The 57,671-nt window shown below is 48.6% G+C and carries 38 protein-coding genes and 1 riboswitch (1 of these 39 running past the window's edge); of the genes, 12 read left to right on the plus strand and 26 right to left on the minus strand.

What is annotated here, in order from left to right:
• Window positions 1–120 precede the first annotated feature (120 nt).
• On the minus strand, window positions 121–1,842 hold the full coding sequence (locus tag GC178_17650; protein MBI1289395.1) for a T9SS type A sorting domain-containing protein: 1,722 nt from the start codon (window positions 1,840–1,842) through the stop codon (window positions 121–123).
• Window positions 1,839–3,941 carry a hypothetical protein gene (locus GC178_17655; protein MBI1289396.1) on the minus strand — a complete coding sequence of 701 codons (2,103 nt, stop codon included), beginning with the start codon at window positions 3,939–3,941 and terminating at the stop codon, window positions 1,839–1,841. Before GC178_17655 ends, GC178_17650 begins: the two co-directional genes overlap by 4 nt.
• A gap of 273 nt (window positions 3,942–4,214) precedes the next feature.
• Between GC178_17655 and GC178_17660 the strand changes: the two genes are divergently transcribed.
• Together GC178_17660 and GC178_17665 are read left to right on the plus strand one after the other, a co-directional pair.
• A complete protein-coding gene (locus GC178_17660; GenBank protein MBI1289397.1) occupies window positions 4,215–4,712 on the plus strand; it encodes a hypothetical protein in 498 nt (165 codons plus the stop codon).
• Between the two features lie 273 nt (window positions 4,713–4,985).
• Window positions 4,986–5,231, plus strand: a complete 246-nt coding sequence (locus GC178_17665; GenBank protein ID MBI1289398.1) for a hypothetical protein — start codon at window positions 4,986–4,988, stop codon at window positions 5,229–5,231.
• Window positions 5,232–5,242: 11 nt separating this feature from the next.
• On the opposite strand, the gene GC178_17670 is transcribed toward GC178_17665, so the two are convergent.
• The 3 genes from GC178_17670 to GC178_17680 all read right to left on the minus strand — a co-directional run bounded on the left by GC178_17670 (window position 5,243) and on the right by GC178_17680 (window position 10,508).
• Window positions 5,243–6,430: an amidohydrolase gene (locus GC178_17670; GenBank protein MBI1289399.1), complete on the minus strand. Its 1,188-nt coding sequence runs from the start codon at window positions 6,428–6,430 to the stop codon at window positions 5,243–5,245.
• Window positions 6,427–6,795 (minus strand): TSUP family transporter, encoded by a 369-nt coding sequence (locus GC178_17675; GenBank protein ID MBI1289400.1) that lies wholly within the window; start codon window positions 6,793–6,795, stop codon window positions 6,427–6,429. Before GC178_17675 ends, GC178_17670 begins: the two co-directional genes overlap by 4 nt.
• A 209-nt stretch (window positions 6,796–7,004) precedes the next feature.
• Window positions 7,005–10,508, minus strand: a complete 3,504-nt coding sequence (locus tag GC178_17680; GenBank protein ID MBI1289401.1) for a hypothetical protein — start codon at window positions 10,506–10,508, stop codon at window positions 7,005–7,007.
• On the opposite strand from GC178_17680, the gene GC178_17685 reads away from it, so the two are divergent.
• The 9 genes from GC178_17685 (at window position 10,507) to GC178_17725 (ending at window position 21,851) form a co-directional block, all read left to right on the plus strand.
• Entirely contained in the window at window positions 10,507–11,142 is a 636-nt protein-coding gene (locus tag GC178_17685) for an MBL fold metallo-hydrolase (GenBank protein MBI1289402.1), read from the plus strand. The two genes, GC178_17680 and GC178_17685, sit on opposite strands and share 2 nt — an antisense overlap.
• The gene (locus tag GC178_17690) at window positions 11,139–12,062 is read left to right on the plus strand and encodes a hypothetical protein (GenBank protein ID MBI1289403.1); all 924 of its coding nucleotides are present in this window, start codon (window positions 11,139–11,141) and stop codon (window positions 12,060–12,062) included. Before GC178_17685 ends, GC178_17690 begins: the two co-directional genes overlap by 4 nt.
• Window positions 12,063–12,084: 22 nt before the next feature.
• On the plus strand, window positions 12,085–12,930 hold the full coding sequence (locus GC178_17695; protein ID MBI1289404.1) for a DUF1571 domain-containing protein: 846 nt from the start codon (window positions 12,085–12,087) through the stop codon (window positions 12,928–12,930).
• A gap of 123 nt (window positions 12,931–13,053) precedes the next feature.
• Complete coding sequence (locus tag GC178_17700; protein ID MBI1289405.1) at window positions 13,054–15,954, plus strand: insulinase family protein; 2,901 nt, start codon at window positions 13,054–13,056, stop codon at window positions 15,952–15,954.
• Window positions 15,955–15,979: 25 nt separating this feature from the next.
• Window positions 15,980–16,468, plus strand: a complete 489-nt coding sequence (locus GC178_17705) for a hypothetical protein (protein MBI1289406.1) — start codon at window positions 15,980–15,982, stop codon at window positions 16,466–16,468.
• Between the two features lie 73 nt (window positions 16,469–16,541).
• Window positions 16,542–16,895 carry a hypothetical protein gene (locus GC178_17710; GenBank protein ID MBI1289407.1) on the plus strand — a complete coding sequence of 118 codons (354 nt, stop codon included), beginning with the start codon at window positions 16,542–16,544 and terminating at the stop codon, window positions 16,893–16,895.
• Between the two features lie 84 nt (window positions 16,896–16,979).
• A riboswitch (SAM riboswitch) is annotated at window positions 16,980–17,091 on the plus strand.
• Window positions 17,092–17,254: 163 nt separating this feature from the next.
• Window positions 17,255–18,280, plus strand: coding sequence for a 5-methyltetrahydrofolate--homocysteine methyltransferase (locus tag GC178_17715; protein MBI1289408.1), 1,026 nt, complete (start codon window positions 17,255–17,257; stop codon window positions 18,278–18,280).
• A 45-nt stretch (window positions 18,281–18,325) separates the two neighbouring features.
• On the plus strand, window positions 18,326–18,688 hold the full coding sequence (locus tag GC178_17720; protein ID MBI1289409.1) for a four helix bundle protein: 363 nt from the start codon (window positions 18,326–18,328) through the stop codon (window positions 18,686–18,688).
• A 31-nt stretch (window positions 18,689–18,719) separates the two neighbouring features.
• Window positions 18,720–21,851 (plus strand): DUF559 domain-containing protein, encoded by a 3,132-nt coding sequence (locus GC178_17725; GenBank protein MBI1289410.1) that lies wholly within the window; start codon window positions 18,720–18,722, stop codon window positions 21,849–21,851.
• A gap of 71 nt (window positions 21,852–21,922) precedes the next feature.
• On the opposite strand, the gene GC178_17730 is transcribed toward GC178_17725, so the two are convergent.
• The 9 genes from GC178_17730 to GC178_17770 form a co-directional block, all read right to left on the minus strand.
• Complete coding sequence (locus tag GC178_17730; GenBank protein ID MBI1289411.1) at window positions 21,923–22,636, minus strand: hypothetical protein; 714 nt, start codon at window positions 22,634–22,636, stop codon at window positions 21,923–21,925.
• 56 nt (window positions 22,637–22,692) lie between these two features.
• The gene (locus GC178_17735) at window positions 22,693–24,480 is read right to left on the minus strand and encodes a cytochrome c oxidase subunit I (protein ID MBI1289412.1); all 1,788 of its coding nucleotides are present in this window, start codon (window positions 24,478–24,480) and stop codon (window positions 22,693–22,695) included.
• A gap of 22 nt (window positions 24,481–24,502) precedes the next feature.
• Window positions 24,503–25,594, minus strand: a complete 1,092-nt coding sequence (locus tag GC178_17740) for a cytochrome c oxidase subunit II (protein MBI1289413.1) — start codon at window positions 25,592–25,594, stop codon at window positions 24,503–24,505.
• A gap of 36 nt (window positions 25,595–25,630) precedes the next feature.
• Window positions 25,631–26,755 (minus strand): quinol:cytochrome C oxidoreductase, encoded by a 1,125-nt coding sequence (locus tag GC178_17745; protein ID MBI1289414.1) that lies wholly within the window; start codon window positions 26,753–26,755, stop codon window positions 25,631–25,633.
• A 91-nt stretch (window positions 26,756–26,846) separates the two neighbouring features.
• On the minus strand, window positions 26,847–27,449 hold the full coding sequence (locus GC178_17750; GenBank protein MBI1289415.1) for a c-type cytochrome: 603 nt from the start codon (window positions 27,447–27,449) through the stop codon (window positions 26,847–26,849).
• Window positions 27,446–27,970 (minus strand): DUF3341 domain-containing protein, encoded by a 525-nt coding sequence (locus GC178_17755; GenBank protein MBI1289416.1) that lies wholly within the window; start codon window positions 27,968–27,970, stop codon window positions 27,446–27,448. Before GC178_17755 ends, GC178_17750 begins: the two co-directional genes overlap by 4 nt.
• A gap of 12 nt (window positions 27,971–27,982) precedes the next feature.
• Window positions 27,983–29,359: a hydrogenase gene (locus GC178_17760; protein MBI1289417.1), complete on the minus strand. Its 1,377-nt coding sequence runs from the start codon at window positions 29,357–29,359 to the stop codon at window positions 27,983–27,985.
• Between the two features lie 20 nt (window positions 29,360–29,379).
• Entirely contained in the window at window positions 29,380–32,586 is a 3,207-nt protein-coding gene (locus GC178_17765; GenBank protein ID MBI1289418.1) for a 4Fe-4S dicluster domain-containing protein, read from the minus strand.
• Between the two features lie 36 nt (window positions 32,587–32,622).
• Entirely contained in the window at window positions 32,623–33,846 is a 1,224-nt protein-coding gene (locus tag GC178_17770; protein MBI1289419.1) for a c-type cytochrome, read from the minus strand.
• Window positions 33,847–34,070: 224 nt separating this feature from the next.
• Between GC178_17770 and GC178_17775 the strand changes: the two genes are divergently transcribed.
• Window positions 34,071–34,571, plus strand: coding sequence for a hypothetical protein (locus tag GC178_17775; protein MBI1289420.1), 501 nt, complete (start codon window positions 34,071–34,073; stop codon window positions 34,569–34,571).
• A 47-nt stretch (window positions 34,572–34,618) separates the two neighbouring features.
• On the opposite strand, the gene GC178_17780 is transcribed toward GC178_17775, so the two are convergent.
• The 12 genes from GC178_17780 to GC178_17835 all read right to left on the minus strand — a co-directional run.
• Complete coding sequence (locus GC178_17780; GenBank protein MBI1289421.1) at window positions 34,619–35,434, minus strand: hypothetical protein; 816 nt, start codon at window positions 35,432–35,434, stop codon at window positions 34,619–34,621.
• Window positions 35,435–35,443: 9 nt separating this feature from the next.
• Window positions 35,444–39,529 carry a hypothetical protein gene (locus tag GC178_17785; GenBank protein ID MBI1289422.1) on the minus strand — a complete coding sequence of 1,362 codons (4,086 nt, stop codon included), beginning with the start codon at window positions 39,527–39,529 and terminating at the stop codon, window positions 35,444–35,446.
• Window positions 39,530–39,840: 311 nt separating this feature from the next.
• Window positions 39,841–41,439, minus strand: coding sequence for a hypothetical protein (locus GC178_17790; protein MBI1289423.1), 1,599 nt, complete (start codon window positions 41,437–41,439; stop codon window positions 39,841–39,843).
• The gene (locus GC178_17795; protein MBI1289424.1) at window positions 41,429–43,078 is read right to left on the minus strand and encodes a hypothetical protein; all 1,650 of its coding nucleotides are present in this window, start codon (window positions 43,076–43,078) and stop codon (window positions 41,429–41,431) included. Before GC178_17795 ends, GC178_17790 begins: the two co-directional genes overlap by 11 nt.
• A gap of 52 nt (window positions 43,079–43,130) precedes the next feature.
• Window positions 43,131–43,817 carry a TonB family protein gene (locus GC178_17800; GenBank protein ID MBI1289425.1) on the minus strand — a complete coding sequence of 229 codons (687 nt, stop codon included), beginning with the start codon at window positions 43,815–43,817 and terminating at the stop codon, window positions 43,131–43,133.
• A 138-nt stretch (window positions 43,818–43,955) separates the two neighbouring features.
• Complete coding sequence (locus tag GC178_17805) at window positions 43,956–44,639, minus strand: TonB family protein (GenBank protein MBI1289426.1); 684 nt, start codon at window positions 44,637–44,639, stop codon at window positions 43,956–43,958.
• A gap of 417 nt (window positions 44,640–45,056) precedes the next feature.
• Complete coding sequence (locus tag GC178_17810) at window positions 45,057–45,731, minus strand: TonB family protein (protein MBI1289427.1); 675 nt, start codon at window positions 45,729–45,731, stop codon at window positions 45,057–45,059.
• 87 nt (window positions 45,732–45,818) lie between these two features.
• Window positions 45,819–46,193: a hypothetical protein gene (locus tag GC178_17815; GenBank protein MBI1289428.1), complete on the minus strand. Its 375-nt coding sequence runs from the start codon at window positions 46,191–46,193 to the stop codon at window positions 45,819–45,821.
• Between the two features lie 15 nt (window positions 46,194–46,208).
• Window positions 46,209–46,589, minus strand: a complete 381-nt coding sequence (gene gcvH, locus GC178_17820; GenBank protein ID MBI1289429.1) for a glycine cleavage system protein GcvH — start codon at window positions 46,587–46,589, stop codon at window positions 46,209–46,211.
• A 55-nt stretch (window positions 46,590–46,644) separates the two neighbouring features.
• Window positions 46,645–54,216 carry a cell surface protein SprA gene (sprA, locus tag GC178_17825; GenBank protein MBI1289430.1) on the minus strand — a complete coding sequence of 2,524 codons (7,572 nt, stop codon included), beginning with the start codon at window positions 54,214–54,216 and terminating at the stop codon, window positions 46,645–46,647.
• Window positions 54,217–54,232: 16 nt separating this feature from the next.
• On the minus strand, window positions 54,233–54,817 hold the full coding sequence (gene ruvA / locus GC178_17830; protein ID MBI1289431.1) for a Holliday junction branch migration protein RuvA: 585 nt from the start codon (window positions 54,815–54,817) through the stop codon (window positions 54,233–54,235).
• Window positions 54,818–54,985: 168 nt separating this feature from the next.
• A protein-coding gene (locus GC178_17835; GenBank protein MBI1289432.1) for a PKD domain-containing protein crosses the window boundary here: on the minus strand, window positions 54,986–57,671 show its 3' portion. It continues 3,839 nt past the right edge of the window; the window shows 2,686 of its 6,525 coding nt (coding positions 3,840–6,525); the start codon falls outside the window, past its right edge; the stop codon is at window positions 54,986–54,988.

The raw sequence follows: 57,671 nt of genomic DNA on the forward strand, positions 1-57,671 counted from the left end.
ACAAAACAAAACGAAATATTTGTTTCGTATGCAGAGTCGCCAGCATCTGCAATAGGGAAAGAAAAAGCGTGGGAAATAATCAAAAAGCCTATTAAGCTATGAAATATCGGAATCAATCCTTTATAGGGAGACGTACGTTACAGAAAGCTTTTGCGTAGCCAATACCTCCACCCCATTAAGCAACGTACAGAAATACACACCCGCACCCAGCCCGCGTGCATCTAAGGTATAAGTACCCTCATTACTTGGCAGTTGCACGGTTTTTACCAAGCGGCCAAGCATATCTCTCAGTTGCATGGTGGGGCGGCTGCCCTGCGGAGCGCGGTAGGTAAGTTTGGTCTGTGTGGTAAGGGGGTTGGGGTAAATGCTCAGGTGTGCCTGCTCCTTTTCTACCTCACCCACACCTGTTAATGTATCGCACGGCAGGCAGGTTTTTATGACCAAAAGGTCATAATTGCCCTGTGCATCATAGGTTTGACCGCCAAATTCAATTGTACTATCTAAGTATGCAAGTAGTCCCACATGACCATCTCCAAAACTCTCAACCTGAAGTATCCCGTTTTGTCCAACCCCTTCCAATTGTAAACCACATTTCGGTTTGCCATCTGAATCAAATGATAAAAGAAACCCATCATTTTCCCCATCTGGTGTATTGGTAAAAGAGCTTCCTTCATAATCAAAAACATCTGAATAAAACTCTCCCGCGAACCACACAGAATTACCGGAAGAGGTCATGCATTTAGTTGCATCAAAAGAATTACCGCTCCCCTTTTTCAGCCAAGTGATATTGCCATCAGACCTCTCAAGGTGTCCAACAAAAACGTCATTTTCCGTTGGAACTGGAAGTTGTTCGCCAGCAATACTGAATGCTGAATTCCAATAGAACCCTGAAAAATAAACATCATCATTACCTGACAAACTCAGACCATATGCTCTTGGGTCAATTGCAGGAGAGCTTTGAGAATGATTCAACCAGTCCAATCCGTAATCTGAATTAATTGACATCTGATAGAGTTCGAAATGGTTCTCCGCAGGGGTAGATACGGTGGTTCCATCAAAGGTCAGCTCACGGTCAAACCTCCCTTGTAGGATGCATCCTATAGAATCACAGTCGAAAGAATTGACCTCCACATTGCCCTCTCCTCCGATGTTCACCGCATTGAGAAGGTTTCCGTCCTCATCAAGTCTCCCAAATACCATGTCCTGTTGCCATGCTATATCATCTGAATAGAATACTTCACCTCCTACCGAAACACTGTCAGAGTAGGGAATCACAAATGCGAGATCAGAACCTGTCCATGCCAATCGATAACATCTGGAACTCTTCCAATCTCCCTTTTGACTCCATTGCAACACACCTTGAGAATTGAACTTCAGAATAAAATAGCCAGGTTGCGGAAGGCTTTCAGGAGGTCGTTCAATCAATATTCCGTCCACCGTAATTGAATTCTGCATAATACCACCAACATAAATGTTACCATTTGCATCCACAGCTAAATCAAGAGATCCACATTCTCTTTCTCCAAGTATCGTTTTCAACCATAAAAGGTCGCCTTCTGAATTGTACTTGGCAATGAAAAAATCAGAGTTCGGATTGAACGAATTGGTTTCTGGAAACACTTGCCCATCCGTTATTATGGTATCTGCCCCAACTACTACATTGCTGACTATTACATTCCCTTGAAAGTCAATCACCAAACTAGGGCTACTGTTTGAGAGGTTACCAATAGGCAAACCAGAAATCTGCTTGACCCATTGAGAAATACATTGTGCTGAAGTTGTCAATGGTGAACTAAGCCCTACAATTAGGCAAACTACCAATAATCTCACTACAGAAATCATTTGGAAGAAACCATTTTTCTGCTGGCAATCACATTGCCTTCGCTAAGAAGGTAGTAAGTGAAAATGCCCTTGCCGATGTCTGAAGAATATACACGTACTGTTTCTGAAGTGCCACTTATGGGGGTGTTCAGCATGACCACACCTTTCATATCTACTATAAGAAGAGATACGTTCTTTGCTGATTCCGGTACAGACACCCGAATATCCGTGTAATCTGAAAATGGATTTGGGTCATTCTGCAATAGGACAAACTCACTTCCCTCCGATTTTTGTGCATTCTGAGTCTCTGTTGGGGGTTCTGCCATGCGGTAGGCGGGCTGAGCACAGCAGGTCTCCAGCATCAACTGCAACTCATCCAGCCTGTTGGTAAGTGCTGTAATTGCAGAATCCTGTTGCTTGGCAAGCATAAACAAGTAAACAGGAAGGCGGCCGTACTTTACACTATACGGCTCAAGTAGTGTTGAATCCACAATTGCTCTTCCCAACGAATCTCTAACAATCGTTCCGTCCGGTAATATCTCATGTTTAGGTTTGATTGTCGCTAAGGGCGGAAAATCATCTGCAACCTCCTCCGCTATAAAGCCAACGTCTATGCTACCTCCATATACTTCCTTCCAATTGTATTTGACAGGTCTCATGGATAGAAACATCTGCTTGTCAAATTCCAAATCTTCAATGTTCTCTTTAAAATACATTGAAGAGGCATCCCAATCCGTCAGTTGATTACCAGTTCCAATTCCTACCCGATTTCCCGAACCATTTGGAGGCAACGTATTAATAAAGGTAGTTCCGGCCACCTCCAACTTCCCGCTTGGGCTTGTGGTACCGATGCCGAGGTTGCCGTTGGCATCCATACGCATAACACGCTCACTGTCATTCTGCCATTCGAACAGGGGGCGGTCTTCAACTGGAACAATATCCAACCCATCATCCCAACGAACCGTAAAGGTCATCATTGGTTCCGTTCCAGTATCATCATCAGATTCGGCCGTTAAACGAAGTGCCTGTTTGCTATGGTTGGCAGCGTTCCCAAACACCTCGGGAATAAACTCCATGCCTGTACTGGCATTACGTATCTGTAGCCAGTCTCCTGCTGCATCTCCAACAGTGTATTGCGTAAGCACCTCTGCGCCCGATACTTCATCTTTGATATGAAATTTGGCATTGGGGTTAGCAATACCTCCAATACTTACCCTTGACGTGGAACCATCTACCCGCATCACCTCCGTATCGGTACCCCCATCGTTGATGTTGAAGATGATGTCCCGGTCGGAGACCGCATTGCGGACCTTGATATCCTCATTGGCATCGAAGAGCAACGATGCATTGACCGTGCCTTCCGTTTGTGCCCCATTGTGCCACACTATACCTCCCTCATCTGCATCTGCCTTCTCAATGACCATGTAGGTATCATCCCCGCTCTCATCCTTCAAATGCAGCAGCCCATCGGGGTCGGTGGTGCCGATGCCTACGCGGCCCCAAGTGCCTCCCACGTTTTCCGTTCCGTAAGAATCTTCAATAAACATTGTCGGAACGTCCGAATTGATTCCAAACATCATTGAATTATCGATATCGTTTGTAAATACAGGAGATCGAAGACTGGTTCCGAAAATAAAGTTATTGGTATTGGAAGACCCAGTTGCCACCCCAAAACCAACGCCAATGGTATAGTCACCTTCAACATAAGATGATTCTCCAACTGCCACCGAGGATACGCCCTCAGCAACTCCTCCCGATAGAGCACAAGCACTTTCTCCATCGGCCCTTGAGCTACCACAGGCTGCAAATGAATGGTCACCCCCGGCATCACCCCCTGCCATAGCAGCAGCTGCTGCTCCAGATGCATCAGATCCTGCGGCTGCAAATGAACCTGTACCACTTGCCGAAGACCCTCCAAAAGCTGCTGCATTGTCAGCATCAACATCGGAACCGTCCCCCTGCGAAAAGGAACAGTTTCCGGAGGTGATAGTTGGTGAAGTAGTGCAACCGCTTGTCTCAACAGTACTGCTCTGCCCCACCACATCCAAATTCATCAATGTCATTCCAGCGGCCATCATCATGGTCAATAAAGTTCGGTAATAAAAAAGTAGTGTTTTCATGGGTAATAGGTTTTGGTTTAACAGATAGATGCCGAAACCGATGCAAGGGTTACAACACCTCACCGAATTTACCCCCCCCGTTACCATTTATGCAAGTGCTATTTATTAACAATTTGTCAATTACATGTATTGAAAACATGTTCATTTCATTTTATCCATGTTGCATCATGGTGATATTCTCACTAAAGTTTTCAACTTGCATTTAAAGTATCGTACAAACGATCTATTTCGCATTGTAACTCTATTCATTTTCACATTTAAAACCTATTTATCATGCCAATGGAAAGCACACCTCCGGCATTGGACGATGCAGCTGCAACCGCCCTTGCCACCGACATGCAGACCGTGATCGATGCGCTGGCGGCCTACAACGTCAACCTGACAAAGGACGAACGCCAATCGGCCACTTCGGTAGGCCCTCAGCGACTGGCCTTTATTCTGGACTATTTTAACAACAAGGACAACTACCCCACCCTGAAGCCGCCCTTTATGAACGAGGCCGAGGCCAATGGCCATTGGGACGTGGCCGGAAACCTGCACAACCTGCTGGTAAGGGCCCGCCAGATAGTGGAACTGGTGGACGATCTGAAGCTCAATTCTGAGCATTTCGCCTATCAGTATGCATTGGAAGGCTATGCCACCGTTAAACGTGGCAAGGAGAAGAACGTTCCGGGAGCCGATACCTTCTTCGACCTGCTGAGTCCCAACTTTGAAGGACAGGGCAGCACCGCGACCGATGGTGGCGACACGGCTGCACCCGCAGATTCCTGAAAGCATCCGACCATGAGAAAAAGCGGCCCTCTGTGGCCGCTTTTTTAGTTCAAAACCATAAGAATAGTTTCGCTTTGGACACAACAACTTCTACCAAATGCACAACCATTGCCACCAACATTACAACCATTGGTAACAGAAGAGAAACTCTCTTTGAACCAATTTGAACAATTGGGAAATAATGGAAAACCATTGCTACCTAATGGACAACCATTTTGAACATAGGTACAACCATTGCGATGTAAAGCACAGCTTACCTTGAACTACTTTGAAATGAGAAAGCTAACACCCGAAGAATACAGCGGCATGAACCTGCGGGGCAGGGGAAGACAATCGGCCTTTGCGCGTGCAGTAATGCAGTTGGAGGTGGATGAGGTACTGTTCCTTCCCAAAGAGGAATGGAAAAAGCGGTACCATCCGAGCAAAACGCTCTATACCATCCGTAAACGCTACAATCGAACGTTTGAACTGCTTACAGAGGTGAACGGTAAAGGATGGACGGTGAAACGGCTGAAGTGAGAGGGAAAGGTTTATGAACGGAGCTGACTTACAGCAATATAGGCCATCAGCCCCGTGCCTATCTCCAAGCTTTTCTCATCTACATTGAAGGTAGGTGTGTGCAGGCCGGAGGTGAGCCCTTTTTCGGTATTGCCCACACCCAAACGGTAAAAGCAACCGGGCATGTGGTGGGTGTAGAAACTGAAGTCTTCGCCCGTCATGCGCATATCAAGTTCCACCACATTCTCCTCGCCCATGTATTCCTTGGCGGAATTACGCGCCAGTTCGGTCAGTGCCTCATCGTTATACACATACGGGTAGCCCACATCCACACGGAAGTCGCAACTGCCACCCATGGATGCGGCCATCTCCTCGGCCAGTTTCTTCATAATTCCGTGAGCTTCCATACGCCATTCCTCATCCATGGTGCGGAACGTACCCTGCACCTCCACCTCGTTGGGAATGACATTGGTGGCCCCGTTGGCATGCACGCTTCCGAACGAGAGCACGCACGGAACACCGGGCTTTGTCCTTCGGCTTACCACTTGCTGCAATGCCACGATGATGTGCGAGGTGATGAGCACCGGGTCGATAAGCGTATGCGGCAACGCGGCATGACCTCCTTTTCCTTTTACGGTGAAGTAGACCTCATCGGCCGAGGCCATGTACATCCCGGCACGGAAACCGACCTTGCCCACTTCCAAACTGGGCAACACATGCTGCCCCACTATGGCACTCGGTTTCGGATTTTCGAGCGCGCCTTCCTTTATCATAAGCGAGGCGCCACCGGGCAGGCGTTCCTCTCCGGGTTGGAAGATGATCTTGACGGTTCCTTCAAACTCGCTTCGCAAGGTGTGAAGCGCCTTGGCCGCACCCAGCACGCAGGCGGTGTGCACATCATGCCCGCAGGCGTGCATCACGCCTTCGTTCTGCGAACGGTAGGGAACATCGTTTGCTTCCAGTATCGGCAGCGCATCCATATCTCCCCGCAGGGCAATGACCTTGGAGGAAGGGTTCTTCCCTTCGATGAGTGCAACGATGCCTGTTTCCACAAAACCGCTTTTGTATGGGATGCCCCACTCATCGAGTTTTTCGCAGACGAATTTGCTTGTCTCGAACTCCTTGAAAGAAAGCTCAGGATGTGCATGCAGATGCCTGCGGATGTCGAGCACCTGCTGGGCATTCTCCGTCACCAACTGTTTTATGCGGTCTTTCATCATTTGCTGAAAAGAAGTTTTGCGGCTGCCAGCATCATCACGCCTCCGAACACCTTTTTGACGATGCTCTGATCGAGCGAGAGCGAGACCTTACTACCGAAATATGCACCTATTACAAATGCGGCCGCAATGAGAAGGGCTGCCGAAATGTTGGCATTGCCGCTCTTATAATAGTTGTAGAATCCGAGCAGACCGATGGGTGGAAGCATGAGCGCCAAGCTGGTGCCCTGCGCCATGTGTTGCGAGTAGCCGAGAAAGAACACCAACGCAGGAACGATGATGATGCCACCACCAACGCCCACGAATCCACTTGCAAAACCTGCTGCCACGCCTATCAGCAACAGCACCAATACCATTGTAAAACTCATTTTCGGTCTGTTCAGTTCACTCATTGTTTAATTACCGTCCCGTTCTGATAAACATAATAAATCCCCCGGCCTTCGGCCACCCCCTTTTCAAGGGGGAATGAGCGTGGTTCCTCCTTGAAAAGGGGGTGCCGAGGAACGAGGCGGGGGATTTCAAAACCATCGAACTCTGAATTATGCGTTATCCACCAGATCAGACACATCACCTCCTTTTAGAAGTCCATGCTGAGAGAGACATACCAGAATCCTTTGTTGATCTTGCGGTTCTCCACGCCCCACGCGTAATCTACCCGGATAAAGTAACCGAGGAATTTTGTCCGTGCTCCCAACCCGAAACCACCCACCACAGGTTCTCTTCTGTTCTGTACCGTAATGATGACCGATCCTTGATTGACCACTTCCTTGTTCAAGGAGTTGTCGTCCGAGAAAGGCTGTAGGCCTGTCCATGCCGTACCGACATCTCCAAATCCCACCACTTGGAAGTTGTAGATGAAATTGGACTTGATGGGACGGTTGATGAGGTAGCGGAAAATAGGCCAGCGCAGTTCGCTGTTGATCACCGCAAAGCTGTTTCCGTTTCGGATGTTCTGCGGGAAACCGCGCATGTTGGTAGCCAATGCCTGAAATGCGTAGTTCTGGCTGTAATCCACAGGGATGTTGTGGTTGTAGGTAGGTGATATCCACCGATCGACCCCACCGAGGAAATAGGCTATTTTCTGCTGCCCGAACGAGGTGCTTGCCGCAAATCGGTTGGCCCAGATCAGTTCGCGATGGATCTTAATGTAGTTGCGGGCATCCACGCCAAGCACGAACATGTTCTTGGCCTGCTTATTAATATCCTGGAAGTACTGCGCAAAGATCTTCAACCGTGTGCCACGATAAAGGTTGAGACCCATGGGAAGTGTATTGTCGAACACGTACGACACTTGAAGTCCCGCCCGCCAGGTCATATCGTCCGGTTTCACAAGGTTGCGATCGTTGGTGCTCTTGTACACGGTGCGGTCATTCCTGCCAAGCACATTCCCGCGGAACGCGGAGAATTCGGTGATGGGCCAGCTCATCTTCCACGTGAGCGTGTAGGTGTAAACCTGTGCCACAGTAGAGTTGCTGATGAAATTCTCGATGGACTGCCGATGGAACACGAGCTGTTTGTCCAGCCTGCGCTTGAAATTCTGCACCGAGGCGAACATCTCGTTCGTATTGAGGTTGCCCGTCAGACGGAAACCACCCACCACCTTGTAGTCGTCCATGATGTCGGTGATGCCCGTTTTGAAGAAACCGTTGAGGCCAGGATTGTTGAATGAATTTCCGCCCGAGAACTTCTGGTAATTGCTGTTCACAAAAGCGTTATCGAGCTGCGTGACCACATACTCGCTCTTGAAGGCCACATCGTAATTACGTTGCGGTGGCAGTTGCATCTCAATGGGCACATCCTGCACCGCTTCCAACGCCCGATGCAAACTATCGATACGCGCCAGCACCTGCTCGCGCTTGCGGTCTCGCCTTGATTTTGGCTCGTCTGAAAGCAGCGTTGGCTGACCGTTCTGTGGTTGTTGCTGATCCTGTGTCTGTTGCTGCTGTTGCCCGTCCACATGGATGTCGAACTGATAATCATGGATGTCGATCTCGCCCGGTTTGCGTGGTTTTTCGGCAGGTTTCGGTGTGGTCTGCACGGTGGGTTGCTTCGGCTGAACGTCCAAAATGGAGGTGCGTTTACGCTTCTTCTTCGGTGCCTCCGATGCCTTGTTCTTAAAACCGGAATACCCGACCTCGGTGATGACCGCGTTCTTCTCCGGCTCGCGGTCTTTCAGCGTCAGGCGGTAATTGCCTTTGGCGAAGATCACTTCTGCGATCTTCCCGTTCACCGTATCCACATCATACTCCAAAATGTTGCGCGGATACTGCGTCACGGGGCTCACCCGTGTGAAATACGAATAGTGAATACTGGTGTCGATGTACGCGATATTGCTATCGAGAATGGCGCGGTAGCGGTTGTAGATTCCCTTCTCATCGCTCAGATACGAAAAGCTGTTGCCATCATACTCCATCGGAGCGCGCTCGTTGGCGAACTGCGTGTCGGTAACCCTTCGCAGAACGGGTTCATCCGAATCCCTGTCGTAAATGAAAATATCATTGTAAAGATTCTTGGGCAGCACCTTGATGTCGAATGGCATCAGGGTATCGTTGTTCCTATCGGAACTGAAAATAACCTTGCGTGAATGGTCCATGAACCGCGCGTCCACATCCGTGAAAATGTCATCAGTAACCTTCTGGTATGTGTTGGAAATGATGTTGTAGATGTACACATCCGAGCGGCCCATCTGCACGGCTGTGAACACGAACTCGCGGCCATCATCCGAATAATCCACCGACAGGATCTTCTCAAAGTAGAAGAGTTCGCGCCATGTGCGCTTTTTGGTGGTGAGGTCGTACTGGAAGAGTTTGATCTTTCCCTTGTGTTCCGTTATCATGGAAACCAATTTCCCGCTCGGATGCCAAGCCACAATGGGATAACTGTGGTCCTGCGTGTTGTAAGAACGGTAGCCTTGCCGCAGAATGGTCTTTTTCTTCTTGGTCTTCAGGTCTTGCAGCTTCACTTTTATCTTGCCCATGTCGTTCCACACGTAGGCAAGTCTGCGGCCATCAGGGCTCAATTTCGGATGCTCGATGGCACAATATGGCTGCGCACGTTTCCGAACGCGGTTCAGCGGTTTCTCCTCCGGAAGACTGAGTTTGTCCTCCTGCTTGTAATACATGTTATCGTAATAATGAAGCCATTCGGCCGCCAAATTCTTGAGCGAAACTCCCAGCACGAACAGGAAGCCATTGTCGGCATTGCGGCTCACGCGGGTCATGTAGAGAATGTTGCTGATAACCGACTCGCCATAATTCTCCACCACATATTTCCAGATGGAGTGGCCACCGTAGCGCGCGTCTTTTCCCGTCAGTTGACTGAATTTCTCCCAACGACCGCTCATCACCGCATCCTTCACCTCGTTGTTCACTTCCGAGTCCCAATCGCTGGAGAGGTATGAGATCAGCCCTTCCACGTACCATTCGGGCAGATTGAGCAGCGTGTTGTTGCGGATCACATCCTTGAAACTGCCGCCATACATCATCTGATCGAGCATGACACGCGCCAACCCTGCACGCAACTGCTTCTCGTAGTTTTTGTAATCGCCATCGAAGTACAGAATGAGCTTGGTACCCACGATGGTCGTTACACCGCCCGTGTTGGTCTGCTGGTCGGTGACCAGCCCGATGTTGCTCTGCTTCTGCTCCGAAAGTTTGTTGTAAATGATGATCTGGAAACGCTTGTCCATCGTAAAATCGAAGGTCTTTTCCAGATCGTGCAGCACGCGGTCGCTGGCACGCATGGTGTATTCGGCCAGCTCATTTCCACCCAGATAGAAGTACACATCGAAGCGGTCGAAGCGGTAGAGGAACCAATCGATCTTCTCATACTGCACGCGGTTCTTTCCGAAGTCGGTCTGAAGCCCGTTATAGAACTGCGCCTTCAGCGAAGCAGGCACCAAAAACAAGAAGATCGCCCAAACGGTCAACGACCTGGCGAAATTCGGGTTGAAGGATGGCGTAAAACGTTGCTTCATTTTCGAAGGGACGTAAAGATACAGTTTAAACTCCCCGCTGAACTTGATGTTAAAAACCGCAGCATAGCTGAAATAGTATTTTTGAGCTCCGTAAAACAACCACATGAATCTTAAGAAGTTCGTTTTCAACCCGTTTCAAGAAAACACCTATCTCGTTTGGGATGATGAGAAGAACTGCGCCATCATCGACCCCGGTTGTGCTGATGAATATGAACGGAACGAGCTGGTCGATTTCATCGAAAAAGAAGGGTTGAAACCTGTGAAACTGCTGAACACTCATTGCCATGTGGATCACGTGCTGGGCAACAAATTCTTGGCAGAGAAATACGGATTGGAGCTGGAAATGCACCAAGGCGATGTTCCTGTGCTGAATGCTGTTCCGAGCTATGGCGCATCCTATGGTTTCAACACGGGCGAAATGGTGAAACCTTCTGTGTTTTTGGAGCATGGCGATGTGGTGAAGATCGGTTCGTTGGAACTTCATGTGATCCACACACCAGGTCATTCTCCAGGCGGAATCTGTTTCTACAACATTCCATCCAAGCAGATCATTGTGGGCGATGCGCTCTTCTACGGAAGCATTGGCAGAACGGATCTTCCTGGTGGAAATCACGCTCAATTGATAACCGCCATTAAACGCGAATTGCTAACACTTCCCGAAGAAACCACAGTTCATTCTGGCCACGGACCTTCTACAAGCATCGGATTTGAGAAGGCGAACAACCCATTCCTGAGATGAGAATCTGTTTTATTCTTTTGCTGTGTACGATCTCCATCTCAATGAAGGCGCAAACAACAGCAGAAACAAGCTCCCCTTCCCTTCGAGGAGGGGTTGGGGGTGGGGCTTCCATTCGTGTTCTCACGTGGAACATTTTCATGCGGCCGCATGCCATCCTGTACGATGGACAATTCAGACGTGCGAAAGCTATCGGTGAACTGATGAAGGATGAGAATTACGACATCATCCTGTTTCAGGAAGCGTTCGGAAAAACGAGCAGAAAGAAACTGCGCAAAGCATTGCAAGGTGCTTATCCGTACGAGATCGAACCCAAGAACAATGGAAAACTGGTGAACAGCGGGCTTTGGGTTTTGAGCAAGCACGAGATCAAGGAACAAGACTTCATCTTTTACAATAATTGCAAAGTGAGCGACTGCCAATCGTCCAAAGGTGCGGTGCTGATTGAAGTGGAGATCAACGGACAGCGTTACCAGATTCTCAGCACGCATGTGCAAGCCGAGGATGGCAAGGAGTTTGCTCAAGTGCGGCAACTCCAGTTCAAAATGATAGACCAGTTTTTAAAGGATCACCAAAAACCCGAAGTGCCACAGTTCATCTTGGGCGACCTCAACACGCCTTTCGATTCTATTGCAGAATACAAAAGCATGCTTGAAATCCTGAATGCAAGCGATGGAAAAGTTTCCTTGGTAGGAGCGGATGAACTGAGCATTGACCGACCGATAACCTGGGGGTGCGCCAACAACGACATGATCAAAAAGAAATGGCGCGGAAACGTGCAGCTTTTGGATTACGCATTGCAGCGCGAAACAGGCTATCCCTTCAAACTGAGACGTGAGTTGAAGACCTACACGAAACAATGGTCGAAAAAACGGAAACATCTGTCCGATCATTACGCCATTTCGCTGACCATACTTCCTTAATTTCGACACCCAATTTCTGACAATGAAAAGAACCGCATTTCTACTGATCGCATCGCTGCTTGCAGGCCAAACGCTTTTTGCGCAGGACATCGACAAACATGAGATCTTCCGCAAGATGATGGAATCGATCCAAGGCATCAAAACGCTGAGCTTCCATCTCGATAAGACCGAGCGCATCAAGGGAAAAATGATGCCTGGTTCGCAGGATGTGAAACTGAATGTGAAGCCTTTCAAGGTTTACCTGAAAGTGCAAGTGCCCAACAAGGGCGCAGAAGTGCTGTACATTGAAGGCGAGAACAAGGGTAACGCCAAGGTAAATCCAAACGCGTTCCCTTACATGACCCTGAATCTCGACCCGAATGGTGATATCCTACGTAAAGATCAGCACCACAGCGTGAAAGAACTTGGCTTCGGCTACACGGGCGACCTGCTGAATTACGTTTACAACAAGTACAAGGACAAGATCAATGATTACGTGACCATCAATGGCGAAGTGACCTACGATGGTCGCAAGTGCTGGAATGTAACCCTTATTAATAAGGAGTATAAGATCGAGAACTACACGGTTCAGCCAGGAGAGGACATCCTGAAAATTGCCCGTAAGCTGCGCTTGGATGAATACTCGCTTTTGGAGTTGAACAACATCAAGGATTTCGATGATGTGAAAGCGGGGCAGACCATCAAAGTACAGAACTCACTTTGCAAGCAGATCGAGATGTACATCGACATGCAAAACTACCTTCCGCTCTACCAGAAATTGTATGATGAGAAAGGGCTGATGGCGGTGTACGAATACTCGAACCTGAAGATCAATCCGACCTTCAAACCAGAGGAATTCTCTGCCGAATACAGCGGCTACGATTTCTAAGCCCCGACCCGAAAGACATATACCAATGTTACCTGTTTGCTGACAAACGGGTGATTCCGTGTGGCCGAATGTGCGGCATGTTGAATTATTGATAGCTTTAACACCCCAACTAAAAACCCGAAGATGAAAAAGCTATCCATCCAACTGTTTGTAATCCTTGCTGTTTCCTTGGCTGCCTGCAATACTGGCAAAGACAAGAAGAGCGATTTCGTAGACCCGATCAATGCGCAGCATTATGTGCTTGACAATGGTCTGACCGTCTATCTGTCGGTGAACAAGGATCAGCCGCGCGTTCAAACCTTCATTGCTGTGAACACAGGCAGCACCAACGACCCAGCTGAATTCACGGGGCTGGCGCATTACCTCGAACACATGGTTTTTAAAGGAACTTCCAAGTTCGCCACGTTGGATTGGGACAAGGAAAAGCCTTTGCTGGATGAGATCTCTGAACTCTACGAAAAGCACCGTTTGGAAAGCGATCCCGAAAAGAAAAAGGCCATTTACGCCATGATCGATTCTGTTTCTGGGCAGGCCGCCAAATTCGCCATCCCGAACGAATACGATAAGATGATCAACAGCTTGGGTGCGCAGGGAACGAATGCCTTCACTTCGGACGAGCGCACGGCTTACATCAACGATATTCCATCCACAGAGTTGGAAAAATGGATGATGGTGGAGTCGGAGCGATTCTCGGAATTGGTGCTGCGTCTGTTTCATACCGAGTTGGAAGCCGTTTATGAGGAATTTAACCGTGGCCAGGACAACGATTACGGGAAAACCTATGAAGCGCTCAACGCCATGCTTTTCAAAAAGCACCAATATGGTACGCAGACCACCATCGGCAAAGGCGAGCATTTGAAAAATCCATCGATGGTGAAGATCCACGAGTACTTCGATAAGTATTACGTGCCGAACAACATGGCGGTGGTCATTGCTGGAGACATCGACCCTGACCAGACCTTGGAACTGGTGAAAAAATACTTTGGCAAGTGGGAACGCAAAGATCTTGTACTGCCCACGCATCCGACAGAAGATCCGATCACTGCCGTTCGAGACACCACCGTTTACGGCCCGATGGAAGAATGGACGATTCTGGGTTACCGATTGGGCGGCTATCACACCGATGATGCCTTGATGGCCGACCTCATGTCTACCATGCTGTCCAACGATGTGGCCGGACTCATTGACCTTAATCTCCTACAGGAGCAAAAAGTGCTGGACGCCTACTGCTATTCGAATGTGATGCGCGACTATTCGACCTTTATTCTTGGTGGAAACCCAAAAGGTGGCCAGAGCTTGGAGGAAGTGAAAGACCTTTTGGTTGGCGAAGTTGAGAAGATCAAAAAAGGTGAGTTCTCGGATGACCTGATGCCAGCGGTTATCCGAAACATGAAAGTGGACCAACTGCGTCAGTTTGAAGGCAACTGGCTGCGCGGATACCTGCTGAGCGATGCGTTCATTATGGGAACCACGTGGGAAGAATACATTTCGCGCGTTGACCGCATGTCGAAGATCACCAAGCAGCAACTGATGGATTGGGCCAACAAGAATTTCAACAATAACTACTGCGTGGTGTACAAGGAAACGGGAGAAGACTCGCTGGTGGTAAAGGTTGACAAGCCAGAGATCACTCCTGTTGACATCAACCGAGAGGTTCAATCTCCTTTCTATGACAGTTTGCAGGCCATGGAATCCATCCGCCTGAAGCCTGAATTTGTGGATTTCAAAACTGCGCTTGACGAAAAGAACGTGATGGAGAATGTGCCGTTCTATTACGTGCAGAACGCAAGCAACGACCTCTTCACCTTCTTTATTGAGATGGATGATGACCTGAAACTGGACCCGAAGGTGAAACTGGCCATCAAATACCTTCAATATCTGGGAACCGACAAATACACCAACGAAGAACTCCGCCAGCAGCTTTACAACCTCGGAGTGAACTTCGACACACAGGCCAGCTCATGGAAGGTTTACCTCTATCTCAGCGGCCTGGAAGAATCTTTTGACCAAGGTCAGGAACTGGTGGAACACATCATCAAGCATGCGCAGCCAGATGAGGAAGCCCTCGAAAATCTGATCGCGGACGAGTTGAAGCAGCGCGAAGACAACAAGAAGAACAAGTGGGAGATCATGTCGGGGTTGACCAACTATGCGAAGTATGGCGTTGACAACAAGTTCAATAACCAACTGAGCGAGGAAGAATTGGAAGAAGTGACGGCTGACGAATTGGTGAGCATCATCCACGGCCTTACCACCTATCCGCACAACATCTTCTACTATGGCAAATCGTCTTTGGAGGATGTATTCGCTAAAGTGAAGGCCCACCATCAACTGCCAGAGCAACTTGCGCAAGTGCAAGATCCGAAGGAGTTTGAGGAACTTCCTACCGATAAAAGCATGGTCTACTTCGTGGATTACGACATGGTTCAGACCGAGCTGGACATGCTTTCGAAAGGCGAGAAATACAACCCAGAACATGCGGCTTACCAAAGCATGTTCAACGAATTTTTCGGCAGCGGACTTTCTTCGGTGGTATTCCAAGAAATACGGGAATCGAAAGCCTTGGCCTATTCGGCCTACGCGTATGTGGGCACACCGAGCAAGGCAGATGAGTCGCATTACGTGGTGGCATACATCGGCACGCAGAACAACAAACTCGGACAGGCCATGAACGCCATGACCGAACTGATGAGCGCCATTCCAGAAGGAACGGAAACCATGTTCGAGGAGTCGAGAACATCGGCCATGAAGAAGATCGAATCGGAACGGATCATCAAGTCAGGCATCTACTGGAACTTCCGCAGCCTGCAGGACCGCGGCATCGATTACGACATCCGCAAGGATATCTACGCCAAACTCGGCACCATGACCATGGAAGAGATGAGAGACTACTTCAACTCCAACATTGCCAACAGAAATTACGTGTACTGCGTCATTGGCAAGAAATCCGAGATGGACAGGTCAATCCTTAAAAAGCTTGGGCCCGTAAAAGAGCTTTCGCTGGAAGAGGTTTTTGGGTATTGATGGCGGCTTTTGATACTAATTGAAAATGAACCAACAAAAGCAAATATTCGACCTCATCGAAGACTTCCAAGCTGAAGTGAAGTTTGTTGCTGAACAATTTTATTACACGTATGGGAGGAAAGATCTGTTGAAAGCTTGGCATGACAAGACAATCCCTCAAACTGGACAATTAAATCAAGTCATTACTCAATACGCTTTTCATGGTGCTGGTCTATTTGCTAAACTCAAGGACAAAGAAGTTGACTTCGACTTTGGTCCAAACTGCAGAATAGATGGTTTTGACGCTTGGAGACTGCGAGCTTTTGCAGATTCTCAAACTGAAAAATATCAAGGCTTTTGGACGTTGGAAAAGCTTGAAAATGAACTGGAACAGTTAGAGCGACAAGGATTGATTATTAAGCTTGGCGACTTTCCAGGTTCAAGCAATTATTATAGAAAAGAAAATCTGACGCCAATAAAGACTAAAAGTCAGGCGGGCATCATCGATAAATTTAAAACTTGGTTCGCGCAGTAAACTACTTCTCGTCCGATAGGACTGCATCCTTTCTCCCGCCCGAACACTTAGAACCGTTGTATTTAATTACAAAATGGAATTCAAAGAGTCGATTAACCAACTCGCGACAGCGTACCGAAAAGCTGGTGGAATTGCCCAAGCGAGGTTAAGATGTTTTGACCAAATGAATGACTTTTATGACAAGTATGGGTTTCCTGAAGAATTGACCAAATGGCAATTGTCTTTGGTTCCGTTCTTGTTTCAAGAAGCCAATTATGACGACATCAATTGGACGAATCAAAGCGAAGACCTTCGACATTTGAAAATCACTTTCAATTTAGACTGTATGTTTCAAAATCAGGGCAAAAGCCGACAAGAACTGAGCAGGCAGCAATTTGACCGTTACATCCAGTTTTCTCTTTCAGCAATTGACAAGTACAAAAAATAAACCGCTAACTATGACACTATACTTAGCCTGACCCGTTGCCGAATAAATAGTTCGCACTATCTTCGCGGCACGTTCTTAATTTATTGCTTATCAAGAAAGACGGAGGGATAAGGCCCTACGAAGTCTTGGCAACCTCCCCGCCTGAGGCGGAGAAAGGTGCCAAATCCTATCTCGTAATTGCGGGAAACGATAAGTTGAAAGTGAGAACCTTTGACAAAGACAAACAGGGCCTTCAATGAGCAATCATTGGAGGCCTTTTTATTTACGATTGACGATTGGCAATAGACGATTTACGATTTGAACCAACTTGGTGTTCTCTGTGATCTCTCAGTGAACTCTGTGGTAAATCTCAAACAAGAATGAAAAGAACTAAACAATTAGAACAAGCAGTAAAAGAACGGATACTCGTTCTGGATGGCGCGATGGGCACCATGATCCAGCGCTACAAACTGGAAGAAGAGGATTATCGTGGTGAGCGTTTCAAGGATTCACCAAAACCGTTGAAAGGAAACAACGACCTGCTTTCCATCACACGGCCAGAGATCATCAAGGAGATCCATGCCAAGTATTTCGAAGCAGGCGCAGACATTGCCGAGACGAACACATTCAGCGGAACAACCATCGCCCAAGCGGATTATGGCTTGGAGGACGCGGTGTACGACATCAATTACTACTCGGCCAAGATCGCACGCGAAGTAGCGGATGAATTCACGGCCAAAGAGCCGAACAAACCGCGATTTGTGGCAGGTTCCATGGGTCCGACAAACCGAACGGCTTCGCTTTCACCTGATGTGAACGATCCTGGTTTCCGTGCTGTGAGCTTCGATGATCTACGAATTGCCTACAAGGAACAGGCAAAGGCGTTGGTTGATGGCGGTGTAGATATTCTTCTGGTTGAAACCGTGTTCGACACACTCAATGCCAAAGCAGCACTTTTCGCCATCGAAGAACTGTTTGAAGAGATCGGCTACAGATTACCGATCATGGTCTCAGGAACCATCACAGATGCCAGCGGCAGAACGCTCTCGGGACAGACAACCGAAGCCTTTCTCATATCCATCTCGCACATTCCATTGTTCAGCGTTGGATTGAACTGCGCGCTTGGTGCGGCTCAGCTTCGTCCGTACTTGCAAGTGCTGGCGAGTAAAGCTCCGTTCGGTGTCAGCGCACACCCGAATGCAGGTCTTCCGAACGAATTCGGAGAATATGATGAAACGCCCGAAATGATGGCCGCTCAGATCGAGGAATTCCTGAAAGAGAATTTGGTGAATGTGATCGGTGGTTGCTGTGGCACTACGCCAGCGCATATTAAAGCCATTGCTGAGGTGGCTGCGAGGTATAGTCCACGGTCAATAGACCATAGTCCACAGAAGTCCGAACTATGAACCCTTCCGTGGTCTATCGATCATGATCTGAACGCTTTAAAAACAATGGCATTTAAATTCGAAAATCTGAATGTTTGGCAGAAATCGTTGGATTATACTGCCTCTATTCATGAACTGACATTGAAATTTCCAAAGGATGAATTGTACATTCTTACTTCACAGATCAAACGAGCAGCAGACAGTATAAATCTCAACATTGCAGAAGGGTCAACTGGTCAGTCAGATGCAGAATTCGGTAAGTTTCTCGGCTATGCCATCCGATCGGCAATTGAGGTTGTGTCTTGTTTGTATGTTGGACAAAAACGGGGATTAATCAGTGAAGATGACTTTCAGCGTCTTTACAGCGAGGCAGAAGAAATTATAAGAATGACCCAAGCCCTCCGCAACTCAATCAAATCAAAAAAATAACTGCCCGACTGTGGACAATCGACTATCGACCATGGACTCTAAGACAAAAATCCCACCACTACAGTTATCAGGTCTTGAACCACTCCTCATCTACGAAGGTTCCAACTTCATCAATGTGGGCGAACGGACCAACGTCACAGGGTCGCGCATGTTTCTGCGCCTCATTAAGGAAGAAAAGTATGATGAGGCATTGGCCGTTGCGCGGGACCAAGTAGAAGGTGGAGCACAAGTGCTGGATGTGAACATGGATGAAGGAATGATCGATGGCAAAGAGGCCATGGTCAAATTCCTTCACCTCTTGGCTGCCGAACCCGACATTGCTCGCATTCCGATCATGATCGATAGCTCCAAATGGCAGATCATCGAAGCTGGTCTGCAATGCGTGCAGGGAAAATCCGTGGTCAATTCCATCAGCCTAAAAGAAGGCGAGGAACAGTTCGTTGATCACGCGAAAAAGGTTAAGCGCTATGGCGCAGCCGTCATTGTGATGGCATTTGATGAACAAGGACAGGCCGATAGCTACGAACGCAGGATCGAGATCTGCAAACGTTCGTACGACATCCTCGTGAACAAGGTCGGTTTCGCTCGTCAAGACATCATCTTCGACCCGAATATCTTCCCTGTGGCAACAGGAATGGAAGAGCACAACAATAACGCGCTCGACTTCTTCAACGCCACCAAATGGATAAAAGAGAACTTGCCAGGAGCCAAGGTGAGCGGTGGGGTGAGCAACGTCTCGTTCTCATTCCGAGGGAACAACCCTGTGCGTGAAGCGATGCATTCCGCGTTCCTCTATCATGGTATCAAAAACGGCATGGACATGGGAATCGTCAACCCTACCATGCTGGAGGTGTATGATGAGATTCCGAAAGATCTTTTGGAGCATGTGGAAGATGTACTCCTGAACCGCAGGCCAGATGCAACCGAACGCCTGCTTTCATTTGCCGAAACAGTTGTAGGAAAAGCCAAGGAGAAAAAGGAAGACCTCACTTGGCGACAAGCGCCCGTGGAAGAACGCCTTTCACACGCCTTGGTCAAAGGTATTGCCGACTTTGTGGAGGAAGATGTGGAGGAAGCCCGTCTGAAAGCAGAACGGCCGCTACACGTCATTGAAGGTCCGCTGATGGACGGCATGAACGTGGTCGGAGATCTTTTCGGAGCAGGAAAGATGTTCCTGCCGCAGGTGGTAAAATCCGCGAGGGTGATGAAGAAAGCTGTCGCCTACCTACTTCCTTACATGGATGCCCCCCCGACCCCCCAAAGGGGGGACAGCCCCCTCAATCCCCCGATGGGGGAAGAAAGTGGCTCGGAGAAACCGGGTTATATGACCGCAGATCCTGTTTACTATGAGAAAATCAAGGATTACGTTAAGAAGCATCGCAGCCAGCCAACGCAAGCTGAAGATGCTTTATGGCAAGCACTTCGAAACAAGCAACTAGACGGCTACAAATTCAGGCGGCAACATATCATCGGAAAGTATATCGCTGATTTCGTCTGTCTCCAACAACATTTGATCATTGAAGTCGATGGACTTATTCACCAACTTCCTGATATTAAAGAAGCCGATGAAAGCCGTGAAGCATGGCTAAAAGAAATGGGATTTCGCATCATTCGTTTTTCCAACTCTCAGGTACTTGTCGAAAGAGATGCCGTAATTGAGGAAATCCGAAAACATTTGATCGAAGCACCAGCTCCCCCTTTGGGGGGAAGGGGGGCTGGTAAGATCTTATTGGCAACGGTAAAAGGTGATGTGCACGACATCGGTAAGAATATCGTTGGCGTAGTACTCGCTTGCAACAATTATGAGGTCATCGATCTTGGCGTGATGGTTCCTGCGGAGAAGATCCTTGCGGAAGCGAAAAAGCAGCAAGTGGATGTCATCGGATTGAGTGGACTTATCACACCTTCATTGGATGAGATGGTGCATCTCGCCAAAGAAATGGAGCATGATGGGTTCGATATTCCGTTGCTGATCGGAGGTGCCACCACTTCGCGCGTTCACACGGCCGTGAAGATTGACCCGCAGTACAAGAAAGGGCAGACGGTACACGTATTGGACGCTTCACGTTCGGTAACGGTTGTGGAAAGCCTACTTGGTCAGAAGAAACAGGGTTTTGTGGAGAACATTCAAGCAGAGTATGACCAACTGCGTGAGATGCACGCTAAGAAACGAGGACAGAAGGAGTTCATTTCGTTGGAAGAAGCACGTGCCAATAAGTTCGAAATCGACTGGAAGCCCGAAGACCTTGCCAGACCGAAGAAACTCGGCATCACCGAATTCAAGGAATTCCCGCTGAACGAATTGGTGGATTACATCGACTGGACACCCTTCTTCCAAACGTGGGAACTGGCTGGCCGTTATCCGAAGATATTGGAGGATGAAGTGGTCGGAACCGAAGCAACAAAACTTTTTGCTGATGCTCAATCGATGCTTCAGAAAATCGTTTCGGAGAAGTGGATCACAGCAAGTGGTGTGGTCGGTCTTTGGCCTGCAAATGCGGTTGGAGATGATTTGGAGTTGTACACGGATGAAAGTCGATCTGAAGTACTTTCAACCGTTCATTCATTGCGTCAGCAGTCCAAAAAAGCAGCAGGTGTTGCAAATCTCGCTTTAGCTGATTTTATAGCGCCAAAAGAAACTGGCCTTCAAGATTACATGGGAGGATTTACAGTTACCGCTGGTCTGGGAATTGAGAAGAAGTTGGAGGAATTCGCTGCCGACCATGATGACTATAGCAGCATCATGCTAAAAGCCTTGGCCGACCGATTGGCCGAAGCATTTGCTGAAAAACTACACGAAATTGTACGGAAAGACGTTTGGGGTTACGAGCCTGAAGAATCGCTTTCAAATGAAGAATTGATCCGCGAGAAGTACCGAGGAATTCGCCCAGCGCCAGGCTACCCGGCCTGTCCCGACCATACCGAAAAACCTGAACTGTTCCGTTTACTCAATGCCACAGAGATCACAGGCGTAAGCCTCACCGAGAGTTTGGCCATGATGCCAGCAGCATCTGTCAGCGGTTGGTATTTCGGGCATCCTGAAAGCAAGTATTTCGGACTTGGTAAGATTGAGAAAGATCAGGTGGAGGATTATGCTTCGCGTAAAGGAATGGAGGTCAAAGAAGCTGAACGTTGGTTGAGTTCCAGCTTGAATTATGATTAGAAAGAGTCGATTTTCCACAGACAACAGTCCATAGACCACATACCGTGGACGGCCGACCATCGACCGTTGACCTACTTCTTTTTCTTCAACCCTCTAAAAATCTCGGAGAAGAGAATGTTGAAACGTATCTGGTAGTACGGTGAATTGAAATTCTCCTTGACCTTGGGGTTTCCTTTCAGCATGACGCGGTAGCCCAAACCTACCCCAAAACCTGCCCATCGCGAGAACAGGTAATCCACCGCCACACCTGCTTCCATGGGTACAATGAGGCCATTGGCAAAATGATGGTTGTTCTCGCTACGGTAATATGTTTCGCCAATGCCTATCTGGACGGGAACCGAAAGCGTCCAATCGTCTTCTTCGTAAAAACTGTAATCGATGTAACCGATAGCGTACTGCATTCTCGGTTGCGCCTTCAGGTCGGTCTGTCCGTAATCGGAAGGTTTGTATAGCTGCGAATCGAACTTGGTGAACATCCAGTAATAACCGATACCACATCGGATAGGAAACTTGAACTCGAAACCTGCTCTCACCCCAATAAAAGAGGCGTAATGCGTTTGAACGAATGAGTTGCGGGTCTCCACCTTGGCCATGAATTTGACCTTGATGTTTTCGCGTGGCTGCGCCAGTGAATGCCCTATAGAAAGAAGCGTTACCACAAACGTTATCACCAAGGCGCGAACCGTTGTCATGTCGAGCGAAGCGAAGCGGAGCCGAGACATCTTAGATTTCTCCACAACGGTCGAAATGACAATACCTGCTTGTTTCTGCAATCGATTCTTCACGGCAAAAAAAATGTCCTTAAGTAATTAAGGACATTTCCTGTACAAATATTGTAAGATCAATGGATTTCCTCCTCTCCTGCCTGTATCGGTGTGGTCTGAGGAATGTAATCTTCAGCAGCACCTGGCTTACTGTAATCGTAGGCCCAACGATGCACGGTAGGAATCGGACCTTCCCAGTTTCCGTGACCAGGATTGATCTCTGTTGTCCACTCCAATGCATTTGAATGCCATGGATTCTTCTTGGCCTTCGTTCCACGGAAAATGCTGTAGAAGAAGTTAACGAAGAAGATGCATTGTGCCAAACCTCCCAAGAAGGCGAACAGGCTGATGCTCACGTTAATATCCTGCAACGCATCGAACAATGGGAACGCCTCGTTGGTGTAGTATCTTCTTGGTACACCAGAAAGACCGATGAAGTGCATTGGGAAGAATACTCCGTAAACCGAAGTTACGGTGAGCCAGAAGTGCGCATAACCCATCTTCTTGTTCATCATCTTACCATACATCTTAGGGAACCAATGGTAAACACCAGCGAACATTCCGAAGATGGCCGAAGCACCCATTACAATGTGGAAGTGAGCAACAACGAAGTAAGTATCGTGAACGTTGATGTCCAATGCAGAGTCACCAAGGATAATACCTGTAAGACCTCCTGTGATGAACGTTGAAACCATACCGATGGCGAACATCATTGCTGGTGAGTAAACGATATTCCCTTTCCAAAGCGTAGTGAGGTAGTTGAACACCTTCACCGCAGATGGAATTGCCACCAAAAGCGTTGTGAACGTGAACACAGAACCAAGGAATGGATTCATACCTGTTACGAACATGTGGTGACCCCAAACGATGAACGAAAGGAATGCAATTGCCAACATCGATAGTACCATCGCCTTGTAACCGAAGATCGGCTTGCGGCTCATGGTAGAGATGATCTCTGAGGTAATACCCAAAGCAGGCAACAGGATGATGTAAACCTCTGGGTGACCAAGGAACCAGAAAAGGTGCTCATACAGAATAGGGCTACCACCTGTGTGCTCCAACGCCTGTCCACCAATGAAAATGTCTGACAGGTAGAAACTTGTTCCGAAGCTTCTATCGAAGATCAACAGTAATGCAGCAGAAAGAAGTACTGGGAATGAAAGCAGACCAAGGATCGCGGTGATCAGGATGGCCCACATGGTCAATGGCATGCGGTCCATCGACATTCCTTTTGTACGCAGGTTAACAATGGTAACGATGTAATTGATACCACCCAGCAGCGATGAAACGATGAACAGGGCGATACTCACCAACCACATGCTCATACCCAATCCAGAACCAGGAATGGCCTGCGGAAGTGCACTCAATGGTGGGTAAACCGTCCAACCTGCGGCTGCTGGCCCTGTCTCGATGAACAGAGAAGCTACCATTACGGCAGATGATGCAAAGAAGAACCAGTACGACAACATATTCAAGAAACCCGAAGCCATATCTCGGGCTCCCACCTGCAATGGAATAAGCAGGTTGGCGAACGTACCTGTAAGACCACCTGTCAGTACCATGAATACAATGATGGTTCCATGGATGGTGACCATTGCCAAATACATGTTCGGATCGAGAATACCATCTTTGGCCCATTTGCCAAGAACGGTTTCCAAAATGCCGAAGCTCTCTCCTGGCCATCCCAACTGAAGACGGAACAGCATGGAAAGGCCCATACCGACAAACCCCATGATGATCGCAGTGATCAAAAACTGCTTCGAGATCATCTTATGATCCTGACTGAACACATAGTGTGTCCAAAAATCAGGCTTACCATGATGATGGTGATGTGCGTGCTCTGCGTGTTCTGCGTGATCTGACATCTCTAATCTTTAAAATCTATGATCAGCTATGAGCTGGTTCTTCTGTTTCTTCCATCGCACCTTCTTCCGCCTCTTCGGTCGGTTCTTCGGCACTTTCGTGTTCTACCGCTTCTGTTACCTCCACAGCAGGAGCTTCAGACTTCCCTAAGCTTTCGGCAACGGTCTTCTTCTCGGCCAACCAAGCATCGTAATCCTCCTGAGACTCTACAATGATGTTCATCTGCATGTTGTAGTGCGCCCCTCCACAGATCTTATTGCAAAGCAACAGATACTCAAAATCAGGATTGTTCGTCTGCTTCTTCATTTCGGCCGTGGTCGTCTTTGGAACCATGTGAAACTGTGTGGTCATACCAGGCACGCAGTTCATCTGAACACGGAAGTGTGGCATGTAAGCACTATGAATCACATCACGGGAATGGAATTTGAACGAAACGGGCTTTCCAACTGGAAGGTGAATCTCACCGCGAACGATCTTGTCATCATTCGAAGCTGCATCCTCCAAACTTACACCCAATGGATTCTCGCTGGTGATCAGGCGATAACCCGATTTACCAAGAACACCATCCGCACCCGCATAGCGAGCTGTCCAATCGAACTGCTTTGCGTAGAGTTCAATTTCTACAGAATCATCTGGGGCTGGTCCGGTCACCTCATTCCAAACGCTGAGTCCGTAGATGATTAACGTGGTAAGCACCATGGTTGGAACTACCGTCCATATCATCTCCAACTTGTTGCTGTGCGCAAAGAAGGTGGCTGTTCTTGATTTTCTGTAATAGTACTTGAAAGCGAAGAAAATAAGCACCAAATGTGTGATGAAGAACATGGGTGTGATGACCCAAAGGCTGATTCCCATCAGGTGGTCAATATCAGCGCCATGCTCAGATGCAGAAGGCGGAAGCAGGTGCTTTCCCCATGCTAAGAACGCATAGACCACAAATCCAAGATAGAACAGCCCCATCAGCATGAACATGATGGATTGCGTCCTATTATCATCGGCCGTAATCTCCGCAGGATTCTCTCCCTTGAGTTCGGTACTCAGCTCAAACACACGGGCAACCTTTGCCAGAACCAGAACGGCAAGGATTATAACTATTGCAATAAGCAGATTGATCATTTCTCAGTTCTCTTTTACCGAATTCTTAGTGCCAGATCAGACATGATGGTGTTTTGCCTCTTCGAGGTATGGGTGGTTTTTCGCAACCAATGGCGCTTTGGCCAAGGATCTGTGAACCACGAACAGGAACAGTCCCAAGAAACCGAGGAACATGCCGATCTCCAAAATACCGATACCCCAATCGGCCTTCACCGAACCTGGCATGACCATTTGGAACACATCCAACCAATGGCCTACTACGATGATCACGCCTGTGATGGTCATCATGTTGTAGCTTCTCTTAGCATCCTTGTCCATCAACAGAAGCATTGGCAATGCAAGGTTCAGGATAGGAAGTGCGCCCCAAATAACTTTATAGTTCTTCCAACGGTCTTGGAAATAGGTTACCTCCTCAGGAATATCTGCATACCAGATGAGCATGAACTGTGAGAACCACAGATAACCCCAGAAAACGCTGGCTCCGAACATGAACTTGCCAAGATCCTGAAGGTGTTCTTGGTTGATGTCTGGCAGGTAACCGTTACGCTTCAAAGAGATCACGATCAGCGCAAACATGGTAATACCAGTCACAAACATGGTTGCGAAGTTGTACCATCCGAAGAGTGTACTGAACCAATGCGTATCGATCGACATCATCCAATCCCAAGATGCAGTAGATGAAGTTACTCCATAGAATACAAGGAATGCAGCCGCATACCCGTAGCTTTTCTTAAGAATTGTCACACCTCCTTCCAGGTCTTCTTTGAGCGACTGCTTGCGGAAGAACCACGTGAATGAACACCAGATCAGTAGGTAAAGGATGGAACGGATGTAGAAGAACCCTTCGTTGAGGTAAGCAGATTTTCCAGCAATGATCTCATCGTAATGAGCACTTTCAGGATTGGTGATCTCTGGATCCATCCAATGGTAAATATGATGCAGACCAATGTGGTGGCTACCTGCGATCAATGTCAACAGAAGAATCGGGCCTCCCACAAAAAGAAACTGCGAAACCGCCTCTGGAACACGCTTGAACCCAGAAGACCAACCAGCTTCCGATGCATATTGGATGGCCATCCACAGCGTTCCCATAAGGCCCAATCCAACAAAGAAGTAGGAATTGACCAACAAATTGGCCCAGATACGCTGCCCAGGAACGTGCGTAAGAACCGCGTACACTATTGCAAGAACACCGAGACCTACGAGGCCAAGTGTCAATCGTTTAGTGCTTGATTTGAATGTATAATCCATTCTGGCTACTGTTTCTCTAATTCTATTTCTTCTGAAGCTCTTGGACGTATTGAATCACTTTCCAACGATCTTCTTTCGTCAACTGAGATGCATGCGATCCCATAAGCCCTTTTCCGTAGGTGATGGTATGGAACATCTTTCCTTCAGGAAGATTCTTCAACGCTCCACCATTGTATGCAGGAGGTGGTGGGAATTTTCCCGTAGCGATCAACGTTCCGTCTCCTTGTCCTTCCTTACCATGGCAATGGATGCACATCTTTTCAAAGATCACTTTTCCCTGAGCCGCTGTTTCAGCCGAAGGCGGAAATGGACTTTTAAGTTCTGCGCCAGCTGCATCATAACCTTCCAATGTGTTCGGATAAGGATAAGGAAGTGCATTGATAAGGCTTGCCGTGTAAGGCCACTCGCCTCTCGTGATTGTTCCAGCAACTGGCTTCTGAGCCGTCATGCTGTCTGGAAGCACGGGGTTGTCACTGTACGTTTCGTAAGACGGAGAACGGTACATGTCTGGCATATACTCTACTCCAGGACTATTTGGGTCTTTGGTGCAAGAGGTCATTACCATGGAGAGGCAGATCAATGCACCGCCAACCAGCGAGATATTGTATTTCAATGCCTTGTTCATTTTTTTGTTATTTCCTCTGCTCCAGTTTCTTTCAAAATGCTCTCAATCTCATCCAAACTGATGCTGTTCTCGTCAAGATCGATCTGAATCAGGAATTTGTCATCCGTGGTTCTCAGATCCGGGTTCCAGTTCTTCTTACCAGGATAGATCGTGTTTCTGATCATGTAGGTTACAGCCATACCGTGAGCTGCGCAGAATACGGTCATTTCAAAGATCAATGGAACGAACGATGGAAGGTTGACCAGCAACGAAAAGTTCGGTTTACCACCAATATCCATTGGCCAATCCATAATGATGGTGAACCAGACCATGAACATCGCAAGCGACATACCGCAAAGTCCGTAGATGAAACCTGCGATGTGCAAACGTGTTGGTGGAACACCGATAATTGGGTCGATGCCATGAATCGGGAATGGAGAGAACACATCCTTTACGTGGACACCTTTGGCCACCAAGGCTTTGGCTGATTTTTTCAGCACTTCCTCATCCCCAAACAGACCGTGTATTTCTTTCGTACTCATTTATCAGTCCGATTATTTCTTGTATTGAGCTCCTGATGATTTCAAGATGGATTTCACCTCTGCGATCGGTAGCGCTGGGAATGTACGAGCGTACAGAAGGAAGAGTGTGAAGAAGATTCCAAGCGTTCCAATGAAGATGCCGATGTCAACCCAACTTGGGTAGAACATGCTCCAGCTCGATGGAAGGTAATCTCTGTGCAATGAGGTCACGATGATCACAAATCGCTCGAACCACATACCAATGTTCACGAAGATGGAGAGGATGAATGAGAACCAGATATTTCTTCTCAATCCTTTGAACCAGAACACCTGAGGGCTGATCACGTTACAGCTCATCATAGAAGCGTACGCCCACCAGTAAGGTCCTGTTGCACGATTGATGAAAGCATACTGCTCATATTCAACTCCTGAATACCAAGACATGAACAACTCTGTAATGTAGGCCACACCCACAATAGAACCCGTAAGCATGATGATCTTATTCATCAATTCCACGTGATTCACTGTGATGTACTCTTCCAAGTTCACCACTTTTCTCATAACGAGAAGTAGTGTTTGCACCATCGCGAAACCTGAGAAGATCGCACCCGCAACGAAGTATGGCGGGAAGATGGTCGTGTGCCATCCTGGGATCACCGAAGTGGCGAAGTCCATCGATACAATGGTATGTACAGAAAGTACAAGTGGCGTTGCCAGACCTGCAAGTACAAGCGAAATCTCTTCGAAACGGTGCCAAGCACGTGCGTTACCGCTCCATCCGAAAGACATGATGGCGTAGATTGTATGGTAAATTGGACGTGATGCACGAGCCATACGGTCACGGATGGTCGCAAAATCAGGGATAAGACCGATGTACCAGAACACCAGCGATACGCTGAAGTAAGTCGAGATCGCAAATACGTCCCAAAGAAGTGGTGAGTTGAAGTTGATCCACAGCGAACCGAACTGGTTTGGCAACGGAAGTACCCAGTAGGCCATCCAAATACGCCCCATGTGAATTCCAGGGAACAGGGCCGCACAGATAACCGCAAAGATCGTCATCGCCTCTGCCGAACGGTTGATGGCCATTCTCCACTTCTGGCGGAACAGAAGAAGTACCGCAGAGATCAACGTTCCTGCGTGACCGATACCTACCCACCATACAAAGTTGGTGATGTCCCACGCCCAACCTACTGTTTTGTTCAATCCCCAGGTTCCGATACCAACTCCGATGGTGTACATGATACAACCAACTCCCCAGAGCATCGTGATCAGAGCAATCGTGAAAACAATCCACCATTGTTTATTGGCTCTGCCTTCTACGGGCTTCGCAATATCATTGGAGATGTCGTGATAGGTCTTCTCACCTAAAATAAGTGGTTCCCTGATCCAAGCTTCTTGACTCGCCATTTATCTCGCTTTGGTCTTAATTAAGCTTCGTTTACTTCTACGTTTCTCACCTTGGTCATGTAGTAAACATTCGGTTGAACGCCTACTGACTCCAACAGGTGGTAACTTCTTTCATCTTTTGCCTTACCAGCCACCCAACTTGCCTTGTCGTTCAAATCACCGAATACAATGGCGTTGGTAGGACAAGCCTCAGCACATGCACTCTGCACCTCAGTATCATCCACTTTACGGCTTTCTTTCTTGGCTCTGAGCTTCGCTGCCTGAATGCCTTGCACACAGAAGCTACACTTCTCCATAACTCCACGGTCGCGGACAACCACATCTGGGTTAAGCACCATACGACCAAGGTCATCGTTCGCTGGGTTCTTGCTGAAATCCTCGCTTCCTTGATGATACTGGAACCAGTTGAATCTTCTGACCTTGTAAGGACAGTTGTTCGCGCAGTAACGCGTACCAATGCAACGGTTGTAGGTCATCATGTTCAACCCTTCAAAACTGTGTGTTGTAGCTGCTACAGGACAAACCGTTTCGCAAGGAGCATGATTACAATGCTGACACATCACAGGCTGATAGGCCACCTGTGGCGCTTCGGCCGCATGTTCCATCAGGCTGAATTTCTCAATTGCACCGATTCCTTCTTCTTCCGCTTTCTCCTCGGTCATGTCCGAAGTGTAGTAGCGGTCAATGCGCAACCAATGCATATCACGGCCTCTTCTAACCTCGGTCTTACCGACAACAGGAACGTTATTTTCTGAAGTACAACCCGTAACGCACGCACCGCAACCGATACACTTGTTAAGGTCGATGGCCATACCCCAACGGTGACCACTATTTATCGGCTGATCATCCCAAAGGTTAACTTGGTCTGGTGGAAGGTAGGCACCTGCATGAGCATCAGTATGTGCTTCTTCGCCATGTTCTCCATGAGCTGCTTCTTCTCCGTGTTCGCCACCGTGTGCTTCACCATGACCACCGCCATGATCGCTACTTCCAGCACTGCTCACGTAAAGCAACTCTTCTGGGTTTCCAGCTTTTGGATTGTGCTTGTATTCTGCGAGTGTTGTCTCCTTCACGATGGAATCGCGTCCCATCAGCGTATGCTGTGACTGAAGCTGAGCAATTTCATACTTCTCACCAGTTCCAGAAACAGTTACTGTTCCAACTGAGAACGAACCGCCTGCTGCCAATGGGAAGGCATTCACACCAACTCCATCTCCACATTTTCCTGCGGCTGTTCTTCCGTAACCCACTGCAAGGCCAATAGTTCCGTACTTCTGACCTGGTGATGGATAAACAGGCGCAACAACTTCAACACCATTTACCGAAACCTTCGCAAGATCGGCCATGTAGTCACCACGCTCCAATCTGCTCAATCCCATTTCCTCCATTTGCTTTGGAGACATGGTAATGTAGTTGTCCCAAGTAACGCGTGAGATCGGATCTGGAAGCTCTTGCAACCATGGGTTGTTTGCCTGTGAGCCATCGCCCAAACCAGCCTTCACGTAAAGTTCCAATTCCATTTCACCAGCAGGAACTTTCTTGATCGATCCTGCGGCAGCAGCAACATCTCCAGCAAACGCAGGAGCTTCGCCAACTACGCCACTATCATATACACCGTTGAACAACGCTATATTGAAGAAATCGCTGAACAACAGTTCTGCATTGCTGCTTGAACCGTGTAACGCTTTCCAGTTTTCCTTGATGTAGGAATAGAAATCAGTTTCTTTTCCAGCCCAAACCAACAATGACTCTTGCCATTGGCGTGTTTTGAACAATGGACTGATGGTTGGCTGGGTCAAGCTGTAGTAACCTTTGCGGGCCTCTGCATCGTTCCAACTTTCCAAATAGTTATTGTCTGGAGCCAGATATTTTGCACCAGCAGCGGTTTCATCAACTCTATCAGCAAATGAAACCGTAAGGCCAACCTTACCAAGACCAGAATTGAATGCATCGGCCTTGTAGTAAGAGTAGCTTGGATTCACTCCGTGAATAAGCAATGCTCCAACCTTACCTGCATTCATATCGGCAACCAAGGCATCCATTTCGGCATCAACTCCTGCTTTCACATACAGAGGGTTCGCCATATCCAAGGTTGTTCCGTAGTTTCCAAGAAGATTGTTGATGGCGTTGACGATGGTCTGAACACCCGCGTCATTGGCACCACAAACAACGATGCTCTTTCCTTTAGCAGCTACAAGTTCTTGTGCGGCCTTCGAAAGTTCAGCATCATATTCTGAATTGCCACCGCTGATGGTGTTTCCACCAGTTGCTTCAGCAACTTTATTATACAGGCTGATGACAGCTGCGGCAGTTTCAGATGGCTTAATGGCCACGCGAACATCCGCGTTACTACCAGAAAGCGACATGTTTGTCTCGAACTGGAAGTGGCGAGACATCTTACCTCCTTTCGGATCGCGCATCTTGCCATATCCAGCCGCGTTGGCAGCACCGTTCGGGAATGCGGCCATGAAATCGGCACCGATACTCACTACCACCTCGGCCTTGGCAAAATCGTAAGCAGGAAGTGCTTTCACACCAAAGCTCGCTTGATTGGCCTCCAACATACCTGATGCAGAAATCGCATCGTAGGTCACATGCTTCACATTCTCTCCATACGCAGCTACCAGTTCCGCAACCGCTTTCTTGGTTGATGGACTGATGATGGTCTCTGTAAGTACAACAATCTGGCTTCCAGCCTCCGCTGCCTTCTTCAATCCAGCAATGACATCAGCATCAAGCGTTGCCCAATCGGTAGCCTCTCCACCTTTCATCGGACCAGCTGCTCTTGCCGAGTCATATAATGACAATACTGAAGAGTTGATCCGCGTGTTCAGCGCACCGCCAGTTAGAGCTGCATTCTTGTTTCCAACAATTTTGATAGGTCGACCTTCTCTTGTCTTCACCAAAATGTTGGAGAAATCTGTCCCGTCAAAATAAGTTGACGCGTAATAGCTTGGAACACCTGGAGTAACTTCCTCAGGCTTGTTCAAATAAGGGATGGTCTTGATAACAGGCGTCTCACACGCAGCCATGGTGGCGGCTCCAACGCTAAAGCCCAAGTATTTCAGGAAATCCCTACGCTTGGTCTTTCCCTCTTCGAGGTGCTCGCTTTCAAGTAAATGTTCTGCAGATGCTTCGGGTGCGAACTCATTCTCAACAAGCGCCTGATGCTCAGGTGTGTTGTGCAGTTCGTCCAGCCCTTTCCAGTATCTTTTGGTCTTGCTCATGTTTGAGGCTTTTCCAAAAATCTTTGTTCGTTTCTCTTAATAATGACACTTGGCACACTCCAACCCTCCAATACGTTTCACCGTGATCGGATCGCCATCTTGCCACTCTGGCGTTCTTTCATGAAGGTCTTCATAGTACTCGTTATTCGCTACCTGTACCTGCGTTTCGCGGTGACAGTTGATACACCAGCCCATGGTCAATGGAGCAAACTGCTCGGCCACATCCATTTCTTGATCTATAGGACCATGGCATTTCTGACACTCGATCTTACCTACCACCACGTGCTGTGAGTGATTGAAATAAGCCAGATCGGGAAGATTGTGAACACGCACCCATTTGACAGGTGTCGGATTATCTCCATAGGTCTTGGTGTCGTAATCGTAATCAAGTGCCTTGTAGATCTTAGCGATCTCCGTCTTACCACTTGGCCCTTGATCCACATAAGTGTGACAGTTCATACACACATTCAATGACGGAACTCCAGCGGTCTTACCTTTCTCCGCACTTGTGTGACAGTAAACACAGTTGATGCCGTTCTGTCCAGCATGGATCTTGTGTGAGAAAGCAATCGGCTGTTCAGGCTTGTATCCTTGGTAAACGCCCACATTATCCATCAAGTAACCAACACCCCAACGAAGGAAAGCAAGCGTACAAACGAGAATGAAGACCCCTGTCCAGCCACGGTGTGTGTTCAACCAATGTCCAACAGAACCCAACGTTCCGCGTTCGATTGTTGTTTCTCCCGTTTTAGCATCAACCAATTTTGTCAGCGACCTGCGTACGCTGCTCAAGATCATGATGAGCACCACCAACAAGGCCGCAATCGCGATCAGCACGTTACGAAGGACGTTTTCATCAAGACCAGCAGAAACACCCGGAGGCTGTGGACCAGTCGGGCCTGTCGGACCTTCAGCTACTGGCGGCTGGTAATTCTGAATGTAATCTACAATAGAAAGAATCTCACCATCGCTCAAAAAGCCGAAATCGGTCATCATGGTCGGTGAGAAATCTTTTACCTGATTGGCGTAGGCGTCACCGCTGGCAATCAGCGCAGCAGGACTCTTCACCCACTTCACGATCCACTCCTTGGAAGGAACGCGGTCTGTAACTCCCTTGAGACCTGGACCTACAATGGTCTTGTCTGTCGGAGAGTGGCAAGTGGCACAGTTCTGTTTGAATAGCTTTTCCCCATCCTGTGCAGAAGCACCAAAACCTGAAAGTAGGATGAGTGTAGAAAATAGAATTGAAGCGAATCTCATTGAGCTACTTCCCTTTAATATTCTGTCGTTTACCAAAGCCTTGATTTTATTGACTTTTTAAGCCCTTTTGAGGCCGTTTTTCGGCTGCTGCAAAAATAGCAACGGAACTATTGGTGGTATGAAAATTTGTTAAAATGTCTCAATTTAGAACCGTTCTAAATAATAGAGCTGTGATGTTGACGTATCAACTCGTTGAGACCTAAAATTTTCCTTACTTGCACCCCATGGTTAAGCTGCTGTTTCCCATAGCTTTAGTCTGCGTTACGGGCGTGTTGGTCTTTGACGTTTCTGCACAACAGCGTTACAACGAACTGGTTGATTCCACTTTGAGCATTCAACGTGACCCGAGGCTTGATTCGTTGGTGATGCGGCACATACGTGCAAACAAGGTCAAAGACGGGCTGGATGGCTATCGTGTACAGCTCTTTTCAGGTTCTGGAACAACAGCACGGGAAGAAGCAAATGAGATCAGAGCTGAGTTCATGTCGCATCATCCCGATGTTCCGGCATACCTTATATATCAGGTTCCGAATTTCAAAGTACGTGTAGGTGATTTCCGCACTGAGTTGGAAGCCATTCATCTTCAACGTGAGCTGGCCTACCAATATCCTGGAGGATTTGTAGCCCGCGATGTGATCAAGTTCCCGAAACTGGCTATTGAGCAAGAGAAAGAAGATGAAGAGAATCTTGAATTTTTGGAAGAAATAGAGGTTCCCAACCGATAAGTTGAACCTGAAAAGCAAGTTCAGCCATCAGAAGCAGCCTGAATGGCTCATTCTTGAATTACCGCGTTTATAGGAAACCATGAGCGCGCCAAGGAATCTTGAACAGCCTGTATGGACATTGCTTTTTGAGCCTGGAGTTCCTGAACGCACCTGTCCTTAACCTCTTGAAATGGAAGCCTTGCTTCTGGAATGATCTCTTTCGGTAGAAAGTACAGGTAACGGTCTATGTATTTAAATGGGCCTATTACTTGGTTGGTCTTGGCGTTGGCCAAAAAATCGTAAAACCGTTCTCCTGGAGCAAGCGGCATATCCTCATCTGCCGTAACTACAAAGGTCTCTGTTTCCACTTTCTTCAGGTTTTCTGATGTGACTTTGGGGACGTTCAGGTATTTCTTCAACTCGGCTTCCACAAGCTGCTGCACTTCTTTAGAATCCGTGGTGGCATAAGCTATCATGTAGGAAATCCTTCCTGGCTTGGCGAACTGCTCTGCATGATCCTTGTAATATTCTTCCGCTTCCGCATCTGTGATCTTTACGGATTCTATCGCTCTGTCCTTCATCCTCTGAGCAAGAAACTTCTTCCGCGTCAGGTCCAATATCAATTCAAGCTCCTTTAAGGAAGAATCATCCTGAAACAGCCTTAAACTATCTGCAACCTTGGCCAGATAGCTTGCCTCCGAATAGTACTTGAACAGCATTCCATCCAAGGCAGCCGAATCTTCGGTAAAATGAAAATCGGGATATACCTGCTGAAGAGCGCCATAAAAAGACCTGTCAGGCTCGAAAGGAGTCGGCTGTGCCTGCACTCCCGTGACCAGAAGTGTCGCACACAGCGCAATGAGAACTTTCTTCGTGCCGACCAAATCGAATAATTAACGTACGGGGCAGACCGACCATCCCTCGGCATCATCACGGTTGTCATCGAGAACCTTACCGTTATAAACGATAGGATAAGCTTTGCTGCTCGATGTCTGAAAACCGATGGTCGCACTCTGTCCGTTCATGGATGGAGACATTGGATCGCGATATTTCACGTTTATCAGACCAGAGGTTTCATGTATCTGAACTTGAAAATTGACCCGTTCTGACGTTCCATATTGACGCATGCTGTAGTCGATCAGGAATACTCGGTTAGGAGAAGTACCTACCGTTCCCCAACGCACCCATTCACCACTTCCGTAGTCGCGTAGGTCATCCCAGTATGGGAATATCATCGGACCGTTGTAAATGGAAGTAGGCAAAGATGTATTGCCAAGGCTGGTTGACCCCGTATTCCCGAATGCGATCCAGCCGTTGGTGCACATGGAAACGGTTGAATAGTTTGTTCCATCTATATCAATTCCAAAGCCCATGCTCACGTTGCTCTGTGTAAAATCATCATAATCTCCACCCATTGTCCCCGTGTTGTAGCATCCGGTACACCAGTCATCCGCACTATGAGAGAAGTTGGCACTCATGGTCCAACTGTTGTTGGTATTACTGACGGTTAGTGTACCGTTGCCATCCGCATAAACGGGTCGATTTCCCGAACCTGCGAGGCCATTTACCCTCAGATAGGCATTGCTGCTGGAAGCTCCGTTATTGCCTGCGATTACAAGTCCAGTACTTCCATTAAAGGTAACGGGACCATTATTGTAATCGAAGAAACCACCATCATCTGATACCATTACACCACCTCCGTAAGCATTACCATTGTTTGCATAAATGCTGGCATTCGTTCCGTAGAGGGTGGAGGCCGTTCCCTGTGTATAGAGACCTCCTACCACACGTGCATTTCCATTCACATCAAATTTATATCCGGGACTTGTGGTGGCAACGCCCACATTACCACCACCATCCGGCATCAAAGCAATATGATTACCATTGGTATTGAGGGTCAGTATGTTAGAGTTCTCTGCCGTAATGCTGAACTCGTTCGGAATGTTGTTGGCACCTGTCCAAGCACCATCGTAGAGAATAATTCCTTGCCGGGTGCTGCCGGAATAGAACCCGATCCACTCATAACTGTTGTCATCAGAACGAACACCTTGCATCAAGCTCAGGTGGTCTGTCCCCGAATTAACCTCTCCGTCCTCCACACGCAAACTTCCGTTCACATGCAGTTTTTCTGCGGGCGTGGAAGTGCCTATTCCAACATTTCCGTTTTGAAGAATACGCATCGTTTCTGGCCGTCCGTTTACCGAGGCCGAGGTTCCGTTCTGAAAGATATGATCCTGGTACGCACCATAGATCATTCCATCACCTCCGTTACTTGCTGCTCCCGTCCAGTTACGGAAAACAATGTATCCTCCCACATTGTTGTCAAGAAACTGCAGTCCCGCGTATGTTCCATTATCTGCGGAGTTGCGGAAAGTCATGTAGTTGTCCGAGCTTCCGTTATCAACGGTGACAACTGTATTGGAAGGAAGCGAGCCAAGGCCGCTTGGCGCCCCGCCCTGCACATGCAGCATGCTGACAGGCGCATTGATGCCCACCCCTAAACGGTTTTGGTGATACGCGTAACCGTCTGCACGGAACCAATGCCGTTGCGTGTTGCTTGCCTGCTCTCCGAAAATGATAAAGTCATTTGTTGCGGCCGCGTCCCAATCGTCAGATGAACTGAACCAGAGTTGTCCGTTATTGTTGCTCTCATAGTGAATTATCTCTCCAGCATCGTTTGCTTGTGGGTCAAAGTAGATAGCACTGATGTTGCCTGTCTTTCTCACCCGGATATGTCCGGACACATCCAATCGTTGAGAAGGTGAAGTGTTTCCGATACCCACATTCCCTGTAGCACCCTCTACAGTGGACTCATAACCGCCACGCCCCAAATACAAATTGCTGCTGGAACCGGCATCTCGGTTGAGATAGAGGTTTTCTCCATTGGTCTTTGAGTTGATGTTCCACCCATTTGCCCAGCCCACAAATTCAAGTTGACCCATTCCGGATCCTGAAAAGCGGAAATCGGCAAAATCCGTGGCACTATTGGCAACTTTGAAACGGGATGAGCCAATACCTCCCGAATTCGGGCCCACCACCCCGGTTCCGTTCACTCTGAAACTGGCCGGTTGGTCTGCAGCACTTTGATTCCAGATATAATCTGAATCGCCACTGATCACATCGTTAGAGATGACAAGGTCACCATTGGCATTTGCCTGAACGTTACCTCCTCCTGCAAGTGTGGAAATTCTTGTTGTGCCGTTCACATGCAGTTTTTGTAACGGAGTTGTGATTCCTATCCCCACATTTCCTTGATCGGTGATTCGCATTCTTTCAGTAGCAGGAGAGGAACCGGGGGTAGCCGAAGGCTTTGTTAAAAAGGCCAAATGCCCTCCCTTATTGCTATTTCCTTGATTCTCCGAAGCGATACCACGAACAACGGCACTTGCATCATTAGATGAAGGATTGGTATCGTCCTCACTATCGAATTGAATATCGCCTAAGGTTTCTCCAGCATTTGTATTTCCATCGCCTCTACTGACCAGTATGACCCCTCCCGTGGCATTTACAATATGCACATCTTTATCAGGCGTGTTGGTGCCTATACCAATCTGACCGGTATTGTCAATTGTCATTCGTTCCACACCTAAGGTGCTCAGTCGGATATGGTCTTCATCAATTCCACCCACATCAACTGTAACTTTTGTATCAGCATCACCATCTTGGAGCACTGTTGTGAGCGTGGCCGGATTGTTCCAACCAACAACACCTCCAATTGTGGAAAGCACCGTATTGGTTGCCCCGGGAGCGACATCAGCTGGAAGTATGGTTCCATTCAATATTTCTGTTGTTGTAACTGCACCCGTAGCTATCTCGGACGCTCCTACCGCATCCGTTGCAATGTGTGAGGCAAGAATTCCATCTGCTTTTACACGAAGTACGTCCGCATTTATCTCAATACTGCTGTTGTCCACATTGACATTGAAGTTGTTAGAGCTGACCGAAAGCCCGTTTCCTTCCAGAGCAGCAGCATTAACCTGAACCTGATCGCTTGCAACCAGAATCCCATCTCCTGGATTCACATCAATCTCTGCGTTAACTGCGTCAAACACCAAACCGTCTCCTGCCTGGCTACTAAAAAAACTTCCTTGGCTCTGCCATTGGACCACGCCCGTGTTACTGGTTGTAAGAACCTGACTGTTTCCTGCGTTGGCCATGTCAGCAGGAACAATGGTGCCGTTGAGGATATTTGTAGACGTTACCGCCCCTGTTGCGATGTCACCCGTAAGAATGGTACCATTTAGAATCTCGGCAGTGGTAACCGCACCCGTGGCGATCTCGTTGGCGGTTATTCCGTCTGCTTTCACGCGCAGCGCATCCGAGTTTATCTCAATCGTTGCGTTATCTACATTAACATTAAAATTGTTGGAGGATACAGAAATACCGTTGCCATCAAGGTCCAATGCTCTTACGGCAACTTGATCGGTAATGATCTGGATACCATCGCCAGGATTGACATCCAAGGTCACATCGCCCGATGTACCACCACCTGTCAGCCCGTTGCCGGCAACCACCGAGGTGATGTCTCCCACCAACGCAGGGTTGGTCCATGCCACTGTGCCGGAACCGTTCGTTGTGAGCACGTACCCTGTCGCTCCGTCAACCGTGGGAAGAGTGTATACCCCGTTCACATTCAAGGCTGAAACACGTGCAGTTCCCACAACTTGCAACTTAGCTGCTGGTGTGGTAGTTCCAATTCCAACATTCCCTGAGACCTCAGAATACATGTCATTGCCAGAAATCATCCAGTCATGGTCGGTTCCTGCTCCAAATGTTATCCATTGTGTGCCATTGTGTACTTGAAAGTTTGTCCCGTTCCAACGCATGGACCCGGCCACACCATTGCTGGTTGAGCCCAGACGGAGACCTCCGGCAACATCCAACTTCTGAACCGGGGTTGATACATCAACCCCCACATTTTGAGAAATTCCAAGTTGACCAATTCCAACAAAACCAAAAACAAGTAATAGTTTTTTCACGCCATCATAATTTTAACAACAATGCCTCAAAGGTATTCAATGTCAAACCCCCGAACAGACAACCAAACGACATAGACAAACATTAAAAATGAATGGTTTAACATTCATGGAATATGAAAAAAACAACATCAGTTTATATTGTATAACACACTTAGGGAAAATTCAATTGAATAATCGGCCCAGAGCCAAAAAATCCTGTTGGGTCAAAAAAACCGGCCCCCAACTCAATTAAATTTCCAACGTCTGGACTTAATCAAAATTTAATCTCTCAGAGCTTAACGAAGAGATTGTGCAAACAGCAAAAGCAACCGCTAAAAATCATCAAACGGCCGTGTCAGGTCTGTTGAGATTCCGAAGAACATATAAAGCTCTTCGTAGCGGTGCAGTTTAGACTGTTCGACCCTCGTTGTGAAGCCACCGATGATGCGCAGATCCCAATAAGCGTTCAGCACATATTCTGCACGGAACTGCCACAGATAAAGGTTCGTCTTTAAACCGTCAATCATTTTGTGTCCGTACTCACCGTTGCGCAGCAGATATGATCGGTAGATGTTGCCACCGTAACTGATGTTGTTCGTGTCCAGGCCAAACTGCGAGTAAATGAACTTGCCTTCGAGGAGCCAATTGTTCTTGCGGTAGCGAAGCACGTTTACAGATTCCAAGAAATTGGCACCGCGCGGATGTGCTATCGGCTGATTGTAATTTCCATAGTTCTGCTCTATGGTCAAGTGCGTGTACGTGAACGGCCGCACCCAATTGAACTCCGTCTGGTAATACAGGTTCTTGATCCAAAAGAGATTCCATCCTTTAATTCCTACCTGAAATCCTTGCTTGTTGCCCCAAAAACCTTTCGGAACGGTAGGATCGTTGCGAGCCGTGATGTTCTTGAAAACCTCATTCGAGAGGAACTCATCCAAGATCAACTGTCCGTAGAGATGATTGTTCTTTCCGATGCGGTAGCGGAAATCGAAGCCAAGCAGCACGTTATCGGGCGAATTGAGCGAAAACTCCACAGGACGATAGAAGATGATCGGGTTGATGTAATTGAGTTCGAACCCGCGAACACCCGTGCTATCGGCCGCCTGCCAAATGATGCTCTCGAACATCCCGAAGGTGAAACGCTTGGCAATATTGAGTGAGAGGTAATGGAACGAGCCCAGTTTGTTGCGATAATCGCCTGGCATGATGTCTTTGAAATTCGCCCAGATGTTCACGTAGCGCAGTCGCCAAACGCGCGTATCCAATTTCAAGAACGCGTACTGATTGGAATTGTCTGAGATGAAGAGCGAGCGGTAACCGTTTCCGATGAAGAGTTTGTCGTAACCGGCCTGCACGTTAAAATGCTTGGATGGCGAATACGAAATATAGCCGCTCGGGTCGAAGAATGTGTTCAGGTAGCCTCGGTTGACAAAACTTCCCTGACCTGGATCCACATTATTCTGATCCATGTAGCGCTGCACGTGCGCCACGGGTTTAAAGGCTCCGCCACGAATGGAAAAATGCCCCACGAAATTCTTGCCGAGAAAGACATTTCCGCGAACGCCACCATACAGTTCGGTCGTGAAGCCAGAGGCCGTACCGTAACGCGCCACGCTATGATAGATCGGGTCTATCTGCACTCCGAACCACTTTTTGCTGTAATAGAAAAAATGGCCCTGCGAGAACTGGTGCAACCGCGAACTGTCTGCAAAAACGAACGATCGTAGCACAGCCTCGCGTTTTGCTTGAAGGTCTTTTCCCAACACCCACGGGCGCACATTCCCATGAAAATCCGGTAGGCCACTTTTCATTGGTTCTTCCTGCAAGAAGGTTTCCAGCAAAGGAGAGTGCTCCACTACAAGTCGTTGCCCCATTCCAAAAAGAGGAAAGGAAAGCACCCAAAATGCTATGACCACTCTTCTAAAAATCATGGTAGAGGTTTCGTAAAAGCGTTCGGATGCCGAAATAAACGTATGCGTTCTCCTCCTTGCTGTACTGCGTTTTGGCCAAGCGGTAACGCAGTCCGAAAACGATATTCAGATTGGACGCACGGTTGACCACATACGCCAATTCCAAGTTCTGATACGTGAGGCTGGTCTTTACACCTTGCCCGATCTTGTTCCCGTACGAATCCACACCCATCGCTGGGTTTGCATCCGAAAGAAATGCATCGTTTCCATAGTTCAGCCCCGTGGTGTCGCGCCCAACCTTGGCGTAACTGATGCGATAACTGATGCGCAGATCGCGCCAGCGGTAACCGAGTTCGCCCACAAACTCATGGAAGTTGGCTCCCAGCGGATGCGCCAACGGCTGGTTGTAATGCGTATAACTCGTTAAGGTTGATGAACTTGCGTACGTATAAGGAAGTGCTCCATTGTATTCCAACCGGCCGTACAATTTCTTCAGCCCGAACGGGTCGAAAAACTTGAAACCCAACTGCCAGCCCAAACGCTGATCCATGCTTCCGCCTTGGCCGAGTTTGGTGAAGTTGAGATTGTCGATGGCCAATTGGCCGTAAAAGGCTGCACCATTGAAAGGCACATACTTAAGATTGATTCCGAACAGGGCATTGTTCCCCGACTTATCATAAGCATACTGAATGGAGCGGAACAGCATGACCGGATTGAAATAATTCCAATTGAAATGCCCGTTTCCAACGCTGTCGCCTTTAAAGATAACACCCTCAAACAGACCGACCTGCATGCGCTTGCCCACCAAAATGCTCATGTAATGGAATGTGGCCCATTTCTTCTTGAAACCCGATTCGAACGTGGAGAAAAGTCGCGTGTCTTGCAGTTGCGTGAAAATGACATCATACTGGATCTTCCAAAAATTGGTACTGATCTTCAGGAACGGATAATTGTATGTGGCATCCGATAGCAACATCGAACGGTAACCTTCGCCCACAAATAGTTTATCGTGCCCCAGCTGAAAATTCACATGCTTGGTCGGTGAGTACGAAACCTGGCCAGAAGCCATGCTGAAATCATACCCATTCACCTTCACACCCAACGCGCGGTACAGCGCATTATCAAACTGGAAATCCTTGATGCGACCCTCTCCCGGAACCACTTGGTTCTTATCGATCCACTTATTAAGGTATGGCAGATAGGTGGCCTGGTTTTCCCAGAACGTGGTAATGAACGAAACGTGCTTACCGATGCTTCCTTTAAATGTAAGTCCCTTGGTGTTGACCGTGAGGCGTTCCTTGCTTTTGGCATCCCAACCGAGTTCGAGATTGAACACGGGATCGACATAGAACTGATATTTGGCCGAATCGACCCGAAGAAGGCTTTGGCGGAAAAGCTTTCTACCCACCAGCGTACGGGAGAATTTGCTTTTGTGATAGTTGACCGCGCGGATGGAATCGAACGGACAGGCCTCGTTCAGTTGCCTTACGCGAAAGGGTCTCATCCCACTATGAAACTCCGAACCTTTTACATGCAAATAGCCTTCAAACTCGGAATACTGCGTATGATTGAACGGATAATTGTACTGCTCCTGAGCCAAGCTTGGAACAGCAAACAACACAACCGCAGACAGAAAGGCATAAAAAAGTCCCAAGCGCATGGTAAGAGGCTTGGGACAAAAATATCACTTACGTGCCGTAAGCGATGATTTCTCAGGTCAAGGCAAATCGAATGGGCAAAACGAAGTACACATCGACCTTGTTTCCGTTCTTCATGCCGGGTGTGAAACAATCGAGCATTTTGGCCACACGAAGTGCTTCGCCATCCAACCACGGGTCGACAGGACGAAGAATCTGTGCATCGCGCAAGTGACCGTCTTTTCCGACCACAAACTGCACGTAAACCGTTCCTGAAATGCCGTTGATACGTGGAATTTCAGGGTATTCCAACTCCTGTTTCAGGAAATCGAACATCGCCTGTTCGCCTCCGCAGTATTCTGCTTGAACCGTGGGAAATTTCTCCGGTCCCACATTATCCACCACGCTTGGCTCAGAGGTTTTCACCAACGTTCCATTTTGCGGTTCGAAAATCTCTGGAAACTGTGGTTTCTCCGAAGCATTGTTCTCAGGTTTATTGGTGTTGGTGAGGTCGATAATGGTCGGTTCCGGTTTCTTCTCCGGTAATGCCGGTTTTTCCAGCTGTTTCTTCGGTTCGGGCAGAAGCGTTACGGGAATCCAAATGGGTTCATCTTCTCCAACAGTCGGTCCGGTAGGAATTGTAGGCATGGTATAAGGCGTTCTCCATTCGAACGAAACCAAGGTGACGGAAAGTGCAAATACAAGTCCGGCCAAGAAAAGTAGCGGACGCCTGCGCTCAAGAGGTGCTTTTCGATCTTTCATTGTAGTGGGATTAAGTGATTAGGTACGCGTGGGTCATCTTGAGCGGTTGTCTTATCTCAACGGAACAGTTCGCGGGTTTATTGCACAAAAAATCCCAGCCGGCATAACACCGACCGGGACTCAACCATCCGTTATGTTTTACTGTAGAACGAACCGAATAGGAACGGTGAACTGGACAGAAACGGGACGGCCACGTTGCTTGCCCGGTTTGTAGCCTTTCAAAGTTTTGACCACACGGACAGCTTCTTTATCGAGAAATGGATCAACTCCGCGTGCCACCCTTACGTCCACAACATTGCCTTCCTTGTCTACAACGTAAGACACATATACGATTCCGGTCGTGCCCATGTCCTTTGCGATCTGCGGATATTCAGTTCTGTTCGTTAGATCAGAAAGAAGCTTTCCTTCACCGCCCGGATAGTTGGGCATTTCCTCCACAATCATGAATATCTCATCTTCTTCAGGTTCATCTGCTTCGGGAGCACTTGCCACCTCAGAAGGCAAATCCGCTTCGTCTGGGAACTGAGGCTCATCAGCGTCAACTGCGTCAACCACATCGTTCTCCACAATATCCATCTGTGTAGTTTCAATCGGCTTTTGAGGAAGCTTTGGCCTTGCAATTTCCCTTTTCTCTTCGCGAGATGTTATCGGGGGCAATTCAATTGGCGGCCTGTCAATATCTGGTTGCGGCTTATAAACCTCCGGTAGATGATAAGGCGTGCGCCACTCAAATGAGACAAGGGTGATGGAAAGGGCAAACACAAGCCCCGCAAGGAAAAACAATGGTCTTTTCCGCTCCAATGGTGTTTTCGAACTTTTCATGATACGAGAAATTTAAGGTTAGGTAGTGTTGTACCATTCGAGCGATTTTGTTGGTGAAACGGAAGGTTTCAGAACTTATTGTGGAAAGTCCTTGAGGTTTCGGAAACCGGGGTCTCCGAAAAAAATTGAATCACACTCGCCAGCCAGTGATAGACCTGTCTTCAAAACCGTTAAAACGGCAGGTGCCTTGCTGTCCACCATAGCCCACGATTTAAATCGTGGGCTATGGTGGAATCAACACGTTCGGGAATGGTTTCAACCATTTTCCACATCTCCTTCTTTTTAATGAGGATCAATGGGTTCATTCACAGAACCTGCATTTCGGACACCCCTGTTTCTGGAACCTTCAGGGTCTTTCATAAAAAAATCCCGACCAACTTTCGCTGATCGGGATTGTCTTTCTTTCGTTTGTTCCGATTACTGCAACTGGAATCGGATAGGAATGGTAAACTGAACCGGAACGGGCTTACCACGCTGTTTTCCTGGCTTGTAGCCTTTCAGCGTTTTTACCACGCGTACGGCTTCCTTGTCCAAGAATGGGTCTGCTCCACGGACAACCTTCACATCGCTTACCGAACCATCTTTACCTACAATGTAGCTTACATAAACCACACCTGTGATGCCGTTTTCCTTGGCAATGGCAGGATACTCAACGTGTTCCGCAATGTACTTGAGCAGCGCAGCATCTCCGCCTGGGAACGCTGGCATGTCCTCCACAATGGTGAAGAAATCAGGCTCAGCCGGTTCTTCTTCCACAGGAACAACTTCTTCGATGATCGTTTCCTGCGTGGCTTCCACGTCCATGATCTCCACTTCATCCTCAATCTCCACGTCATCTTCCACTATCTCAATTTCGGGAGCTGGTGGTGGCGGTGGTGGCGGTGGTGGCGGTGGTTGGTTCTGCTCCGTGATCGGAATGATCTCTTCTTCGATGTCATCGATCACCAGCTGTCCGAGGTCGCCAGCACTACGCTCATAGGTCTTCCATTCGAAGGCCGTAAGCACCAATGCAAGCGCCACAACGTAACCTGCAGCCAGAAACAGCGAACGTTTCTTCTCCAGGTCAACTTCAGGGTTCTTCTTAATCTCCATAGTTTGATTTTTATGGGCGGGTAAATTTATAACTATTGATGCAAACTCAACAATCGAGTTTCATGTAGTTGGATGCGAACTTTCAGGCTATTCCACAATGGACGTGAATTTTTTCCGGATCTGCGGGAAACCAACGATCGCGATCACCGCTCCGACCATGTCGGCCAGAAGGTCAAGGAAATCGCCATCTCTACCTGTAGCCCAATAGAATTGCGCCAATTCCAAACCTCCACCCAAAAGAAAACACCACAGCAAAGACCACAGCATCGGTCGTTGAAATTTGTTCCCCACCAGATTCCAAGCGACCAGAAACGCCTCTACCCCGAACAGCACCGCGTGGATGAGTTTGTCCATTCCCGACAGTTCGAGCCACCAGTATTTCGGTACTCCGCTTGGCGGAGACAGAAGCGCATAAAAGATAAAGGCCGTCCAGAGGACAGCCAGTATCGATCTCAGTAACATATTTATTCGCGTTTCTTATCCTCCAATGAGGTCTGCGTACTCATCTGCAGAAAGTAGGTTATCTGCTTCTGATGGGTCGCTCAATTCGATCTTGATCATCCAACCTGCGCCATAAGGATCGCGGTTTACCGCTTCTGGATCTGCTTCCAAACCTTGGTTCACCTCGGCCACTTCGCCCGACATTGGCATGAAAAGATCGGAAACAGTCTTCACAGCTTCAACGGTTCCGAAAACCTCGTCAGCGGCCAACGTTTCCGTTTCGGTCTCAATCTCCACATAAACAATATCACCCAACTCGCCTTGTGCAAAATCGGTAATACCAACGGTGGCAACGTTGCCTTCAATCTTGATCCATTCGTGTTCTTTGGTGTACTTCAGGTCGGCTGGGATGTTCATTTCGCTACGTGATTTAGAATTTCGGCCAAAATTATGTTTTATGCCGATTCGTGTGCTATTCGGCCAATGTAAATCTGAGACTTAGGCCTGCTGCGTGGTTCTGCGTTGGGAATGAGGAGGAGACCACAGGTGTGTTGATGGCCCCATTGTAGAACAAACGGATATTGAACCGCTGGTTGATAACGTAATCCGCATTCACCTTTATACTGATGAGTTTCTGACCAGAAGTGGCCTGATTGAGGTCTTCATCCAATTTTCGGATCATGGTTCGGTTATCGCGCAACGAGAAGTCCAATCGCAAATTCATATCCGATTTGATGCGTTTGGTGCTCTTACCGAACTTGATCGGGAAAGGCACATTCTTAAATGTATAACCCGCGCCCACCACATATTCCTCGCTGGTCACCTCGGTAACCTGATTGTTGGAGAAGTTGAGCGAAAGCGTTCTGCTGGTCTTCACCTCCATTTTGGCGGTCATGGAGTTCTTGAAGTTGAAATCGAGACTTATCAGCGGACTGAACTGCTCGCTGATGGTGATGCTTCCGATCTGGTATTTGGAGATGAAGTTGTTGGAGCTGTCGCGTGAATTCGGGTAATCCTGTCCCTCGATCAGCGGTTCGAAACCAAGGTTGGTCCTGAAACTGCTTACGCTGTAGGTCGATCGGTACGAGTGGCCGAGTGTAACGTTCCGCGCAAACTTCTTCACAAAAGGAATCTTTCCAATCCCATCATAATTGACCCGCCAGTTAGGCAACGGGATCCGTGGGAAGGTGCTCATCTCAATTTTGGATGGATCGTACACACCATAAGAAGCAAGGAACGCGGGAATCAATACATCCACCTGCGTGGGTCCATAACCGCTCGGGTAGCCGTTCGTCTCCGTGGTCAAAGCACCCGGATGCGCATTTGCCAACCGTTCGGCCACCGTTAATCGATTTGCTTTGAAATTCTCAAAAACGGGCGATGTATTATCCTTCCGCTGCCGGATGAAAGCCGTGTTGGCCGTGATGTACGACATACTGAAGTTACCCGTGGTGTACGGATTGTAACTCACAGGAGATTGCAGCGCCTCATCCCAACGGAAATACTCGTTCAGACTTTCGGTGTAGGTCCGGGTGGCGGTGAGGTCGATACGGAAGCCTTTGATCGGTTCCACCGTGGCACGGATGTTCAGCGAACTGGACTGCGTTTGGGTCAACGGACTACTTTGGAGCGTATCGTTGGTTATCCAGTTTCCTTTGATGGCCTCTGCCCGAATATCATAACCCGTGGCAATATTATCGAAGGCGTACTGCTGCCAACCGAAGATGAACGGCACCATGCCCATGATGTTCTGCATGGTATCCGAAAGTCCCATGTACTTGGTTTTCGGTCGATAACCCGGCAAGAGCGTTCCGTTGTTCTCCGAATAAGTGACGTTCGCAGATTTCACCATTAATATCAGGTTGACGAGCCCCTCGCCAAGTATCTTCCCGAAGTTGATCTTCGGTTTATCAACCGTGTCATTCTGCGATTTCGGATCGTTTCCTCCCGGACTTCCCTTCGATCGACCCTTGGCTGCCGCGCGCCTTGCACTGGACGACCGCCTACTGTTCTGCATGACCTTCTTAAAGAACGGTATTTTGTTGTATAATTGGGTGAAGTTTGCATTCACGTTCACTTGCCAGTTTTGCGAATTCTGTACCGTATTCCCGAAGGATGATTGAACGAACTTTCCAGCCGAATCGCGCTGCAAAGGAGCCGCCTTCCACGAATAGTTTCCTGTGTACGATGCGTTTGAGGTCACCCAACTGAGTATCGGGAACTTGTCAATCGGCAAATTCCAGTTCACCGTAGTATTATGGTTGTACTGCGTTGTACGGCCTCCGTTCATCACATTCGACCAAATGGAATCGCGCATGTGGTGCCAGTTGTCAAATTTCTTGTCAACCGGCCCGGCAGGTTCATCCACCCGCCCAAAGTTGAAGGCATCGAACTGAATCTTGATGGCTTTCGTCAGGTCGTATTTAAAATGGTATTCACGGTTCCAGAAGAAGGATTTCTGGAAGGTGGAATCGATCTTGATGTCGGCATAATCGGTGGTGTTCCGCAACTGCTGTTCGGTGTACCTGCGGTCCATGTCCGTTCGGAAACCGAGCTTGTTCGGCAAATAATTGAAGTTGAAATCTTTGATAGGCTGCCACCAACCTGACCGCAACATGTTCCGCGACCATTTCTGATAATTCTCCTTCCGCTTGGTGTATTTCTCCAGCTGATCTTCCGCCTCTTTCATTTCCTCGCCCTTCACCTTGGCGCGTTTCAAACTGTCTACCAATGCCTTCTGTTCCTTCACCCGCGTTTCCTGCCGTTCCTTGGTCGCATCCACCATCGCATTTACCAGTTTTAGCTTCGCGAAAGGACGCACGTTCTTACCCTTCGGACTATAATCGTAGCTCATTCCTCCACGATAGGTTCGCGTTTCGCGATACTTGGTGTTGATATCGCGCATGTAATTCTGACTGTAGGAATAATTGAACCCGAAGTTGGCCGGATCCCACGGCATCGGTTTCTTACTCTTCACCCCAATGCGCACGTCCGTGAAGTTCATGCTCCTCCTTTTGTTGTAGGACTGCGTCTTCTGCAACAACGCCTTCCGCGCAGAGTCAGGATTGGCAGATGTCTCCTTGATCTCGGTGAGCGAAGCCGCCATGGAAATGTCCGGGCTGAGCGGATTGTACTGCGGATCGCTGAACGACTCACCATAGCTGAGGTAAAGCGGAACATTTACTCCCAACTTGGTTGGGAAGAATTTGCCCAACGCGATCTGTGCAGAAAGGTCGTAGTTGGTAATTGTTTCGCGCAAACGCTCACTTGGCTTACTGTCGAATGCACCGAAACCGAATTTCGTGTAATCGACCGCTCCGTTCAGCGTTGCGAAGTCGGCCAGTTTCACATTCACCTGCCCGGTTGTGGCCCATCCTCCACGGTTGTCGAAATCCGTCAAGCGCAATTCGTTCACCCAAACTTCCACACATTTGGGCTGACCATCATCACCATCGTTCACGCCTGTCTTCTTCGGGTTTCGGATACCGATCATCATCGACTTGATGTTCCCCAGGTTCGGGTTACCCTTCACCGCAATCTTGTTCCGCGGCCCATGATCCACTTCATACCGCTTGGTCAAGGAAACCGTTGGGTCGGAGACAAGATCCTTGTTCCGCTGTAGCTTGGCCTGCTTCAGATCCTCAAAATTCACATCAATGTTGTTCAGAATCGGCCAGACGGCATAACGGTCATCATCACTGTTTTGATTGTATTCGTCAGGTGGCGTTACGATGGCCGGAACCTCATACTCGTAATAGTTATTGTCGAAGTCGGTTCCCAAGCGGAGGAACACCCGCACGTCCCCGTCTTTCAGCACATTCGGGTCGATGGCCTCTGCGTGGATGAACATCTTGAGGCGTTTGTAGGAACGCACATCAAACTGGGTGTTCTTATAGGCCGCCCGCGCATCGCCATCTTCCAGATCACACACACGGAGCATTAGCGACTGCTCGTTCAACTGACGCAATGTGGTGTTGCTCGATGGCGTCTGCTGACGGTAGATTCCCGGTGGCAGCACATAATTGATCGGCTCCTTCACCCCGTTCTCCTCAATGTTCACCACCGAAATGTCGAAAGGTGTATTGTCGCCCGGATCGCTTGGAATGTATTCGCCCGGTTCTTCCAGCGAGAAAAGGTAACGTCTCCATTCCCCACGTACGAGCTCCAAACGTCCGAAACGCACCACGATGGAGTCCTCAAACCCTTTCAGGAACATCCGCATGAATCGGATGGAACGCCAATCCGAGATGTTTCCCACGGCCTTCTCAGGAGCTCTCACAGGGATCTTGAACTGATACCACATCACATCGATATTCTGGCCATTGGCCAATTGGCCGCGTCCCATTACCGCATTGGTGATGTAGTTCTTACCTACCACAAGATCTTCTTTCCTCAAGCTCACTTTGTACTGGAAATAGTTTTCCGACTTGTTCATGGTGAAGTCGCGGTTGATGTCCTCCACATCCGGCAACGTGGAAGAAGAGGCTTGGAACGAGGTTCCGGATTGGTTGGCTGTTGGCGAGTTGCCTTCAAGGCCATTGTACATTTTATATCGCTCCAGCACCGATGCCTGCTTGGCATCCAGGTCATCTCCACGATAGTACTTGAAGTTATCTGTGGATACGTCTGCGGTCAGTTTATCATAAGCGGCTTGCGTCAATACGCTTGGCCCTTGGGCCAACATGCTATCTAAGCGATGTACATAATCCGAATTGGGCGTTCCAGAAGGTAGGTTTCCCGTATGGAAAGACAGTTCCTGGTCGTCATTCATCCCATCCAAACCAACATCTTGGAAAGGTCGTGCATTGGGATCGTTGGCAAACACGTTGACGATGTTGGTACTCTTGGCCACAATGGCCAGGTTGGTGGTATCCGTGGGCAAGCTGGGGTTGTCCGGCCAAGGGAATCCGTTCTCAAAGTTCTTGACCCCGTCACGCACAATATCCTCCGAAATGTTACCTATGTTGAAGTAGAGGTCGCCCCCGCTGTGCTGGTTCTGAGTATCATAATAGAAAGGATCCATCATCCAGATCTGGATGAACTCGATGTTGTTCGTCTCGAAGTTGGTGGTCTGTATCTGGCGCATGATACCGCCCCAACGCTTGCCAGGTTCATTCAGGTTCCCATCCTGGTCGAGGCCATAACCGTAGTCAATTCCTTCAGGTGTTCCTCCATCAGCATCATAGTTATACGGTCCTTTCTCCTTTGGGTAGAAGGCCACATCGAAAATGGGAAGGTTGGTCTGCTGGTTGGCGATCTGCGATTGCTTGTTCGGAAAGATCTCCTGCTGCAATACACCCCGCGAATACTGATACGACTGCTCCTCCTTGCCCCAGTGTGCAGGGGTCAGGTTATTGTTCCGATAGAACAGCGGGTCGATGATGTACCATGCGAACTTGGCACGGTTGATACCATTGCCTATTTGATTGGAGGCCGCACCTTCTGGGAACAACTGACTCTGACCCTGCGGTGTACTTGCCAGCACCCACGACTGCCGCTGCTTCAGGTCGATGTAGTTCACACTTCCCTCAAAGTCATCCAGATACGAAACACCACTTTTTGTAATGGCCTTGGCATTGCCCGGAATGAGATGGGCAAACTCACCCGAAGCAGAGAAGGTTGACACCTCCTTGGTGCTGATCAGCGGGATCATGTCCACCAACTTGGTGAGCAAACGCGACTCGGTGCGGTAACTACCATTCACACCCCAAATGGTGTTGTTGATCGGCTCATCACCTTGGTTCACCTTCTGCGTCAGCGGTCGTTCGCGCAGGTTCATTATCGTGGCACCGAACACAAGATCGTTACTGATCTTGTAATCCATGTGCACCCCTGCCAAGGTCTTCTTCTGGATGTTGAAGAGCGAATTGCTCTCGTAGTTGGCGGTCACTTTCTGACCCGATGCAATGATCGCATCATTGATAATGGTCACACGGCCCAAGGTGTAGTCCACCGTGTAATCCACGTTCTCGGTCAGGGTCTGACTACCAGCGGTCACGGTCACACTTCCTTGCGGAATGTTCATCCCGCCAAGCGAAATGACCGAACCACCCTCGCCTTTGTAGGTTCCCGCAATGATGAATCGGTTCAATTGAGGGAAGTTCAATGCCGCCTGATGCGTAGAGTCGTACAACTGTTGGTACACATACTTTTTGGCGATCTCTTCCTCAGATGGAAGATTGAACTTATTCTCCAAATGGCTACCGAACGGCTCCACCACCGGGAAGTAGATGCGGCCGTTCTGGCTGGTGATCGTCACGCCCTCTACAAAGTCGAAGAACCCATCAGGATACGGGTCATTATTGTAGTTCAGTTTATCCAGATTCATCGTACGTAGCAGGATCTGCCCATCGATCGCCCCTTCCGGAATGTAATTGGTCTTGGTACCTGCGGCAATGTTGTCGTAGATGATGTCCAAGCGGAAATCCTCCTTCGATACCTGATAGGCACCGATGCTATAGACGTTCTTCATCATCAGGTCCCAAAGCGGCAACTTCGGGTTGGTGATGGTGCTTTTCAGCAACTTGGTATAAAGCGCCTGATCGCCTGTGATACCGTCCGTGGAGAATTCACCCACTTGGTAAACCTTGCCTCCGTACGTGTACTGGAACGCCACCGAAAGCACCTCATTCGGCTGCATTTCCCTGTTCAAGGAGATGTAACCCAATTGCGGATGATACCGGTATTCCGATGGATCCAATGGCGTGGCAAACTGCAACGCTTCGTAATCCTGTGAGTTGATGAAGTTGTCGGTAGTTTCCAGCGGCCCCAACACGCCTTCCACCTGATCGATATTCCTTGCCCCAACATAGGATGAGGTCAACTTCTGATAGAGGTTATTCGCATTATTGTTCGGAACGCCCTGATCGCCCGTGCCCGGACCTATAAACGTATGGTTGTAGGCATCAGCCACAGGTTCACCCAGATCCATCATTGCCACCACGTTCCGCTGCCCACCGTTTGTCTGTGCGCTGGTGTTGGTGATCCAAACCTCGATACGCGTAATGTTGATGGGCGATTTCACCAACGGAAGGTCGGCCAACCATTGGTCGTAGTGGTCGCGGAAGAACTGCGTGAGGAAATAGTGACGGTACGCTTCGTACTCATCCGCTTTCACCGAGAACTTGGTAACCTGCGCCCCGCCCTGCGTTTGCACAGAATTGCTCTCGCTCTTCGCCTGCGAGAAGATTCCCGTCACGGTCAATCGTCCGAACTGCGCCACGGCCTTTACCCCGAACAGGTTCTGGCTTCCCTTGATGAGCGAACCCGTTAGTGGCAGCGAAACGTTACCCGCTTCAATGCTTCGCAAGATGTTGTCCTCATCGCACGCCTGCCATTTCAACTTCATCTGGTTCTCGAAATCGAATGTGGCGTTGGTATTGTAGTTCACGCCCAGCGACATCGCGTCACCGATCTTTCCGGTCACGTTCAGCTGAATACTCTGGTCGAAATTGAACGTGGTGTTGGTCTGCTGATTGGCCGGAAGTGCCGGGTTCTTGATCTTGCTCACGTTCACCCCGAAGATCAGTTCGGCAGAACCCTGCGGACGGATCTCTACCGTGCTTCCACAGAAGATCGACTCGAACAGTTTGCTCTTGATGTTCAGTTTTGGGATGAGCGGCTTGCGCTGACTTTCCGACTGTGTCTGCGCCTTCTCTTTCCAATAATCGCGGATGGCCTGATTGGCGTTGTAATCCTGAAACTCATCGAACGACATGTAGGTGGGCGGACGGTAGTTGATGTCTTCCCCCACGGTCTTGTTGATGTTGTACTCGCCACTTTCCGGGTCGTAATCAATATCGGTCTTGATGTTCTCCGGGTCGTTCAGATACAGGCCGTTGTCGTTGCCTGTCGGTGTGGGGTCGTAGCTGTCCGGAACCGGGTACGGAAGTGAAAGCGTATCTGTATCTGCCGCAAACGTCAACAGCTCCAGCCCCATGAACGCGTTGCGCTTGGCCGGAGTGTTGGCATCTGCACCCGCAACCAGCACCATACCGGCAGCAATAGCAAACACAACAAGCATTCTTTTCAGCATACTCCGCATCACGTACTTCTTCGGCTCAGAAATTGCTCAGGGCGTGTTTTACGATTTCTTCCACAGCGAGGTCGGTGCCGCGGGCCTTCATTACCTTATCAATGGCCTTTTCGGCCGAATTTTTGGCAAAGCCCAACGTGATCAGGGCGGTTAACGCCTCTTCCCGCTGTTTATTTTGTCCTACCATAAAGGCAAGTTCTCCCACTTCCAGCTTACCCACCTTGTCGCGCAGATCGATGATGATGCGCTCAGCCGTTTTGGGTCCCACGCCTTTGATGGACTTCAGCGTGGCCACGTCTCCGCTGGTAATGGCCTGCTTGGCGCCCGATGGGTCCAAGCTCGAAAGCACGGCCAAGGCCGTATTGCCTCCCACACCGGAAACGGAGATGAGCTGACGGAACAATTCGCGCTCATCGCGGTTGAAGAAACCGTAAAGCACATGCGCGTCTTCCCGAATGGCCAAGTGAGTGAACAGGCGGACCGTGCCCTTCTCTGGCAATTGGGTATAGGTGTTAAGGGATATCGACAGCGCGTACCCGATCCCACCACAATCTATGACAGCACTTGCAGGTGTCTTCTCTTCCAAGACACCGTGTAGGTGTGTTATCATGTTCAGCTAACGTAAGTTCGGGTAGAGGTTGAATCTATGCGCGCTCGCTCTTAGTTTTTGAAAAGGTTGGCGAAAGTAAGAATTTTAGCTTAGAGTTACGAACGAAACGACCAAGCCCCCAACGCTATTCGATGAACGGGTGGGAAACGTAAGGTAGGGTGGCACCACCTATTGCACCACCACCCGACTGAACAGGTTGACGTCATTTGTCCTCATGGCCCTTACAATATAGACCCCGTTACTGAAACCACTCAACTTCAATTCCATATTGCTTTGGTCGCTTGCCTCATTCAGTGGAACATCCGACTGCCAGACCAAACGGCCGGAAGCATCCATGACCGTCAACTTTTTAAGGTCTGTGCAAACCACGGTAAACTCTCCTGAATTCGGGTTAGGGTAAACAGAGAACACATCTCCCTTATTGAACATTCCCTGCTGCATGAGCAAGGAATCCCTTGCTGTTGCGTAGGTGAGCGAATCCGTATTCAACGTGTCACCCTCCTCATCTTCCCCTGCAAACTTACCACTTGCAAACTCCATACACGGATTGATCCTCGCAGTATAGTCCGATCCATATTCTGCCTTAAAGCCCGGATGTATTCTGACCCAATCTGCTGCAACATGGTCTGCCTGAATACCAGCCGAGACGACCGTAGAAATGGAATTCCAATACTGATCGATGGCGACCTCCAGGTCAACGGCATACCTATCGTTCTGTGGCGATGGCTGATTGATTGGCCCATTGACATATTCGGTAGGGTCTTCGGGAGGGAAGGTTGCCATTGGTTGAATCTCCACGTGTATTGGGTTTGAATACGTTAATGTACATCCAGGTTGACCGTACCAAGAAGGTGGGTTTGCAGTCCACGAGTAGCCGTATCTAAATTCATAATTCGCGGTGAAATCATAGGTGCCCGGTGCACTAAATGTGAGGCATCCATCCCCTTCAACAGTAACTTGCTCAGGCAAGTCCGTATAAGAAACGAAATCGTCAGAAAATCTGGACCCCACAGCATTGTAAACATCACAGGGTCCGTTTGCATAGTTAAAAACGCTGGACACAAAAGTGAAACTACCCGGATATAACCCTGATTCAGAACATCGCCCTAAGTCAAAATTACGCCAATAACCATACATAGAGTTCTTAATACAAATCTCCTGCCCCGGACAAAATAAACCCAATTGAGATTCGAGTTCTAACTGAGGGTCTCCTTGTTCTTCAAAAACATGTAATCTGACATACTCATAACCTAACCCAGCATCAGCCTCAACTGCACATCCAAGAGCATCCGTCACCCTGAACTTCATGTATGCTGTGTGATCAGGATAGGCAACCGTTATCAGTTGGTTAGGATTGTCAATTGGTACCGTTGGGTGTAACCATTCATACTGGTAATCAGGAGTACCTCCAGTCACCTCAGTTCCATCTCCAATTGTTACAGGATCGCCTGAACAACTATATTTCTGCGCATAAAGTCCATGAATAGCCAGTTCAGGGTCGGCAACAGCTGATAGTGAATTCGTGCCTACACATCCATTCTGATCGGTGACGAGTAACCAGACATCGGCTTGAGCAAGCCCATTATCATTCATGTAGGCACTTACGCCATTGTAGGGTACCGAGGCCGTACTTGAATTGGAAAGGGCAACAGCAGTAGGTGATGAAGAATACATGGCATCCTGTAGATCTGAGTTACCCAAGTACCAAGCATAGTTATACGGTGCCGTACCACCGCTGGCACCTCCCTGCACATCCATTGGACCTGCGCCATAGCACATGACCAACTGAGAAGGGTCGACCGTTGCCGTTGGCCCCATACTTGGATCCACTACTACACTCACCTCATCCCAGCTGATGCAACCGGTGGTTAGGTTGGTTGCCTCCAATGTGTAGGTCTGATTCCCAAATGTACCTGTGGTAATAGGAGAACCTTGGTCATTCCCTTCATTGCCAAGTCCCGGGTCACCCCAACTCCAACTGTAGGTATAATTACCCGCCACGGTTGGCACAGCGGTCAGTTCGAAACTGCCCATGGGGCACACTCCAACCGGTACGCCAGAACTGGCCGTAACACCTTCAGAAAGGTCGTTATCAATAAATACACTTATCCAATCTTCGCCCGTGCAACCGTTGTCGTCCGTTACGATCACACGGTAATTGGTATTTCCCAACGGGGCCTCTGTAGATAAGGCGCCATTTGCTTGTGTCACATCCACAGGAGAAGTCGGACTCCACTCAAACGTGTAATTGCCTGTTCCACCCCCCGTCACATCCAACCCCAATGTCACATATCCTCCAGGGCAGGAAACAACATCATCTCCAGCATCAACGATCGGTTTATCGTCATCTACCGTAATGGTTATCTGATCCGTATCGGAACACCCGTTTCCATCAGTAACTGTGACCGTATAGGTATAGACGCCATTGCCCAAAGGTGTGAACAACGGATTCTGCACATGGGGGTCATTCAATCCGGTGGTAGGGGACCAAGAGTATGTATAACCCACTCCCGAACCTCCAGTAACCGCACCACCCAACACCAACGAATTGCCCAAACACAGATTGACATCAGGTCCCGCATCCGCCTGCACATAACTTCCGGTTATGGTTATCGCATCGGTAGCAGAATTCCCGAAAGCATCCGAAACGGTCAACTCAAGCGTAACGGTACCATCTGGAACTGTAAGTATAGGATTCAACAAGGCAGGATCCGATACAACTTCAGTAATATCCACCCCAGGAAGACCTCCACCTGACTGAAAATCCCATGAAAATGTGTAGGGCGGTTTGGTACCTGACTGCACATCACCTCCTATGGTATAGATACTCTCCGGACATGCCACTATATCGTTT

The sequence above is a fragment of the Flavobacteriales bacterium genome, from assembly GCA_016124845.1.
GTDB lineage: Bacteria > Bacteroidota > Bacteroidia > UBA10329 > UBA10329 > UBA10329.

Coding starts and splice junctions, on each gene's coding strand:
- GC178_17650 (MBI1289395.1), bottom strand. CDS start 1,842: ATGATTTCTGTAGTGAGATTATTGGTAGTTTGCCTAATTGTAGGGCTT.
- GC178_17655 (MBI1289396.1), bottom strand. CDS start 3,941: ATGAAAACACTACTTTTTTATTACCGAACTTTATTGACCATGATGATG.
- GC178_17660 (MBI1289397.1), top strand. CDS start 4,215: ATGCCAATGGAAAGCACACCTCCGGCATTGGACGATGCAGCTGCAACC.
- GC178_17665 (MBI1289398.1), top strand. CDS start 4,986: ATGAGAAAGCTAACACCCGAAGAATACAGCGGCATGAACCTGCGGGGC.
- GC178_17670 (MBI1289399.1), bottom strand. CDS start 6,430: ATGATGAAAGACCGCATAAAACAGTTGGTGACGGAGAATGCCCAGCAG.
- GC178_17675 (MBI1289400.1), bottom strand. CDS start 6,795: ATGAGTTTTACAATGGTATTGGTGCTGTTGCTGATAGGCGTGGCAGCA.
- GC178_17685 (MBI1289402.1), top strand. CDS start 10,507: ATGAATCTTAAGAAGTTCGTTTTCAACCCGTTTCAAGAAAACACCTAT.
- GC178_17680 (MBI1289401.1), bottom strand. CDS start 10,508: ATGTGGTTGTTTTACGGAGCTCAAAAATACTATTTCAGCTATGCTGCG.
- GC178_17690 (MBI1289403.1), top strand. CDS start 11,139: ATGAGAATCTGTTTTATTCTTTTGCTGTGTACGATCTCCATCTCAATG.
- GC178_17695 (MBI1289404.1), top strand. CDS start 12,085: ATGAAAAGAACCGCATTTCTACTGATCGCATCGCTGCTTGCAGGCCAA.
- GC178_17700 (MBI1289405.1), top strand. CDS start 13,054: ATGAAAAAGCTATCCATCCAACTGTTTGTAATCCTTGCTGTTTCCTTG.
- GC178_17705 (MBI1289406.1), top strand. CDS start 15,980: ATGAACCAACAAAAGCAAATATTCGACCTCATCGAAGACTTCCAAGCT.
- GC178_17710 (MBI1289407.1), top strand. CDS start 16,542: ATGGAATTCAAAGAGTCGATTAACCAACTCGCGACAGCGTACCGAAAA.
- GC178_17715 (MBI1289408.1), top strand. CDS start 17,255: ATGAAAAGAACTAAACAATTAGAACAAGCAGTAAAAGAACGGATACTC.
- GC178_17720 (MBI1289409.1), top strand. CDS start 18,326: ATGGCATTTAAATTCGAAAATCTGAATGTTTGGCAGAAATCGTTGGAT.
- GC178_17725 (MBI1289410.1), top strand. CDS start 18,720: ATGGACTCTAAGACAAAAATCCCACCACTACAGTTATCAGGTCTTGAA.
- GC178_17735 (MBI1289412.1), bottom strand. CDS start 24,480: ATGTCAGATCACGCAGAACACGCAGAGCACGCACATCACCATCATCAT.
- GC178_17740 (MBI1289413.1), bottom strand. CDS start 25,594: ATGATCAATCTGCTTATTGCAATAGTTATAATCCTTGCCGTTCTGGTT.
- GC178_17750 (MBI1289415.1), bottom strand. CDS start 27,449: ATGAACAAGGCATTGAAATACAATATCTCGCTGGTTGGCGGTGCATTG.
- GC178_17755 (MBI1289416.1), bottom strand. CDS start 27,970: ATGAGTACGAAAGAAATACACGGTCTGTTTGGGGATGAGGAAGTGCTG.
- GC178_17760 (MBI1289417.1), bottom strand. CDS start 29,359: ATGGCGAGTCAAGAAGCTTGGATCAGGGAACCACTTATTTTAGGTGAG.
- GC178_17765 (MBI1289418.1), bottom strand. CDS start 32,586: ATGAGCAAGACCAAAAGATACTGGAAAGGGCTGGACGAACTGCACAAC.
- GC178_17770 (MBI1289419.1), bottom strand. CDS start 33,846: ATGAGATTCGCTTCAATTCTATTTTCTACACTCATCCTACTTTCAGGT.
- GC178_17775 (MBI1289420.1), top strand. CDS start 34,071: ATGGTTAAGCTGCTGTTTCCCATAGCTTTAGTCTGCGTTACGGGCGTG.
- GC178_17790 (MBI1289423.1), bottom strand. CDS start 41,439: ATGATTTTTAGAAGAGTGGTCATAGCATTTTGGGTGCTTTCCTTTCCT.
- GC178_17795 (MBI1289424.1), bottom strand. CDS start 43,078: ATGCGCTTGGGACTTTTTTATGCCTTTCTGTCTGCGGTTGTGTTGTTT.
- GC178_17800 (MBI1289425.1), bottom strand. CDS start 43,817: ATGAAAGATCGAAAAGCACCTCTTGAGCGCAGGCGTCCGCTACTTTTC.
- GC178_17805 (MBI1289426.1), bottom strand. CDS start 44,639: ATGAAAAGTTCGAAAACACCATTGGAGCGGAAAAGACCATTGTTTTTC.
- GC178_17810 (MBI1289427.1), bottom strand. CDS start 45,731: ATGGAGATTAAGAAGAACCCTGAAGTTGACCTGGAGAAGAAACGTTCG.
- GC178_17815 (MBI1289428.1), bottom strand. CDS start 46,193: ATGTTACTGAGATCGATACTGGCTGTCCTCTGGACGGCCTTTATCTTT.
- gcvH (MBI1289429.1), bottom strand. CDS start 46,589: ATGAACATCCCAGCCGACCTGAAGTACACCAAAGAACACGAATGGATC.
- sprA (MBI1289430.1), bottom strand. CDS start 54,216: ATGCGGAGTATGCTGAAAAGAATGCTTGTTGTGTTTGCTATTGCTGCC.
- ruvA (MBI1289431.1), bottom strand. CDS start 54,817: ATGATAACACACCTACACGGTGTCTTGGAAGAGAAGACACCTGCAAGT.